Here is a 47,569-nt window from a genome sequence, read left to right on the forward strand (position 1 = left end):
AAGGTAGTTGAAGATAAAAAAGCTTCCTTGAAAGTTGTATCCTCACCGACTATAATTAAAGGAAACTATTTTCAGGTAAAACTTTCAGATGAAAATGGAACTGGAATAACAAAAAAGAAGGTTTCAATTGTGGTCGATGGAAAGACATACAAGAGGAATACTGATGCTAAAGGTATTGCAAGTTTAAGAATAAATCTTGCTAAAAACTATTATGATGTAAAATATTCCTTCAAGGGTGATGGATATACTTCCGCTTCAGGTTCAAGTAATATTTTGGTGCTTACTAAAACTCAATCTACATTCAAAGCATCTAATTATGTTGCATACAAAGGTTTTTCTAATCCGTTTACTGTTACACTAAGTGCTGATGGAATAAAATTAAAAAATAAAAAAATTAGATTTAATATTAATGGAAAAAATTATTATAGGACAACTAATTCCAAAGGTAAGGCTAGTTTGGAAATTAAACTTGCCAAGGGATCTTATCCAATTAAATACACTTTTACTGGTGAGAAAAATATTGATTCAACTTCAGCTAAATCAAAAATAACAGTTAAAAAAATGACTACCAAGATTTCCAGAGCAAATTCAGTAAAATATTATCACAAAACCACAGCACCTTTCAAAGTTAAAGTTGTTGATGCAAGAGGAAATCCTGTTGTGGGTAATGTAACATTTTCAATTAACAAAAAGAAATACACTAGGAATATTAATTCCAATGGTATCGCAAGTTTGAACATCAAATTAAGTCAAGGTTCTTATAAAATTAGTTATACATTTGCAAAAACTTCTCTTTATGAAAAGTCTAGTGGTTCAGCAACATTAAACATTAAAACTTTAGGTAAATGTGTGAATAATGGATATTGGCTTTTCGGGTATAATATGAAAAATGTCAATTTGGATAAATTGGCTAAAACTTCAACCAAACACATCTTTTTGAATTTTGCTGCTCTTGAAAAACACGGCAAAAGTGCTGTAGAGACTTTCATAGCTGATGCAAAGAAAAAAGGAATCTCTGTTCACATATGGATGCAGATATTCTATACTGGTGGAAAATGGATTTCTGCTACAAATGGTGATGGTAGTTATAAATATTCCTTCTTCAATTCTAAAATCAATGAAGCTAAGGAATATGCTAATCTTAAAGGTGTTGCAGGGGTTCATATGGATTATTTAAGATTCCCTGGAACTGCATATAAACATGCTAATGGTGTGGAAGCCATTAATTACTTTACAAAAAGTCTTTGTAATGAGATTCATAAAATTAATTCAAAACTCATTGTTTCCGCTGCTGTAATGCCTGAAACAGATTCAAATAAATATTATTATGGTCAGGATATTCCAACATTATCCAAATATCTGGATGTTGTAATTCCAATGATTTATAAGGGAAATTATGCTTCCGGAACATCTTGGATTGAATCAACCACTGCTAAATTTGTAAAAATGAGTAATGGTGCTCAAATTTGGACTGGTATTCAATCATATAGGTCTGATGATGATGTAACTAGTTTATCTTCTTCAGAACTTTTAAAAGATTATAAGGCAGCTGCAAATGGCGGTGCAACAGGTGTTATTTCATTCAGATGGGAAATATCTAAATTAATTGATTTTGATTTGATATAACAAATTCCATTTTTTATTTTTATTTTTCAGGTGGTAAAATGCAAAAAAAATTTCTAATTCCGTTATTTCTTTTGACACTTATTTTAGCTATTTCTTCAGTTTCCGCATCTGAAAATGCTACTGATGTTGTTGATGTGTCTGAAGTCGAAGTTAATGATATAAGTGTTTTGGAGGATGCTTCTAGTGATAATCAGGTTTTAAGCAAAGAAGATTCCAGTCAAATTACTCAAATGGCCGACAATCAATTGGTGGGTGATAATTCATCTCAAACTGTAAAATCAAAATCTTCAGTTTCTGCATCAAAGGTAAGTGGATATGAATCATTCGCCACTAAATTTGTTGTTAAATTGACAATTGATGGTAAACCGGCATCTGGAAAAAATATTCTTATTGATGTTGATGGTAAGAATTATACACGCAAAACCAATGATGATGGTCAAGCTATTTTAAATATTAAGCTTTCAAAAGGCACCTATAAGGTTAAATTTACATATGCTGGAGATGAGAATGTAACTTCTTCAAAAGGAAGCAGTAAAATATATGTTTATAAACCTATGAAAACCAAATTAATAGCTGATAAGTATCTTAATTTCCGTCAAGGATTAACATCACTATTCTATGTTAAATTGGTGGATATAAATTCTAAAGCTATAAAAGGGCAAATGGTTACAATTAAAGTTGCTGGAAAGACATATAAAGTTAAAACTACTAAGAATGGTTATGCTAAAGTTTTTTTAAGTCTTAAAAAAGGCAATTATAAGATCAAATGTTCATTTTCTAAAAAGCAGCCTTATCTTTCAAGCTCAAAAAATGTAAAAATTAAAGTGAGGGCAAAGATGGCAAAAGGAAATGGGTACTGGTTATGGCCAAAACATATGGCATCCTTAGATTTAAAGAATCTTGCAAACAGGGGTACTAAACATATCTTTTTACTTAGTGATGCCATTTCTTCATATGGGAAATCTTATGTTGTTTCATGGATTAAAAGAGCCAACAGCTATGGAATGAAAGTTCATATATGGATGTTGGTGTGCTATAATGGTGGTGATTGGGTAAGTCCTGTCCGTGATGATGGATCATATAAACACGCTTTCATTAATCAAAAAATAAATGAGGCAAAATACTATGCTAAGATTAGTGGTGTAGCAGGGGTTCATCTTGACTATATGAGATATGGTGGTACTGCTCATAAACACATTAACGCTGTTCAATCCATTACATATATAGTTAAAAAGATAAGTTATGCTGTTCACAGCATTAAACCTAATGCAATTGTTTCTGTTGCTGTAATGCCTGAACCGGACATGATGCTTTATTATTATGGTCAAGATATTCCACAATTGAGCAAATATGCTGACGCTCTACTTCCAATGGTCTATAAAAGTGCTTATGGTAAAAACACTAATTGGATTAAATCCGTAACCAAAACATTTGTCAAACAGTCAAATGGTGCTAAAATTTGGACAGGTATTGAATCATATAAGTCTGAAAATAATCCGGTTAGTTTGTCATATGCCGCATTGATGAAAGATGCAAGGACTGCTATGGCCGGTGGTGCTGACGGCGTTGTAATATTCAGAATTGGTTTGACAAAGTATCTTAATTTTAAAAATGTATAGAAAACTTTGTTTTCTTTACCATTTTCTTTTTGATATAGCTTTTAATCTCTTTTTTTCTATATTTTTCTTTTTATCTGACTGGTATTGTTTTCGTTGTCGGTTGGTTGTAGTTTCATTGTTTCGCATGATGGTTACCAGGTCTATTGAATTGTCGCTGCATGCCATTAGTATTCTAATTTCTTTGTAATTTTTTGAACTTGGGGCATTATAAACAGCAGCATAAATGTTTTTTTCCACATGTTCCCAGCTGATTGGTTCTTCATTCATTAAACAGTCTATGACATAGCTCCTTTCAATTCCATTGTCATCCAATCTTTCCTGGAAGTGCCTGTTTTCAAAACACCAATTGATTCCTGCAGTATCTCCCATTATAAATTTATCAAATACATTCATGTTATTCACTACAATTAAATCTGTAATATTTATTATATATTACTTATAGAAATTTACATGTTAGAGGAATTTATCATGTCGGAACGAAATCAGTGGGATTCATCAATAGCATTTATTTTTGCAATGATTGGTGCGGCAGTAGGTCTTGGAAACATCTGGCGTTTCAGTTATGTTCTTTATTCTAATGGTGGAGGATCATTTTTCATTCCATACTTTATTGCAATTGCTATTATGGGTATTCCATTTTTAATATTAGAATATGGTGTGGGTTTCAGTTTCAAGGAATCGTTTTCAAAGATTATGAAGAAAATCAATCCTAAATTTGAGATTATTGCTTGGATACTGGTTCTTTTTGTGTTTATAGTTACAATTTATTATATGGTTATTTTAAGTTGGGATTTGGTATATCTTTTAAGCAGTTTCACTTTTAGTTGGGGAACTGATGCAGCGGCTTACTTTACTCAAAATGTCGGTGGAAGTTCAAATCTGTCCAATGTTGGCTTCTTATTGATTCCTACAACAGTCGGAGTATTGCTATTATGGGTTGTTTTATGGTTCATCGCTCATAGAAATGTTGATAAAGGAATAGGTAAGGTTTCTAAAATTCTCATTCCAGCTTTGTTTGTTATAATGGGGATAATAGTCATTTATGCTTTGACTTTGCCTGGTGCAGGAATTGGTGTTAATACTCTGCTCACTCCTGATTGGAGCAAACTTATGGATGTTAATATTTGGCTGGCCGCTTTTGCTCAAATCATATTTTCATTAAGTATGGGTCAGGCTATTGCTCTTACATATGCTAGTTATTTACCTGAAAACTCCAAATTGATTGATAATGTATTGATTGTTGTTGCATCCAACTCTGCTTTTGAAATATTTACTGCATTTGGTGTATTTTCAATTTTAGGTTACATGTCATTTACTTCGGGAACTCCTATGGTTCAATTAATTACTGAGGGTACTGGTTTAATTTTCATTGTTTTCCCAATGATTTTTAATATTATGGGTCCTATTGGACGTATTTTAGCTCCATTGCTGTTCTTGGCGATTTTATTTGCAGGAGTTACATCAGCATTAGGATTTTTCGAGCCGATGTTGAATTCAACTGCAGATAAATTAGGGTGGTCTCGTAAAAAAGCCGCAACTATTTTGGCAGTTATCGGTTGTGCATTTTCATTAATCTTAACTACAGGTATCAGTAGCTATTTGGTAGGAATTATTGATTCATTTGTAAATGAATTTGGAATATTGCTGTTAATTGGAGTACAATGTATTATATTTGCTTGGTTCTATGGTGTTGAACACTTTTTACCAGCATTAAATGAATTTTCCACTTTTTCAGTAGGTAAAACATGGATGTTTATAATTAAATACTTGCTTCCAATCGTTTTAATGGTGATGTGGGCAATAGGTATTGTTACATTATTCAGTTCTGCCAAACCATTTGAAATAATGATTGACTTGATTATTATTGTTATGGTTTTAGTATTTTCATTCCTACTTACTAAAGTTAAACCTGCCGGTGAATAATTAATTTTATTCACTTTTATTTTTTAATATATATCAGTAACTTAAAATTGTTCTTTTTTTCATTTCGATTTGTTTTAATTAAAATTATAATTAATTATTATTGTAGTTAGAGTACTCACTCATAAAATAATTATTCATTAATTTAATTATTTGTGATGGTTTGTGTGTGGCGTTATTCCAATCAATATGTTTTGTAGGCATCATAAGCTGCATATGCGGAATAAATTATGCTTATGAAATGTCCAAACGGATTGTTAATGAAAAAATAAATGAAAATGTTTAAAAATATCAATACTATAAACATTGCAATTCCCTTTTGCTTGTCTCCGTTAATTGCCTGACCAAGTCCAGGTATTATAAATGAGAGAACTGCATTCACCAATGCATCGTTAGCCATATTTTACCCTCCAAATTGAAATTAGTAACTTTAACTAGAATCTGCATTTCAGCATATTCTGATTGTTAATGTTATATTTTTTTAATTGATGTAAAATAATTTTTCTATTGTTGATGTTGGTTGCAACTGTGCAATTAAAAAATTCCATATTTGATGAATGAAATTGCAAAAACAATCAAATAATTTAATATTCCAAGTATCAGGAATGTTTTTTCTAAAATGGACTGCCATTTTGTTGGAATTGCATTTTCATCATATAATTTTTTAACAATCATTAATATTAGGGCAATCAATGCAAAATAAAGGAATATTGTAACTCTTGCACCTGAAGGAAATACAACAGGGGAAAATCCAACAATAAATCTTGAAATGAATCCTCCAATGAATATGAACACCGGGAAGAGATTTTTTGGGAAAGCTTTAACAAGCATTATGCAACTGCTGATTAAAAGATAAAGGCTAATTATCACGACACTAATTGAATTCATGTTAAGTGCTGGAACGCCTTCATAGGTGAATAACTTCAGTGTCTCTGTAAGGTAAGGAGTTGCACCAACGATCTGTTTAAACATTTTCGGAATCACGATTAATGGTGAACTTTTAATGACATTTGAAAAGCTTCCAAGAGATTTCACGGAACTGTCTAAAATGGAAATGTCAATGAAAGCATTGAAAATTGTTATGAACAATATTATGAAAATATTGAAGTAGCAAAAGTATTTCAAATATTTATTATTTGATTTGATGATTGCATAAACACTCAAAATAATATAAAACAGTGGGAATATTATCTTCTGTTCTATTAATGTTCCAAATGTTGTAACAAGACCTAAATATGACTTTTCAATAATTGTGAAATTGACAAATTCAGGATACCAGAAAGCAGCCTCGTGTGCAAATCGTATGCTGTTTCCAGGTGCTGTTAATATAAAAATTAGTGAAATAAGAGCTACTGCTGTAGCCATCAAATTAAATTTGTTGATGCTTTTTTTGTTAATTACGGAGTTCAGCAAGTATAATAGGTTAAATCCAAATACCAATGCTCCGCTCTGCTCCTGATTTGCAGCATATAACAGTGCTAAAAATGAAATGATGTATATGTATTTATTTACCTTTTCACCATGGGCTTCATAAATCAGCGGTATGAATGATATCATTCCAAATGCAAAACACCATGAATAGTTGAGGGTTGTTGAAATCCAACCGGCACTTGCCATTTCATAAAATGGATACATCAAAAACAGCAGAACTCCAAGATAAGCAATCTTTTTTGAATAGTTTTTGTTTACTAATTTGATAATATAGTAGACTCCAACAGTATAAATTATAACATCCAATAGTTTCCAGACTATCATGTCTAGACGAGCTAAAATTACTAAAATACCGTCAATAATTAGTCTGCTAGACCAGTTATAATATCTATAATGGAGATAGTCAACTAAAGTTTGATTAGACAGGACTTTTGCATATTTGATGTCGTCTCCATTGAATCCCATAATTAAATGCAAAATCAGCATCAATACTGCAAAAAGGATAAATGGTGAATATTTTTTAATGTTATAATTCATATGTTCATATTTTTGTTTTTAAACTATATAAATTATCGTAGAATATTTCAATTAATTTGGAAAACAAGTCTGTTTAAAAATAAAAAAAGTGTTAGAGAAGTTAATCTCTAACGTCTAACTTTAAGTGTTGATTTTACGGCATCATATAAGTAACTTACTTTGATGGTGTATTTTTTGACTTTCAATTTATTGATAGCCGCTTTTTTGATGGTTACTTTAGCAATTCCCTTTTTGTTGGTTTTTCCTTTGTAGGTTTTACCATTAACCTTGAATTTCACAATTTTACTTTTAATTGCGGTTTTTCCTTTCTTAAGGGTAGCACTCAATACAAGTTTTTTAGCTGATTTTTTAACAGTTACAGTCTTTTTGGTTTTTAATACCTGTTTTACTGTTAATTTGTTTTTAACAGTTTGACCTTTGTAGGTAGCTTTTATGGTATATTTGCCAGGAGTGATTTTGGAAGGTATTTTCAAGGTTGCATATCCATTTTTATTGGTTTTTACCTTATATGTTTTTTTGCCGATTTTAATGGTTACGATTTGGTTTTTGCCCACAAATTGTCCGTTGTCATCTCTTACACGTACCTTGTATGTGTGTCCGTCATAGTAGTACATGTTTACATTTTTATTTCCAACGAATCTGGATACTATATTTATGGTTACCCTTAATTTTTCACCGGTTACTGGATTTACATAGTCAATGTAGTGTTTTCCGATTTTGCTTTTTGGATTGATAGGGTATTCATATATACCTTTTGCATCTGTTTCCTGGGTATATGATTTATTGTCAAATTTGAAGGTCACGTTAGTATTATTTAGAGGTTTTCCATTGGAGTCAAGGAACTGTACTCCGAATGTAGGTGATTTTGCGTTGTATGCTATGGTCATGCTTTTTTCATCATTGGTGAAAAGGGTTGTTTTTACTATTACGGCACTTGAGAATGTTTGATTCAGGTATGTTATGGTTACAAGGTAATCGCCGGTTGCTAAAACTCCCAGTGATACGTTACCGGTTCCATTGGTTATTTGTATTGTGTAATTTTTATTATTGAAACTGGCTTGTATTGTGTCTGCTTCAAAAACGTTGTAAACTGTAAATATGGTTTCATTATTATCTAAATATTTCACAACGTCTTTGGTAATATTCTTGCTGTGGTAAGTGTATGCTTTAACGGGAGCAATTACGTTTTTAGCTCCAAGATCGATAATTTTGCCGTTTTCAATCATATAATTTGTACCATTTATAGTAGGTGTTCTCATGTTTTCAACATATGGCATTGAAGTGGATTGAATTCTGATTTCAAAGGTGGAATTCGGGTCTACTGCAATGTATTTGTTCAATTTGATTGTTTCATATCCTGCGTGGGTTGATTTTCCACTTTGGGTATAAACCGGACGGTTATTTAGGAATATTTTAATGGTATATGGGCTTTTGGCTTTTTCAAAATATGTTCCAACAGCAGCAATTATGTCTCCGTTTTGACTTGTAAATAACTGTCCGTAGGTATCGCTATCGTAATAGTATTTGTTAGCTCCGTTCACTTCATTCTGGTAGAGTTTTTCATAGAGTTCAACATTATCGAATGTAAATCCTCCTGCAGGTGCTTTCAATGACTTGTCGTAGTATGAAATGTAGAAGTATCCTCCATCTCCCCATTCAGTTCCCCAACTGTTTTTACAAATCCATGCTCCGTTGCCTGGAGCTTTAGTTGAAAATTTGTTTTTTGAGAAGTTATCGTCCCATCCGACTAATGTGACGTAGTGGTTTCCATTGTATTTGGAGTTGTATATAGATTTGTACTTTGGACTGTATGATGGGTCATTTGAACTTGCACCATATACGAACAGGTTCATTGCACCGTATTTAGTCAGATATTGCTTAATGGCATTCTTATTCTGTATGTTTATGTAGACTGCGTTTACTGTACGGTATGCATCACCAGGATTATATGATATTGAGGAAATTTTCCCAAGTTCGTCGTATGTGTCATCGGATGTATTGACTGCTCCAAACCAGCTTACAAAGTATGATGTGGACATGTATAAATCTCCCTCTTCAACATCTGTCATCATTCCATATGGGGAATAACGCAATCCGAAGTTTTGAATATTGTTTTCGGAAATGTCTATTTCCTTTCCGGTTGCAATTAGGAATGATGATTCAAATGCGCCTGCTGCTCCGAATGCCCAGCATGAACCCATTGAACCTTGGTCCTTAACAGGGGTTACCAATCCTAAATCATTTAAATTGAAGTATTTATCTTTTGCAGAACCTTTGATAGGCTGAGGATTCAATATGATTCTTTCCCCGTTGTATCTGATGGTATAGTTGTAGTCTCTGTTATTTATTGTGCCTGTGTATTCTCCGCAGTTTGTTATATTGGAACCTTCATCATCGATTCTAGTGTATATGTCATCTTTGCTGTTGTTTTTAAACTGAGAATTCATGATTTTGTATAATGTGGTGTAGCTGTAAATCGCTCCACCTTTGCTTGCAACATTGTTTGTGAAAGTACATTCTCCAATGGTTGCGGTTTCATAGTCTAGGAGTATTGCACCACCATATCCGTCATTTTCATTTGCTTTGTTGTTTGTAAATGTGGAGTTGTTTATGTTCACGGTTGCATTTGAAGTATACACTGCTCCTCCATTTTCTTTTGCGACATTATTTGTGAATGTGGTGTTGAATATGTCGAGTGATCCTCCTAAATTGAGTATTGCCCCTCCAAACTCTGCTGAGTTTTTATCAAACAATGTGTTTAGGATTTCAACTAATCCTCCTTTGGCAAGTCCTCCATCACCGTAAATATCTACAAAGACTGCCCCAGCATTTTTGGCAGCGCTGACATTTATAAATTCACAGTTATCGATAGTTAAATAGGCATATTTGTTTGGTTCTCCACCTTTGACTGCAACAGCTCCTGCAGTTGCAGTGGCGGCCAAATTAATGAATTTTGATTTTTTGATTGTTGTTTTGAATGTGTTGTATATTGCGGTTGCATATCTTGAGGTTGTGTTTGCAAAAACACTGTTTGAAATATCTATGTTACAATTGCTTCCATAAATCAAACTCCATTTTATTGGATTTTTATTTGTAAATGTTGAGTTTTCTATAATAATGTTAGAATCCTTTCCAAATATTGCAGATCCGGATTCTGGTGCTGAGTTATCTATAAATTTGTCGTTGGTACTGTAATAGGAACTTTTACCACTACAGTATACTGCGCCTCCGTAATCTGAGGCATTTGTGTTCATGAATGTCACGTTTTCAGTAATCAGTGTGGCACCTGTCAATTCAATTGCAGTATCCTTGGTATTTTTTAAAATAAGATTTTTCAAAGTTAATGTGCCTTTTGACACTTTAAACATGACTGTTTTGCCGTCGGCATCAATCACGTGATTGTTTCCATTTATTGTATAATCTTTTTTAAATTCAATATGTTTTATTTTGTCAGTTTCTTTAAATTTGTAATCACTTTCTAAAGTTATTGAATCGCCTGATTCCTTTATTTCATTGGATAAATCGTCATATGATTTTTCGGAAGCATTGGAAAGGACATCCTGTGTGTCAGTCAGTTCCAATGTATCCTGCACTGTCTGATTTGCATCTTCAGCGCAGACGATTCCTGCAGTCATTATCAATAAAAATAGAAAGATTATGCTTGATTTTATGATTTTCAATTTAATCTTCTCCCTATTTTATGATTATAACTTTTGTATATTATTATATAAAAATTATAATTGTTTTCTTCAAATATTCAATATTTTGTTGAATTGTTTGCTTATTTTTCTGTATTGCTATGTTTTGGTTTTTGTAGTGGTAATAATTATATTCCATTTTTACAATCATATTTTAATAAAATTTAAATATGCTTTATGTTAAAAATAGTTATCATGTATTCAAGTATATTTGAATGCTGTTATCAATTATGTTGAGGTAATATATTGAAATTTAGTAAAATGATTTTTCTAACAGTTGTTTTATTGGCTATTTTATCTCTTGGTGCTGTAAGCGCACAAGAGGCTAATGATTCACTTCAGTTAGATTCTAGTGATAATTTTATTTTAAATGACGATTCTACCACTCCTGTAAATAATGATAAGGCTGTCTATGTCGAAACTGACGGTGATGATGCAGGATCAGGTAGTGAAAATAGCCCGTATGCTTCAATAAATAAGGCAATATCAAGCGTTAACGCATCTGATAATGCAGTTATCTATTTGGGCAACGGAAATTTTGTAGGTGAAAATAACACTGACTTGAGCATTAAACTTGCTCATAAAAACTATAATGGTAGTTTGACCATTATTGGTCAGGGTAGTAAAACTGTAATAGATGCAAATGGAACATCTCAAATCTTCAAATCCATAAGTGCTGATTCAATTGTAACATTAATGAACATTACTTTCATTAACGGTAAAGGTAAGTTAGGTTCAGCCATTTCAAATTCCGGTGATTTGACTATTGACGGATGTACCTTTGAAAATAACTCTGCTATCACATATGCTACAGTTTACCAGGATGATTCAAATAATTTAAGAATATATAATTCAGTATTCAAAGGAAATACCGCTGATTCAGGTAACTCTGCAGTTTATTTCAGTGAATATTCAGATTCTAAAAAATTTGAAGTTGAAATAGTTAATTCCACTTTCATCAACGGTACAACTTCATACAATTGGGCCGACTCTTCATGTGTCTTTATTGAAAACCCGAATTATGTTTTGGTTGAAAATAACAGATTCATTTCAACCAGCGGTACTGGAAAAGGCAGTGCACTGTATGCAAGAAGTAATAATGGTAAAATTATTGGAAACACATTTAAAGACTGTTCCTATGATGGGTCCAGTGATGGTGCAATATTATACATTGCAGGTAATGGAGTATATCTTGAAGGGAATACCTTTGAAAACTTCACTTCAACTAATGAAGTTCCAATTTACGCTTTAATGAACTTCAATGCAAAATTGGCTTTCAATGACTTGTTGGTTGATGGAACTTCCTTCAAATTAACCTGTAACATAACCGATGACCAAAACAACCCAGTATCATCATATTACAAAGTTACATTTTTCTTAAACGGTACTAAAATTGGTGAAACCACTGCAAACAAAGGTGTTGCTGCTTTAGATGTATCCAAATATTTGGATAATGGAAAATACGGCTTAACCGGTAGTTATGGTGATGAAAATCCATTAGAATGTGATGTTACTAATGGTACTGTTACTGTTGATTTCGATCACAACCCTGTCGAATATTGGGTTTCCGCTACTGGAGATGATGAAAAAGGTACTGGTAGTGAAAGCAATCCGTTCAAAACTCTCAAACATGCATTGGATACTGCATTGACAGATTCCGTAGATATTACAATTCGTATGAAAGATGGTTTATACAATGAAACTGGTGATTATGGATTATCTTACAGTAATGTAGCTAAAATAGCCATTATTGGTGAAAACTATGGAAAAACAATAATCAGTGCTAATAATAATGGTCGTTTCGTAACTTTAGGCGTTAACACTGATGTGTACATGAAAAACTTGAAATTGGTAAATGCAACTGGCACATCTTACAGATCTTTTGATGTACGTTACTTGACTATGGAAAACTGTATTGTGGATAACGTACAAAGATTCTATGCACAAAACAGTCCTTCCCATATCGTATTTAGAAATGTGACCTGGACCAATTCTCAACAATTAATGATGTATAATCCTGAAATTTATGATTCAGTCTTTGAAAACATTGTTTCTTCAGGTACTGGTAACCTCTGGCTTGCAACTGTAAATGATAAGGACTGGATTATTATTGAAAACTCCAAATTCATAAACATGACTTGTACTGGATATTCCGGTTCTGGTGTTGCATATGTCAGCGGTAACTTCAAAAGCCTAAACAACTTATATGATTCCAACAAGGCTACTAGGGACTCCGGTGCTTTATATGTGACTGCTAATCAAATAATCTCCATTAATGATACATTTATCAACAACCATGCTGACGATAATTATGGTGCAGCTTCATTCTATCCAAATGGTGAAAATGCAACATGTCATATTGAAAATGCTAAATTCATCAACAACACTGCAGGTAAAAATGGTGGAGCTGTAGCTTTATACGGTGGAGAAGTCATTAATACAATATTTGAAAACAACATTGCAGGCGCTAACGGTGGGGCAATTGTAATGCCTACTCATTCCTCATATGTCTACTTGTATGATTTGACCTTAAGTGGTGTATCATTCAAAAACAACAATGCAACTGACGGTACTGATATTTATATAACTCCTTCTTCCAATGCAAACAATTTACACTGTAACTTAAACGGCATGACCGTAAAATTAAACGATTTAACTACCAAAACATTAGAGGATGAAGTTTCAGCTGAAGTAACCCATGAATCAGGTGCTGTCATCAGTGGAGGAATAGTTACCTTCTACATGGACGGTTCCCGTATGGGTGAAGGTGCTGTTGAAAACGGTGTTGCAAAATTAGACTTCTTAGGATTTAAAAACAACGGAACATTTGCATTATCCGGTAATTACAGCAATGAAGCTAAAGATACTAAATATGTAAACGGTACTATAACTGTTGTTTTAGACCCATTAAAAGATAATGTGACATTATATGTTTCCGATGCTAAGGGTGACGATGTAAAAGGTACTGGTAGTATTGATGCTCCTTATAAAACAATCCAAACAGCTTTAATCAATGGATACAAACAATCTGCTGTTATCGTTGTTCGTGTTTTAGAAGGAACTTACTCAGGTGAAGGAAACACCAATTTAACTGTTGCCAGTTCATTAGATATTACAATTGTCGGTGATGGTAGAAATAAAACACTTATTGATGGCAGGGACTTGGATTGGTTCTTGAACATCGCAACTGGTAATGGTATTGTTAAAGTGGCCAATATGACTGTAGCTAACGTAACAATGAACTATGTCGATGCTAAAAAATACAACCAACATCCTGCAATCTCCATTGAAAACGGCGCTGTTATCTCCATTGAAAATATGGAATTCATCAGATGTCATGGTACTGAAGGTGGAGCAATATTCAACGAAGGAACAATGTCTGTAAAAGATTCCTTGTTCTTCAACAATGGGGACTCCAACAATGGTGCTGCAATCAAAAACATGGGTACTTTAACAGTATATTCTTCTGAATTTATTGCAAACCATGCTAAATACTACTCAACCATCTACAACGATGGTGAAATGTTCTTATATGACTCTTTCATACAAGATTCCATGCGTGTAAACGGTTGGACAGGTAATGCGATGGTAATTGGTGGAAAAGGTAATATTACCATGGTTAACACCACCATTTCAAGATCTGGTAAAACCTGTGATGAATTAATCGGAGCAGGTCAAACCTGGGCAAACAATCCTGGATTTGCAATCTCTATCGGTTCAACAGGTAATGTAAAAGTGGTCAACTCTACAATCGATGGTAATGATATAAATTACAAAGCACAATACATCAGCAATGTTGCTTTCGGAGGTTCTGGAAGTATTGGAGTATTCGTGCCATATGGATTGGAAGTTGTAAACACCAAAATCCTAAACTTGAAAGACATCATTTCCGCTTCCAAAGGTAGCAACCTCATTGATTCATGTTACATAGAAAACGTAACCTATGTCTCCGAGGGAACTTCATATGACTACAACATGACTGTGGTAAATTCCTACTTCGCTGACGGTACCACCATGGTAACCAAAAAGGATACTTCCAATGTGGTATTGAACAACAACTGGTGGGGCAGCAACGATAAGCCTGCATACAAAGTGGGCAGTGATGAAGTAAGTCCTGACACATGGTTGGTAATTGCATTGGATGTGGATGATGCTGGTGAATTACAAAAAGATGTTATCTTATCATTCAAAGTATCTGACGGTGAAAATGTAACTGATTATGATGCTTCTGCATTTGCTAGACAATTCACAATCTCTGGTGAAAACGCTACTGTAAATGTCACAGATGGAGAAATAACCGATAAAGTAACTGTTCCTGTTGTTGCTCAAGAAGGTAAAGGATACAAAATTACTGCTAGTGTTGATAATCAGACTGTTGAGCTAACAAGAATATATGCAGAAATCACTCCAAGTGCTGAACCTGTATATGTTGGTCAAAACGTAACTGTAGAAATTGCAGTTCCTGAAAATATAACTGGTAACGTTACTGTCACTATTGATGGTAAAAAATATGTAGCTGCTGTCAACGGAACCAAAGCTATTGCAATCATTTCTGATTTAGCTATTGGAAATTATTCTGCTAGTGTTGCTTTAATAAATGATGATGTTTACTTCTCTAAAGTAACTAACTTAGATATTAAAGTTCTCGGTATTGAAATCAATGCTCCAGATGTTGAAAAATACTTCAAAGGATCTCAAAAGTTAGTAATTACTGTAAAAGATAGTGATGGAAATGTTTTGGCTGGTGAAAAACTCTTAATAACTATTGATGGTAAAGAATATGATGCAACTACAAATGCTAGTGGTATTGCAACATTGGATTTAGATATGGCTGTGGGTAAATACACTGCAGAAATAGCACTCAATAGTACTAACGCTAGTGCAAGCATAACTATTAAGTCAACTGTTCCTGAAGAAAATGAAACTGAAGCTAAAGTTGCTAATAATGGATTTGAAGTTAAATTCATTGATTCTGAAGGTAATCCATTAGCTAATGCTTCTGTTGTCATGAGTGTAAACGGTAAAAACATTACCAAAACCACTGATGCAAATGGTATTGCTAAATTGACTAAAGCAGAAATCGGATCTAAAGCTGGTACCTACACTGTTACTGCTTATAATCCGGTCACTAACGAAACCGCTGTTTACAATGTTACAATCATTAACAGATTGACTGGTAATAAGAACATTAACATGTACTACTTCGATGGAACAAAATATTCCGTTAATGTATATGGTGATGACGGTAAACTTGTTGGCAAAAACCAAATTGTGGTTGTAAAAATAGGTAAGAAAACTTACAAAGTAAAAACCAATGCTAAAGGAAAAGCTATTCTTAAAATACCTAATACAATTACACCGGGTAAATATACAATAACAGCTAAATACAAAGATCAAACTGTTAAAAACACTTTAAAAGTTAAACAAGTCTTAAAAACTACCAAAACAGTTAAAGTTAAAAAATCTGCTAAAAAATTAATTTTAAAAGCAACCCTTAAAAAAGGAAAAGTTGCTATTAAAAACAAAAAAATAACATTCAAATTTAAAGGTAAAACATATAAGGCAAAAACCAATAAAAAAGGTCTTGCTAAAGTTACCGTTAAGAAAAATGTTATTAAAAAATTAAAAGTAGGTAAAAAATACACTGTTAAAGTTACTTACTTAAAAGATACTGTAAAAGGAACTGTTAAAGTTAGAAAATAGGGTTTTAACCTAAACCTTATTTTCATTATTTTTTTTTAAAATTTCTATTTTTATCAAGTGTACTTGTTTTTTTGACAACTTTTAAATACATTGTTGTAAAAAAATTATAACATAATAAACTTTGAATTATTTTCAAAATAATTTGATTTAATTTTGAGGTGGAAATATTAAAAATAGAAATATTCTGGCATTGCTGTTAATTATTTGTGTTATTGGCTTAACTTTAAATGCAGTATCAGCTTTCAATGAAACTGATGGTGACAGTAATGTATTTTCCATAAATGAGAATATTGAACCTCAAAAAATTAAAATTTCAGATGATGGTGTCGTGGAGAGTAATTCTGATGCCAATAATTTAACTTCAGAAGGCGGAAACACATTTGAAATTACTCAAATTACTTATGAAAATTATTTCAATCCAAGAGACGGTACAATTTTGCCGAACAGTGGAATTACAAGTGGTGACACAATAAAAATAGGAAATATATCCAACAGGGCATTTGTCATAGACCGTCCACTCACTGTAATGCCAATCACTTCAAACGACAAGATTACAAATGGTTATATTCATTTAATCAAGGGTAGTGACGGTTCAACCATAACAAATCTTACAATTAACAATACAAAGGGCACATTGACATTTAGAGGTGCAACCGTCGGTCAATTGCATGGTATCTGGTTAACTAATTCCAATTATAATCTAATTTCATATAATACAATCAGAATTGCCAATACTGGAGGAGTTTATGCCATGCCTATGGGCTGGTCCAGCAATAACAGAATCATTTACAATGATATGAAAACTTATATTTCATCAAACATTATTATGGGCCAATGTCATTATAATTTAATATCTCATAACAGTCTTGAGGTATTGTCCTATTCTGACCTATCCGTTACTAATTTAATTTACTTCAATCCGTTCAATCATGCAGATTATTCAGGTTCTCCATTATGTCTTGGCAATATAATTTCTTACAATTATCTTAAAGGATTCTGCACACTTCCAATGTCCATCATTTTGCAGATGACTTATGCAAATCATGATGGAACTGTTGTTGCCAACAATACTATTTTCAAAGGGTCATTTGGTATTAATTTAAATGGTGACAATGTATCCGTTTATGGAAATGTTGTGGATAATAGTGCTACAGGCATAAATGTTGCTGGAAAAAATTTCAAGGTATATAACAACACTGTAAGCGGCAGCAATCAAAAAGCGGGAATTCAGGTAGCAAACAATGATAATTCAACTTCCAAGGTCTATGACAACAATGTTACATTTGTTGATGTCGTATCTGCCATGAGTATAACAGGCAATGTCGATGCACATGACAATATAATAAATGTCAGGAACTATGGAATAGGAATATCCATCAGTGAAGATGGGGCAAACGTTCATGACAACAGAATCAAGACAAACAATGATGATGGCATATCTATTTTGGGCAGTAACAATAAGGTTGACAATAATATAATAACTACCAATGCAAGGGGAGTTTCAATACCTGCAAAAGGAAACGGCATTAGATATTATAATAATACGATTTCACGAAACACCATTACAAGCGACAGCTATGGTGTTTACATTGCGGGATTGGTATACAATACGGTCATTGTTGACAATGTTATAGAGACAAATAGCAGTGTCGGTATTTACAAGGATATTACTGATGAACTGTCTACTCGTGAAGAGGACAATATGGTGAATGGTGTCATACTGAAATCCACTGCAGTAATTATTAACGATACCAACTATTATGATTTCTTTGATAAGGATGGAAATCTGATGTATGAGTTTCCGGAAGGCAAAACTAAAGTACTAATATTAACATTCCTGACAAATAAGAATATAGTTCTAAATGAAAAAATTAATGTGATAAGTAATAAATTAAGTAATTTGCTATTTAACGTCACAATAACATTTAAAAATAACTCAAGCGGATCACTCATTCGTGATTTTAATTTTATAAACAATAACCGTAAAGCTATTGTACTTGATAACGTAAAGGATGTCAGCATTACTAAAAATAACATTAATGCTGAATTCAAAAAGGGAAGTTCGGACGATTCAGTTATCTTGATTAAAAATATTTGTGAAAATTCAATTTTCTCAAATAACAATATATTCATTAACTCCAAACGCAGCAATGTTTATGCAATTAAAGCAAATGATAATAATGTCTATCATGGATTTTTATTTGCTAACAATACCATAATTATGATTTCATCATCTGACTGTACTGCAATTTCTGCAGATTATTTGAGTGATTCTAAATTGAAATCAAACAATATTAATATTATATCCAACGGAACTTCATTAGGATTTGATTTATCTAACTCATTGGATGGTGTTGAACTGTCCGGCAATGAAATAATAATTCATGCGGATAAAAACGCATATTTAATCAAATTATCCAACGTTAATAATTCAACAATACATGATAATAAGTTATATGCACAAGCAAGTGAAGCTTATGGAATCTATGCAGTTAATTTAGCAGATGTTTCATTTAATGGAAATAATATTTCAACTTTTGGATGTGGTGGAAATTCAATATCTGGTTCAAATTGCAATAATTTGACCGTATTTAATAATTTAATTCACACAAACACTTCAAATCCAATCTTATTCACTGAAAATGTCAAATCCAACTCATTCATCATTGATGACGATAATTATGGTGTCTATTTTGATAAAAATGGAAACTTAAAAAGCGATTTGGTTGGTGAAAAAGCTACATTGATTTTAAATTTGACAAATAATCAGATTCTTAAAATCAACTCTGCTATTGAAATTTCTTCATTTGATGATGTTTCAGTATCGGCTTCCATAATATTTGGTGATAATGCTTCAAATTCAAAAATATATGGAATTAATTTTGTAAATGCTAGCATTACCTCAATCAATGCTTCAAATATTCAAATATTTAAAAATACTTTTTCAAACTCCACATTAACATTTTGTGCTGCTGAAAAGAGTATATTTAAAAACAATGATGTTTCAGAGGAATCCAAAATTATCATAAACAATGCAAAATCAATTCAAATTTTAAATAACACTTTCAACATAACTTCCAGTAATTTAAAAGTCATTTCTATTTTAAATGCTCAAAATACATTAATTAAAGATAATATCATCAATGCAAGTTCAAATTCACTGGTTGTTATTTGTTCCAATAATTCTTCCTGTGATGATATTAGAGATAATGTAATAACAGCATTTGGCGATTCTTCTTATGCCTATATGGCTTTGAATTCTAATTCCGCTCAGTTTATGGATAATAATGTTTATGTTAGTGGGGATGGGATAGAACAGGCCGGGGTTTTATTGATAAACTCTTCAAACAATGAAATATCTCAAAATCGCATTATTTCACACTCTGAAAACCCTCGGGAATATGCTGTTGAGATTATGAGTGATAAGAATCTCGACAACAAAGTTGTTAAAAATTATCTGATTAGTGCAAATGGTTTAAGATATGCCGATGAGGCTGTTAATGCAGAATTTGATATGGTTGATTTAAATACTCCTAGGGATGTTTTCGTTTCAGCTAATGGAAGTGATGTGGCTGGTGACGGTAGTGAATCAAATCCTTATCAGACAATTTCTAAAGCTATTGAGAATGCTCTAAACCACTCAATAATTTATGTTTCATATGGAAATTACAATGAATCAAATATTTTTATCAATAAAAACTTAACTCTCATTAGTTTGGGTGGTAAATCAGCAATAGATTGTGGAAACAATCAGCTATTTAACATATCCGAGCATTCATCATTTACAATATCCGGATTCATTATTAGGAATGCTCACAATGTTGAAGGAGGTTCCGTATTTATCAACAATGGTAAATTGCTTGTCAACAACTCATGCATTTTCAATTCCAGTTCATATTTTGACAATTCAAACCCTGTTTTCGATAGGGATGTAATCTATGATGATGGAGGTTTAAAAACAGCATACACAGTTGACTGCAGAAGAACAGGTATGGGGGGAGTTATTTTAAACAGGGGAGAACTAGTCATTAACTCTACAGTATTTTCAAATAATTTAGGTCATTGGGGTGGAGTCATAGCCGATTTCGGAAAAACATCTATAGAATCCAGTTTATTTGACAGTAACACTGGAGTTCATGGAGGGGTGATATTTTCAAACACTACATCTCCAATGAATATTAAAGATTCCATATTCAACAATAATGTTGCATTAACAAGCATTGACTACTGTGCAATAAGATTATACACAACAAGTTGGAGCATTGATGAAGGAAATCACCACCAACGTGGATCAGCATGTGAATTGGCTACAGGCGTAGGTGGGGTAATTTATGCAAATAATGATATTTTAATTGAAAATTCAGAATTCATTTCAAATTCTGCAAGAACTGGTGGAGCTATTGCATCTTATGATGGTAAATCCTCACCAAGTCTTGAATTAAGGAATTCTACATTTTTCAACAATAGAGCCAATGACACTAGATACTCAAATGGCTCAAACAATTTGAATTATTTCCAGTTCTCCACAGGATATCATGGTGGCGCAATATTGGGAAATTATAATAAATTGTATGTCTTGGGTAGTGAATTCTACTTCAATCAGGCCATTCAAAATGGTGGTGCAATGCAGGCAAGAGCAAAAGATGGTAAAATTCTAGATTCAATATTCACAGATAATACTGCAGGTATTAGCGGAGGAGCATTGGATATTTCCGATAATTTCTTAATAATGAGGTCAATCATTTCAAACAATTCAGCTAGTTATGGTGGAGCGATAGAATACGACTCCTCCGTATATTATGGACATATTCAGAATAATTTCAACATTTACAATTCAACAATATCTGGAAATAGGGCATTGACAAAAGGTGGGGCATTTAGTTTCGGTTCTGGAAATGTCTCTATCCGTGATTCAAATATTGTGGACAATTTTGCTCCAGCTTCAAGTACAGTCTACACAAGTACTAGCAGCAATGCATTTGACATGAGATACAACTATTGGGGAAGAACCCCAAGCGGATTTGCAGGACCTGACGATTCAGTATGGTCAGTAAGCAATAACCAGTTCAGGCCATGGTATGGGCAATGGATCAGATGGGATACACCAGTATCCAATGGAGACGATTCATCCAAAGATGATGATGGCAAGAATACCAATCCTATAATTAACCCAGACCCTAAAGATGATGCAAAGCACACTGGTTCATCAAATACAGGTTCAAGTGCATCAACAGGAACAACAATTGGTGGAAGGGGAAATTGGCCTTCTTATAATGGTGATGGCGACGGATTTAACCCTGGATATAATGGAATCGGGAATAATCATAATGGATTGTTTTCCTCACTTGGCGGAAGAGGATATTCAGGTCAGAATATTAATGGGGTGGCAAATGCCAATTCAAACTCTCAACATAACTCCAATGCCAACGGTAATGTGAACACTGACAGTTTAAGCAAATCCAACAGTTCCACATATAATCCAAACTTTGCATCAATTGGAATGACTGCTAATTCAGCAGCTTCAGCTTCTTCTGCTCAAAGTGGTTCTCAAGGCGAAGGTGGAAGTTCATCAACTGGTGCTGAAAGTGTGTCCAAATCATATGAAGTCAAAGAACTAGAAGAAGTAGTGAAAGATGAAAATTCAATGATTAAATTCTTAATAATAACATTTATAACATTATTTTTATTGATTGTAGGCTATAAGCGCAATGAAAAAGAGGAAGAATATTAGGTGGTGTTTTTAATTAATAAGAAATTTATTTTTTCATTTTTAATGATTTTTGTTGTAATATCTACTTTGGCATGCGTTAGTGCTGTCGATAATTCTACTGTGGATATGCAACAGGATAATCAAATGCTTTATGTTGATTCAACGGTTGATGAAAATGGAAATGGAAGTGAAATGTCACCATTTTCTTCAATATCTGTTGCAGTAGATAACGCCGGCAACAATTCTCATGTCATTTTAAAAAAGGGTATATATAAAGGTTCATCAAACACTGGAATTGTTATAGATAAGGATTTAACAATAGAATCATTTGATGGGGGCGTAACAATTGATGGTGAAAATAAAAATGCATTTTTTAAAATCAATTCGGGATGCAGGCTTATCCTAAATAACATTAAGTTTGCAAATGCATATGCCAAAGACTATATCCAGTTGGGTGCTATAAACAATAAGGGTAATTTGACAATTATAAACTCTTCATTTATTAAAATGAATACTGTAATGGGCGCTATTTACAATGAAGGTGAATTATGTATACAAAATTCAAAAATGTCTGATTCAACTTCAAAAAATATGGCTCAACTAATTACAAATATTGGAAATTGTACCATAATAAACTCTAAGGTATTGGATAATCCGTATAAGTCATCTGGTGTTGAAAACGGTGTTTACAACTTTAATATTTTAAAAATAGTATCTTCACAGGTAACTCTGATAAATTCCAACAATCAATTTGATGAAGATTCCTTCAAACAGGCTAAAATCTCAATTGTCAATTCCACAATATCTGATTTGGATGTGGATGGTGCAGTTGTTAATATATTTAATTCCAAATTCAGCGGCAGGAATAGGTTCAATAATGCTAATGTCACAATATCTGAAAGTAGTTTTGCCAAGGATATTTCAATTTTACCAGTATTCAATTCAAATTTTACTGCAATACACTCAATATTTGATGTAGATATTTCATCAGGTGCTTCAAATTTAAACATTACTTATTCTGCAATTTTGGGAAGCATTTCCGGTGGCGGACTGCTTGGAAGTTTATACGCGCCATATAACTGGTGGGGATCAAATAGAGGTCCGGCAATTTCATACTTTAAAAATTACAATACTTCCTTGTGGGCTATTGCAAGTTTTGAATATCCTGCAGATGAAATTCCAATCAACCCTTCACAGGAATTCATAGTATCCTTAAATAAATGGTGTGATGGCAACAATGTCTATGAATTCGGTGTCAACGAGTATATTCCACAAAGAACCGTTAGTTTTGAGTCACAAAATGGTAAATTCATGTATTCTTCACTTAAAATCAATGGATCAGTTAACAATTATCTTGTTGACAATACTTTAGATTCAAACGTCTTTGCCATTATTGATTCACAAAGGTTAACACTCACAATTGGAAAAGGATTGTCCCAATATACCTATTTCGTATCTCCTGACGGTCACGACGGACCTGAAGATGGAAGCTATGAAAAACCATTCTTAACATTGGCTTATGCATTTTCTAAAGCCGGCAATGGAAATACAATTTGTATGCTTCCAGGATTGCATAAAAATATTGCGAATTGCGGTTTAAGCATTGAAAAAAACTTGACTGTTGTTGGTTTGGGGGATAATGTAGTTCTGCAAAGGGCAAACTCATATAATATATTTGATGTTAAGTCATGGGGAAGTCTATGCATCAAAAACATCAAATTTACAGTTGTGGACAGGGCATACTCAGATGTTCTAATTGTTGTTAGTGGAGGCAAGTTAGATGTCATAAACTGCTCCTTCACTTCAATCTCTGTTCCTGAGGTGATATATGCATCTGGCTTTGCTAAAGTCAATATTGTCGATTCAATCTTCAGTGATATTATCGGCTCAGCCGTATCAGGCAATCCAGTTTTAACAGTAAACAATTCAATTTTTGAAAAATTCTCTGCATTTTACCATAGAAGTGGTGTTGAAAGCTATAACTGTCTGTTCCCAGTTACAAAATCCATTGAAATTTACAATTCATTGTTTAGGAATAATGTTATGGGAATTGTTAATTTGCGTCCAATGACATATTCATCAAGTCCCCTTCTGGGCGCTACAATATCTGATGGTGTAAGCTATGACGTTTACGCTTATATTGAAAATTCAACATTTGTAGGCAACGTATTTAGAGAAATGAACAACTACTATTCAAGCAATGGTATAGGATTGCAGATATGGGAAATTCATGATTCTTTTCATGGATTTGTCAATAACTGTTCTTTTATAGATAATGAAGGTTCAATTCTCATTGCCGATAGCGTAAATAATTCCAGATTCATTAATAACTCCGGAAAATCATCAGGGGGAGGAATATTTGTTAAAGCGTCATTGATTAATAATTCATTATTCATGGGAAATGTCAATTTGTATCGTGAAGGTTCCGGAGCTTATATTGGTGAGGGAATAGCCAGTGCAGATTTGATATTGAATTCAGTATTCATTAAAAACAAGGCTGCATTCGGTGGTGCAGTTTCAGATACAAAAGAGATTCACTATTCCGTATTTTTTAATAATACTGCGGAATATGAAGGTGATGATATTTATTCATACGATGGGGATGTTGATTACTCAAGCAACTGGTGGGGAGATAATCAAAAACCCGGGTCAGATAGAATATTCAAGTTTCTGGGCACATTGACATTGAATGATTGGGTGATAATGACATTGGAATATGTTTCAAGCAGTGAAATCAGGGCTAGCTTAAACCACATTAGGGCTAATTCAAGCACATATCTTTTAAACCACAACATGCCTGAGCGTTTGGTCAGATTCTCAGTTGAAGGCGGTAGCATTTCTCCTGAGATTGCTTTGTTGATAAACGGTTCTGCTTATGCAAATCTTGATTATGACAGATATACCTCCGATTTTAAAGCATATGCTCAAATTGATAATCAAATTTTGGATGTTGATGTTAGAAATGCAAACACTCGTATAGTGATGGAAGATATTGCTCTTAAAGGCAATCAAAATAAATTTAATCTAACTTTAATCAATGTAAATGGGTACAGGATATCTAATCAAAATCTGGTAGTCGAAATAATTGATAAAAACAATAAAAGTTCCACTTTTACCATAAAGACTGATGAAAAAGGTTTTGCCGAGTTCAATGTGGATTATCCGATTGGAATTTACACTGCTAATGTTAAATTTTTAGGAAACGGATTTTTCGATAAATGTGAGGCAAGTGCAAAAATAGAGATTTTGCCTTCAATAACTTACATTAATGCATACAATCACACATATTATGGTAAAAACAATAAGTTTCAAGCATTCTTAACCGGAGAAAATGGAATAAAACTGGTTAATTTGACTTTAACATACACCATAACAGATTCAAAAGGCAATGTGAAATCTGTCAGCGTAAACACTGACTCTTATGGTATCGGTGAAGTGATGTTAAACTTGGATGTCGGCCAATATAGCGTTAAATGTGAGTATTTGGGTAATGGGTGGTATCTGCCAAGTTCATGTATGGTGAATATTGCAATCTATCCGGTAAGGTCAAACATCACAGCAGAAAACGTTACCTTATATGGTCAGGGCAATATTTATAATATTACTTTAAGGGATGGCTATGGTACTCTAATTCGAGGAGAAAATGTTTATGTGGAGATTTCCCAAGGTAATGCCTCTGATAAATTCACAATAAAGACAAATGATGATGGTGTTGCGAGTTTGGCGATTAATTATCTTCCCGGAACTTATGATGTCCATGTCAGATTTGTTGGTGATGAGTTGTATGGTCCTTCACAGGCTTCATCTGTAATAAATGTGGAAAAAGTTTTAACTATTGTTTCCGGATTCTATCATGTAAAAATTCCGTTAAATGGTTTATATAATGTTGTTTTAACAGATATGAATGGACGTCGTTTAATCAATCAGTCTGTAGTCCTAAACATGTATCAGGGAAAATTAATAAAAAGTTATGTTGCAAATACTGATGGAAATGGTGAAGCATCATTCATTATTGATTTGGCTGAAGGAAATTACCTTGCAACAATGGAATATGGTGGAAACAACTGGTATGCCGATTCTTCAAGTGGTGCAACAGTAATCATAACAAAAGATGCTGTACTGCAAAATATTCAGATAAATGCAAGCGATTTGGTACAGTATTATGGCGAAGATAAATTTTTCATGATTAATTTCAACGATCCGAATGCATATACTCAGTATGGCAAGGAAATTCTTGTTACAATTTCTTCAGGAGGATGGCAAAAAGCATATTCTGTATATACTGACGTATTTGGTCTTGCAAGGTTGCAGATCAATTTAAATCCTGGTGAATATGATGTCCATTATAAATATTCAAATAGTTATTATAACATATTTGGCGAAGGGTTTAACAAAATAAGCGTATTTAAAACTCCTACTACAATATTTGCCAACGATTTGATAATGAATAAAAAAGATTCTCGAATTTTTGAGATATTTTTAAGGGATGTAAACAATAATCCGATTAAAAATATGCAGATAAATGCAAGCATCGGGAAAATTAAGTATAATCTGACAACCAATGATGAAGGCATTGCCAAATTGATACTTGATTTGGATGTTGGAGAATACATAATCAAATATGCTTTTGATAATCCAAATTATATCGCTTCTTCATCTCAATCACGTATTTTAGTAGTCGATTCTGATAAAACTCCTTCAACATTGATATCTTCTGATGCAATAGGTTTTGACAGTCAAACATTAAATTATGTCGTTAATCTTAAGGATAGCTTGGATAATGGAATTGCTTCTTCACAAATATCACTTCAATTATTGACATTCGAAGGTAATATGGTATTGTTTAAATCTGCATTAACTGATGAAGCGGGTCGTGCAAGTTTTGATTTAGATTTGGATAGTGGACAATACCTTGTTAAAGTATCTTTCCCGGGAAATAACTTTTATTTGGGAAGTTCAAATACAAAAACCATTACAATTGAGTCAAAAGACAATAAGGTTAAAACAATTTTATATGTTGGTGAAACTCAGCTGTCTGACTCTTCCAAGTTTTATGTTGTATTGAGTGACATGAATGGAACATTAATTAAGAATGCCAGCATCAAATTCATGATAAACAATAAACAATATCTATCAAAAACAGATGATATGGGAAGAGCGTATCTGAATATAGGATTATCTCCTAATTCATATTTGATTAGGGCTGCCTTCGATGGCAATGAAATATTCAAGGAATCTAAAGTATCAGCTAAAGTTTTCATATCAGGCTTATCTACACTGTTGCATGCTCAAAAATTAGTTAAATACTATAGGAATGGAACTCAATTTCATGCAATACTTTTGGATAATGATAATAATCCTCTTCCAGGCAAAACAATATCTGTTCTGCTTGATGGTGTGTATTATAACTGCACAACAGATTCAAAAGGTTGGATTACATTGAATATTGAGTTAAAGCCAGGATTTTATGATGTGGAATGTTATTATTATGGAAGTGACGCTTCTCAAAATTCATTCGATAAAACTAATATTACAGTCCTTTCAACTGTCGTTGGTCAGGATAGTGTAAAATACTACTCTGACGGCCCATACCTTAATGTAACCTTCTTGGACGGTCAGGGAAATCCAATTAATAATGTCTCATTCATTATCAATGTCGATTCTAAAAATTATCATGCGATATTGAACGGTAATGTTTTTTACTTTAATTTAAATCTGGAACCTGGTGAACACATAATCTCTTTTACAAACCCTTACGACGGTTTGTCAGTAGCATATAAGCTAACTGTTCTTCCGACTGTCGTTGCAGATAGCCTAACTAAAGTCTTCAATAACGGATCTTATTATGTCGCTTCATTTGTAGATAAGACTGGAAAACCGTTAAAAAACAGAAATGTGGATATCGTAATAAATGGATTAAAATATGTTGAAAAAACAGATTCTCAGGGTGTAGTTAAACTTAAAATGAATCTGAAACCTGATAGATATCTTGTGACTGCTATAAATCCTTTAACTAAGGACTATGTTGAAAATACAGTTAACGTTTTACCGTCTATTGTTCAAAACAAAAATGTTGTCATGTATTATGGCTCAACTAAATCATATACTGTAAAAATCATTGGAAATGATGGCAAAGTAGTCGGTTCGGGAAAAATAGTTAAATTTAATGTCAATGGCAAAACATATAAGGTTAAAACAAATAAAAAAGGAATCGCTTCGTTGAAGTTAAAATTAAATGTTGGAAAATATACTATAACTGCTGGCTATAATGGGTATAAGGTATCCAATAAGATAACTGTGAAATCACTTTTGAGTGCTAAAAATATTGTTGTCAAAAAATCAAAAGTGGCGAAATTTAAAGCCAAGTTGGTTAATAAAAATGCTAAGCCATTGAATGGTAAAAAAATTACATTTAAAATCAAAGGTAAATCATATAAGGTTAAAACAAATAAAAAAGGAATTGCCGTTTTGAAATTGAAATTGAAAGTGGGGAAGTATGTAGTTAAATCAAGCTATGGTAAATCCAAAATAACAAACAAAATCATCGTTAAAAAATAACTTTCAAAATTTACAATCTATGATTAATTAAAATTGTAACTTAAAGGTTTCAATGGTGTTTTATTAACTAGTTTTGTTGTTTTTTTCCATTTAAGTTATTTTTTGAAATTTTAAATGTTAAGCATATACATTGAAGTCAGGGAAAATGATTCCCTAGACTTAAACTAAAAAAATTTTTTCAGTAACACGAGTGTTACAATTAATATTATTAAAAATGCTTTATTTAAATATTTAGTTATTTTAGTATGCCTAAAAATTAATAATGCTTTTGTCTATTGTTTATTTTGGTATTATAAATGTTGGTGTCGTATATTTTGTATATTCTAGTTGTTTTTAGTAAAATTCAAATTTTGTTTTAAGTTAAATAATCGCCTAATTTATAATAGCATAATTTATTTTAAATAGTTAAAACAAATATATTTAGACTGGTGAATTTTTATGAACTATAAATATTTAATAGCAATCCTGTTTGCATGTTTGTTGATTATTCCATTTTCATTTGCAAGCGATAATCAGACATTATTGGATGGCGGTGCAGTATCCAGTAATGAAAATAGTTACTATTTTGATGCTTCCTGTGAAAATGATAATGGAAACGGATCTTTGGAAAATCCATATAAATATTTGAAATCAGATAGAATAAGGGACAATTCGAATATTTATTTAAATGATGGGGAGTATCTACTCGATAAACCTGCAAACATTAATAATGTTAGTATTTATGGTTCAAATAGTCAGAATACATCTATCATATATTCTGGTGTTGCTTTTGTTGTTTCAAAGAACTTAAATGTGGAAAATCTCACTTTATCAAAACTGACAATCAGAAATAGTGCAAATTTAATTTTAAAGAATGTTATTTTAGAGGATGGTAGAGGATATAATTCAAACAGATATAATAACTGTTATGGGGGTGCAATCTACTCAAGCAGTTCCAATGCCTTTGTAACAATCGATAATTGTACTTTTTTAAATGCCTATACTGAATATGGTGGTGCAATCTATCAGGATGGAGGTAAATTATTTATTGATAACTCAGAGTTTATCAATTGCTCTTCATTTAACTTTGGAGGTGCAATTGCAGGTATTAATACAAATGTAAGAATATCCAATTCCAAATTTTCAAATTCCTCTTCAAAAAAGGATGCTGGTGGTGCAGTTTATCTAAAAACATCATCACTTTCAGCAAGTGACATTCAAATTGAAAACTCCAATTCAACTTTCGGATCAGCAATATGTCTTCTCAAAACCAATTCAGTGCTTTCAAACATTAAAGCCAACAACAACCATGCCCAATTTTCAGGTGGGGCTATTTATAATATTTATGGTGAATTTTCATTAAATGATTCTGAATTTACTAACAACACTGCAAGAGACGGTGGGGCTTTATTTATCGACAATTCCGATAAGTGTACAATCATAAACAATGCTTTTAGCTATAATGGAGCATCACTTTCGGGAGGGGCTGCCTATATATTCTTGTGCAATTTGACAGAAAGTCTAAATTCATTTTCACATAACCATGCGCTTTTGGATGCTGATATCCGTATTTCTGATTCACTTGATTTGACTATTGGAAGCGGTAATTATACTATGTATAAGGTTAACTCCACTCAAATTGATGTATTGCCAAGTTATTACAGTTTGATTGATGAAAAATTAGTCACTCCTGTAAAGGACCAGCAAACCAGTGGAAACTGTTGGGCATTCGCTCCGATTGCTGTTATGGAATCATGTATTTTAAAGGCATCCGGTGACGCTCTGGATTTGTCCGAAGAGAACATGAAAAATCTGATGGCGTTGTACTCCGATTATGGCTGGAATATGAACACCAATGATGGGGGATATGACAAGATGGGATGGGGATATCTTACAAGTTGGTTGGGTCCTGTTTTGGAAAGCGATGACTTGTTTGATGATAATTCTCATTTGTCAGGCATCTTAAACAGTATTGGGCATGTTCAAAATATCATATTTTTATATAGGGCTAACTATACGGATAATGATGCCATTAAACGTGCGATAATGCAGTATGGTGCCGTTGGAACAACCATGTATATGGGAGGATATCTCAACTCTAAGAATGCCTATTACTATTATATGACTTCTGACAGTCCAAATCATGCAGTAACAATCGTCGGATGGGATGACAACTTTTCAAAAAACAATTTTGCTCATACGCCTGGGGGTGATGGGGCATGGATTGTTAAAAACAGCTGGGGATCTGGTTGGGGAAATAATGGATATTTTTATGTGTCATATTATGATACTAGACTTGCACAGCCTGGACTTGGGGATGTTTCATTTGCTATCGTATTGAACGATACAATTCGTCTTGATAAAAATTACCAATATGACATTGCAGGAATGACAGATTATTTTCTTAACTCATACAGTACCGTTTGGTATGAAAATGCATTCAGAGCAACTGATGACGAATATTTGGCTTCAGTTTCAACATACTTTGAAAAGGTAACTAACTGGACAGTTTCAATTTATGTAAACAGCATATTGCAACACATTCAGTCTGGTGTGTCCAATCCAGGTTATTATACAATAAATCTTGATAATTTGGTTCCATTAAAAACGGGGGACCTTTTTGAAGTGATGTTCCAGATAAGTGTTGGTGGGGAGGCAAGTTTCCCGATTTCAGAAATATATTCCTTAAATAATTTGGCTTATTCTCCAAATGTTTCCTTTGTCAGTTATGATGGTGTTAAATGGTTTGATTTATATGATTTTTCATTTAAATACTCAACTCACTGGTATGAATCTCAAGTTGCATGCATTAAAGCATTTACTATTTTAAACCCAATAAATACCACTTCAACTATTTCATATACAATTGATGAAGCAAAAAACATTAATGTTACCGTAGAAGTTTTAGATCAATACTCAAACCCATTAAAATCAGGTACTGTTGCCTTAAATATAAATGGAAATGTTTATAATTTGCCTGTTAAAAATGGAATTGCTAGTCTTAGCACTTTCTTAAACCAAATAAATATTGTTATTTCAGCTTTATTTGATGCAACCGGTTATATATCATCAAATGATAGTGTATCATTCAAGGTTCCAAAATCAAATCTTCCACTAGTTTTAAATGTTTCACGCGAATTAAATAATGTTTCAATTGACTTTAAAAGTTTAATTGATGCAAATGTGACTTTAACAGTCAAAATAAATGATGATGTCTATGAAATATGCTTGAATGACTCATTAAAACTAAATGATTTATCTAATGGAGTTTATAATGTCAGTGTCAGTATTTTGGATGAAGAATCCTGTTGGCAGGTTGATTTAATTGACTCATTTGTTGTAGACATTAGAACTGTAAGGTTCATTTCATCTGATTTAACTACAACTGATGAGGATGATGTATTATATAATATTACTGTGGTTGATGAGAAAGGAAATACTCTTTCAAATAAGACAATATCAATCACTTTAAACGAAACATTTAATTTAACAAGCGATGAAAATGGTTTAATTCAGATTCCAATTTCTCTTAAAAGTGGAAATTATTTGTTATATGTTGATTTCAAAGGTGATAATGATCATTTTAAAAATTCTACTTCATTCAATATATTTGTGAAATGCAAGCTCGACGGCAATGTTGAAGTCAGAAAATACCAGAATAATGCAAATTTCACATTTGAATTTTCAAAACCTATAAATGCCACTGCAAAGCTAATAATCAATACTGAAGATTATTTTGTTGATGTTAGAAATGGCAGTGCAATTTTAAATTTATTTGATTTGAAAAATGGTGCCTATTATGTTGATGTATTGCTGAATGACAGTTATGTGTTGGATGATGTTTCATCACAATTCAACATTGATGTAACTGGAACCAGGATTATTTTAAGCAATGTTACTGGTGTGGATGATGAAATAACAGTCATCAGTGCTTGCTTGATGGACAGTAATTCAAATCCATTGTCCAATGAGCTATTGATATTCACTTTAGGTGATAATGTTTATTCCAATTATACTGGTGATGACGGTTTTGTTTATGTCAATTTGAATTTAACTGCTGGTGAGCATGAATTGAGCATACAGTTCAATGGTAATGATAATTATTTTGATTCTGCTTTAACTTCAAGAGTTAAAATTAAATCAAGAGTTGTTTTAAGTCTTGAATATGATGTTTATCAGAATTCTGCTGTTTTAAAAGTTTATTTATCAAAAGCAGTTAATGATACTGTTGTAGTAAAGGTCAATGACATTACTCGATTCGGTGAGATAATCTATTTGCATAATCTTTCAAACGGAATATATGATATCAACGTGTCTTTAGAAAATGCCAATGATGATTATGTATTTGAAAATATTGTGGAGTCATTTGCAGTTGATGTTAGAAATGTAAGTTTTAGTGCATCTGATTTGACCACAACTGATGAGGATGATGTATTATATAATATTGCTGTGGTTGATGAGAAAGGAAATCCTCTTTCAAATAAGACAGTAACAATTACTTTGGATGAAACATTTGATTTCACAAGTGATGAAAACGGTTTAATTCAAGTTCCAATTTCCCTTAAAAGTGGAAATTATTTGTTATATGTTGATTTCAAAGGCGACAATAACTATTTTAAAAATTCCACTTCATTTAATATCTATGTTAAATGCAAACTCAGCGGTAATGTTGAGGTTAGCGAATACCAGAATAATGCAAATTTTACATTTGAATTTTCAAAACCTATAAATGCCACTGCAAAAGTCATGATTAACAATGAAATTTATCTTGTTGATGTCAGAAGCGGTAATGCAATTTTAAATTTATTTGATTTGAAAAATGGTGCCTATTATGTTGACGTGTTGTTGGATGACAGTTATGTGTTGGATGATGTTTCATCACAATTCAACATTGATGTAACTGGAACTCAGATTATTTCAAGCGAATTGACATTGTTGTATCAGAAAAACAATCGATATTGTGTAACTTTAAAGGATATTGATGGAAATGCAGTTGCTAATCAATGGATTGAAGTTGAGATTGCAGGTAATGTATATAAAATACTCACAGATTCAAATGGACAAGCCTCAATCACTTTCAATTTGTCCTGTGGAGATTATGCAGTGGCCATTAGCTATTCTGGTAATAAAAATTGCTTCGGCTCAACTGCAAATTCAACAATACACATTAAAACAACAATCATTGAAAATGACTCATTAACTAAAACATACAATTCCAAATATGCAATTAAGTTGTTGAATACTTCCGATGCAACATTCATTTTAAATGGTATTTTATATGATGTTAAAACTGATGAAAATGGATTTGCATACATTAACATCCTTGAAAAGGTCGGAGAATACAAATTAACTATCATAAACAATTGGAATGGTGAAAACATAACTAAAACAATCAATGTTGTTCCAAGACTTGGTGGCAATAGCGATATTTCAAAATATTATCTGGGGTCTAAAAACTATCAGGTACGTGTTTTAAACGATGATGGTGATATTGCAAGTGGTGTATACGTTAAAATAACAGTCGGCGGCAAAACTTACAATGTAAAGACAAATAAAAATGGAATTGCAACATTTAAGCTTACACAAAAACCGAATAAATATACAATAACTGCTTCATATAAAGGATTTAAAGTATCCAACAAAGTTGTAATCAAAACAACAATAATAACTAAAAACTTATCCAAAAAGAAATCAAAAACAGCCAAATTCACTGTAAAACTATTAAACAGCAATGGTAAAATTTTAAAATCTAAAATAGCGACCATTAAGTTCAAAGGTAAAACCTATAAAGTTAAAACAAATTCAAAAGGAATCGCAAAATTGACTATTAATAAAAACATTAAGGTAGGAAAATATAATATCGTAACAAGCTATGGCAAACTTACAGTTAAAAATTGGGTAAAAGTTACAAAATAGTCATTGATGATATTGTACTTGTGAAGCAGCATATGTTTCAAAAGCATTGGAAAAGCTAAAAATCGATGGATTGTTGAATACATCAATGAATGGTATATACGACATTTTTATATTGGTATGCTGGTTTTGATGAACAAGTGCTTGAATTCGGAAATTGCTAATTTTTAATTGATTTGATTATAATTTTGCATAATCTGTAAAATGACACTCAAATTTCAGTTATTTTCCTTAAAGTTTATTATGATTAATTTTCATAATATTAAATGTTGCTTAAATTATTTTTTGATAATTTAAATTTATTTAATGAAATAAATATGTGGTATTATGGATAAGGAAACAAAAGAGCGTTTGCGTGAAATTAGGGCAGCTTTAAAAAAATATGGCTTTGATAAAATTCTAGGCCAATCTGCAAAAAATAAAATTAAACCAATCAAAAATGACGAACCAGAGGATAATCTATTATTGGAAGATGATGTTCCTGTAAAATTAAGGTTGATGCTTCAGGAACTGGGAACCACATTTATCAAATTAGGCCAACTTTTAAGTACAAGGCCGGATGTGGTTGGAGATGATATTGCAAATGAACTTGCAAACTTGCAGGATGACAATCCGGCAATAAGCTATGAGGAAGTTAAGTCAATAGTTGAAAGAGAACTTAACGGTAATATTGATGAATTGTTTGAAAGCTTTTCTCATGAGGAATTGGCGACTGCATCAATCGGTCAGGTTCATGAAGCAAAATTAATCACCGGTGAAAGGGTTGCAATTAAAGTCCAAAAAGAAGGAATTACCGATAAAATCGACCTTGATTTAAAAATTATGAAATTCATTGCCAACCGTGCAGACAAATGGAATTCAGATCTTAAAAAGTTAAACCTGCCTGGAATCATGGATGAATTTGACCGTACAATTCACAAGGAAATAGATTATAACAATGAATTCATGAATATGCAACGCATTGAATTAAATTTTACAGATAATCCCAATATTCACATTCCCGAATCTTATCCAAAATATTGTTCATCAAAAGTTTTGACAATGGAATTCATTGATGGAACTAAATTATCTGATGTTTATGAAAGCGATAGCGAAGAATTTGATAAGAAACTTTTAGCAAAAAATCTTCTTGATTCATATCTTCAGCAATTATTTATTGACGGATTTTTCCATGGAGACCCTCACCCGGGTAATATCATGATTTTAGAGAATAATGTAATATGTTATCTTGATTTGGGAATGATGGGTATCTTTGATGAAGATTTTAAAAGAAACCTTTCTGAAGTTATGATTTTATTTGTTGACCAGGACATTGATGGTTTGATAAATCAATTGATGTACATGGACATATTGGATTATGATGTTGACACAAGAGTTCTTAAAAGGGACTTGACTGACTTGTTTGGGAGATATTTCGGTGTTGAACTCAATAGGTTCAATGGAGTTTTAGAAGAATTGCTTAGCCTTATGCAGGATTATGGTGTGATTCTTCCTAATGAAGTGGTTACCATGGCAAGAGGCCTATCAATGATTGAAGCTGCTGCACAAAACTTGGATCCTGAAATCGATGTTTTCGCATTAATCAAACCGGTTGCAAAACAAATAGCAAGAGAAAGGCTTAACCCTAAAAAATATCTTAAAAGCAAAAAAAACAATCTAATCTTATATGAACACATGATTAGAGGTTTGCCAAAGCTTCTTACAAGAACCATTCACAAAATCGAAGAAAACGAATTGCAGTTCAGGTTAGAAGTTGACATTACCGATAAGGTTTCAATAATTGCATTGGTATCAGCACTTATAATTGGTTCTTCAGTTGTTTCATTTGGACCGATGGTATACGATATGCCTTTGATTTCTTTAATTGGATATTTGATAGCAATAATCTTAAGCATTATTGGAATTAAGAAATTTGTTTTAAAATAGATTCAATTTTTAAATTTTCAAGATACTTTTCTTGAAAATAACTTTTTTTATATTTTCATATTTTTGGAAAAATTTCACCATATTTTCTTGACAGATAATCTCAATTAAAGCAATCACTTTAGATAACTTATATTGCTGTTAAAATAAATATAGTATTATGTTTAACAAAAAATTAATTTTCGCTTTAATTATATTCATAATTGCTATTTCATCAGTTAGTGCAAATGACTCTAATTCGACTGATGATATGTATGGTTATGATGGAAATAATTTGGAAGTGAAGGTACAAAACACTTCGGATGTTTCGCTTAGTCAGTCAAGTGAGGGAAAAGGACTTGATGACATTGATTCTGATTCATTGGCTGCTGGTCAAACGGTTTATTTTAATGCATCTGCAAGAAGTGATGGTGAAGGTACACAAACAAGTCCATATAAGGTTTTGAAGGATTCCAGAATAACATCCGGCATGACTGCTTACTTTGCAGATGGTGTTTATGATTATGAGGGTTCCGGAAAGATTTCATCGAAAACAGTTTTCATCGGACAAAGCAGGGAAAATACGATTATTCGTGGTACTGATTATTACTTTGATTTGACCATTTCGTCAGGTTCAAGTTTAGTTTTAAAGGATATAACATTTGATTATGGCCATATTATAAATCAAGGGGATTTAAATGCAGATAATGTGGCTTTCGTAAATTCAAAATGTGATTATGATCCAGATAGTTCTGCATTTACTGCTTATGGATCTGGTGGAGCAATATTCAGTAATCCATCATCAAGGTATGCATGTAATATAAATCTCCATAACTGTTATTTTGATACAAATCATGCAAAGTATGGTGGAGCCATTGCTGCAAACTACACTAATATTGTGATTACCAATTGTGTCTTTTCTAATTCATTGTCAAATAGGTCTGGTGGTGCAATTTATAGTTTAAAATCAAATTTAACAGTCTCAAAATCTTCATTTACAAAAAGCAATGCCAAATATGGTGGTGCAATTTATACGGAAGAAGGAAATATTTATTTGACTGATTCCACTTTCACAACATCTCAAGCATACAGTTTCGGAGGGGCAATTGCTTCAATATTAACCAATTCAACAATAGGAAACTGTAATTTTTTAAATTATTGGTCTCTAACTGATTCAGGTGGTGCAGTCTATGCGAAAAATGGACGTATAGATGTTTCAAAATCCAGTTTTACAAATGGGATTGCAGATTTTGGTGGTGCAATCTGTGCATTAAGTATATATTCTACTGTTGAAGGTTCTAATTTCCAAAATAACACTGCAAATTGCGGCGGATCTATTTTCAATATGTATAATAATCTTTATATTTCCAACTCCAATTTCAAAAGTTCTTCTGCAGTTTATGGTGGTGCAATTTGCAGCTATCTTGCCGATTGCATTTCATTAAACAACAATGTATTTGTAAATTCAAATGATGTGTATGTTTTTGCAAAAACCACTACAAGTATAACAAAAAATGCAAATACTGGTTTGACTAATGTTAAAATTGTCAATACTACATTGTTTGATATTGGAAGTAATGTAATAGCTCCTATAATTAATTATTCTCCAGAATATCAAAGCACAATTCCATCATCTTATGATTCAAGGGATTATGGATATGTTACTCCAGTAAAAGATCAGATGGATGGAGGAAACTGTTGGGCTTTTGCAAGCGTTGCAACATTGGAAATCTGTCTTAAAAAAGCTACTGGAATCACTTTTGATTTTTCAGAAGAAAACATTAAGAACCTTATGACAATGTATTCTTTGGTTGGAATAATTGATAAAGAAACTAATCGTGGTGGAACTAATTCAATGGCATTTGGCTATTTTATTGATTGGTTAGGTCCAATAAACGATACTTTGGATGTTTATGATGACTATTCTACATTGTCCCATATTTATTCACCTCTTTTACATGTTCAAAATGTTTATTTCCTTCCGACCAGAAAGGATACAAATGATAATGATGCCATTAAAAAGGCAATAATGGATTATGGTGCCGTTGCGACCGGTACATTTTGGAAAACATCCAATCATGGTATTACTCTTATTGGATGGAATGATAATTACAATGATAAGGATTATTTCGGCAATTATGCTAAGGGTGTTTGGATAGTTAAGAACAGTTGGGGTGAAGATTCCGATGATGATGGATATGTATACATTTCTTATGAAAGGGAGCTCTTGGCAGATTCAGCTTCAAGATTAACTAATTATATTTATACATATATCTTCAATGACACTGAAAGCTATTCCAGAAACTATCAGTATGACCTGAATGGTGTTAATTATTATGCCATTTCTGAAAGTGATGTATTCAGATATAAGAATGTCTTTGTTGCACAGGACAATGAGAACCTATCTGCATTTTCCACTGTTTTTAGACAGCCTACTAGTTATAGAGTAACTCTTTATAAAGGCAATAATTTGATTTTGACTCAGGAAGGGTACAGTCCTGCAGGATATTACACAATTCCATTCAAAACCAAAACAACATTATCAAAAGGTGATGAATTTTCAATCTGCATTGAAAATTTAAATTCTGGTGATAAGTATATTCCATTGGCTTTTTCAGGATATTCTAGCCTTGGAACTTTCGAAGATGGCATTTCATATATGGATGTAGGTGATGGATGGAAGGATTTATATTCCTATGATACAGCTCCTTACGTGGCTTGCATTAAAGCATTTACCACTCCTTTGGCTTTAAATGAGGTTACACTTAGTGTCAATCAGTTTACCAGCATGTATGTCAATGAGGGAATTGAAGTTAATTTCAAATTAAGTAATAATCAGTTAAATAGGGGTTTGGTCACAGTTAATCTTGACGGTAAGACTTATTATTCCCCAGTTTCAAATGGTGTTGCCAGTTTTTGGCTTCATTTCACTACTGTTGGCTCCCACACTTTAAAAGCACAATACAAAAATAATTTATATACTTCCAACATCGTGAATTTCAATTTCAATGTAATTCCGCAGTCTGGCGAAATATCCATTTCCGCTCCTGATTTGACTAAATATTATGGAAGTTCTTCCAAATTCTCTATTAAGGTGACTGATGGTGGACGGGTTGTTGGTGGTGCTATCGTTAAGTTTACTTGTGGTAGCAGTAGTCAAACTCTCGTAACTAACAGTAATGGTTATGCTTATGTTGATATTGATTGGGCTCCTGGAACATATTATGTTACATCACAATATCTTTCCAAATCAGTTACTTCTAAAATTACTGTTCAATCCACTATTGACACATCTGATTTGGCTGCTGATTATGGCAGCTCCTATTTTAAAGCCACCTTCCATAAGAGTGATGGCAGTGCACTTTCAAATACTGCAGTTAAATTTAGATATGATGGTCCTTTATATGGTGTTACAACCAATAGCAATGGTGTTGCAACATACAATATTAAATTAAATGTGGGTAATTATGATGTTACAGCTATTAATCCAATTAATGGTGAAGAAAAAACATTTAAATTGACTGTTAAAAAAGCATATCCAACAATTTTCCTAACATCCATCCAAAGTGGACAAAATGTTAATTTGACTGCAAGTATTGTTCCTAGCTTTGCAACTGGAAACGTAATTTTCACTGTTGGAGGAAATCATGCTAATTTCACAAGGTCACTTCGCAACGGCGAGGCAACATTGGGGTTGGATTTAGATGACGGTTATTATGAAGCATATGTAACATATGGTGGTGATAGCAATGTTTATTCGTACAGGTCATCCATCATATCATTTACAGTTTCAACAGGACAGAATGTTTTAATATCTGCTTCTGACTTAACAAAATATTATGGAAGCTCTTCCAAATTTAAAATTGAGGTGACTGATGATGGTAGGGCTGTAAGTGGAGCTAATATTAAGTTTTCTCACGGTAGCAGTAGTCAGACTGTTGTAACTAACAGTAATGGTTTTGCTTATGTTGATATTGATTGGGCTCCTGGAACCTATTATGTTACATCTGAATATCTTGGAAAATCAGTTAATTCTAAAATAACTGTCAAATCAACAATTTCAGCTAGTGATGTTAGCGGTACTTATCTAAACTCAAAAGTCACTGCAACATTTTTAGATGCATACGGCAAAGCTTTAGCTAATAAAAAGGTTACTTTTAAAATAGGTAGCATGGACTTCACTGCAACTACTAACGATAATGGTATTGCTACTGCAAATGTTAATTTGGATGCGGGCAATTATGTTGTTACTGCTGTCAATCCAGTCAATAATGAACAACAACAGTTCAAATTATCCATTTCAAAAGCCAGTTCTTCATTTACATTGGATGTCGGTAAAAATAATGATGGAAAAATAATCATAACTGCTACATTGACACCAAATGATGCTACTGGTAGTGTCAAATTCAAATTTAATGGTGATATAAATACATATGCCTCAACTATTTCAAATGGAAAAGCTACATTGGCATCTCCTTATTCAGCAGAAGGGACATATAATCTTGTTGTAAGTTATGATGGAGATTCCAATTTCAATGCTGCTCCAACAATGGACTTTAGCTTTACTATTCGTGCCCCAACACCTATTTTAACAGCAAATGATGTTACTGTTGTTTATGGTTATAATAAGGATATGATGATTTATTTGTTGGACTCTGATGGAATACCAATACCTGGCAAAGAAATTTATATTAAATTGGTATTTGGCGGTAAGTATTATGTTTATTATGGGGATACTGGAAGTTCTGGTGCCCTTAGACTCTCAACAAAGGGTATTGATCCAGGTACGTACACGGTTTATATATCCTCTGAAAATTGTAAACAGATTTCTGCTAAAATGATAATTAAAAAGGCTACAGTAAAATTAACTGCCAATGCAAAAACATTCAAAAAATCAGTAAAAATCAAAAAATACACAATAACTTTAAAAAATAACTTAAATAAGGTTATGAAAAACACTAAAGTTACCTTAAAAGTCAATGGTAAAACATATTCGGCTAAAACCAATAGTAAGGGTCAGGCAACCTTTAAAATTACCAAATTGACTAAAAAAGGTAAATTTACTGCAATCGTTAAGTATGGTGGCAGCAAATTCTATAACTCCAAGACTGTCAAGCCTAAAATTACAGTTAAGTAGATGTTTTTTGCATCTACTCTTTTTTTTTAATTTTGAATATTGTCAAGTTTTTTAGATGAAAATTCATTTTATGCTGGATGCATGAAATTATAACTTTGTTATAAATTTTAATTATTCAGAATATATTTGAAATATTGGTTAGTTTAATTAATTTTCTTTTAAAAAATTTTGCATAACTAAATTTAATACGAATTTTATTATTTAACTGTATAATTTATATACTATGAAGTATAATTTACTATTACTACAATGAAAATTTGTTTGGTGGTATTATGAATTACAAAAAATTTGGTATATTAGGTGCAATACTTTTAGTTGTTTGTGCATTGATGATGGTGACTGCAGTTAGCAGTTCGTCTGAGACTACAGATGATGGCAATTACACATTGCAAATAAATACAAGCGGAAAATGGAGATTGGATTTGACTGTAGATGGAAAGTACTCTTCCGATGAAGGTGTAGGATCCAAAACCATAAAAATAAACAATACTTCTATAGATTATGCCAGTGTGACTGTAAACCAATATGAAAAGGGACCAACAAATGTCACATTGCTTAATGGAAACAAAGTTCTTAAGGATGGAAAATCTAGTGGTGAGGGTGTAGAAACAATCTATTTCTATTACAAAGCTCAATAAATCTCTTTTTTTCTTTTTTTTATTTTTTTCCCATTTGTTGGGAGGTTAAATATGAAAAATCAATTATTCATTTCTTTTTTATTAATCTTCTTTTTCATTGGATTGAGTGTGGTTTCAGCTGCTGACAATGCTACTGTATTGTATGAGGACAAATCAATTGAAAATGATGCTATTTTAATTGAAAATGATTTACTTTGTGTTGTCGAAGATAATGTTATTGAAGCTGCAAGCAATGATGATATATTGGCCAGTGAAATCACAGTCAAAGATGGAGATTCAATCCAATCAGCTATTGACAAGGCTGAAGCTGGAAGTACAATATTTGTTTCAAAGGGAAGTTATTATGAAGATCTTGTTGTTTCAAAGGAACTTTCAATCATAGGTCATGATGCAGTTCTTAAAGCTAGCAATACTGCTTTCAAGATTCTTCCAACAGCAAACAACACAGTCATTTCAGGATTTCACATTATTGTCGCAGATATCAACGGGACAGGAATTCATATTAATGCCAGTGGCTGTAAAATAATAGACAATACGATAACTGGTGGGAATATAGGTATTGGAACGGATGAATTCGCTGTAAATAAATCAGGTAAAATAGAAATAAGGGTAATCAACAACACATCAATAATCGGAAACAACATCACTAACTTAAACGGTGCAGGAATATCAATAAATACATATAATCCTATTGTATGCCGAAATAGAGTTACTAATATTGTCAATACTAGAGTAAATGGAACAGCCATTGGTATTAAGGCAAACGGTATTGGTGTCGTTTCAGATGACTTAAACGTTAAGGTAACGGATAATTATGTTTCAAATATAAAATCGTTAAATGAATCTGCTTATGGTTTTGATATAGGTGGAAACAGTGTTCTTGATACTTTAAATATATTTGATGTGGGTGGAAATGTTGTTGAGAATGTTTTGGCTGCAGTTAATGCTTATGGTATAAACATTGGTGTCTTTTCGCTGAATACTACCTTGCCTACAGTTGATGTGTCTGACTTGACAATCAGCCATATTTCAACAAGTAACTATGAAAATGCTTCTGCAACAGCATTAAGTGTTTCCATAACTACAATAGGTCAAAATGACACTTCAGATACCTTGATTCATGACATTAACATTAAAGATGTTAAGGCTTTGGGTAAAAATTCCAAGGCAATAGGAATTACAACTACTGGCGTTGGGTCTGCAGATTTGTATGTTTTTGACAATAATATAAAAAATATCAAGGCCACCAGGCTGCTAACTGGAATATCTGCAACAGGTGTGGATTATACAAACTTTACTGCATTTATTGATGTTTCAAACAATAACATTACTAATTTGGAGTCATCAGACATTAAGGCTATCAATGTAATGTCCTTGGGAAATGCGGCAATTAATAAAAATATCATATATAATCTTAAATGTGATAAGGCAACCCTGATAACTGGTGTTACATTAAGTTTTGATTTGAATGGTTTCAATATAACTGTTCCGGAAAATGCAACCATCGATGAGATTATGGAGTTCATAAATGATTTGGGATCTAAACTGAACAATACCAACTTCACAATCAATGGTAATTTGACTGTAATGGGCAATAATTTGGAAGGAACTGGTGTTGAAACCGGTTTTGCAGTTGTAAGGCCAGCTAAAATACATTATAATCGTGCAGTTAATTTGAAATATAATGTTGTAAAGGACAGTACTCGTAAATTTATTCTCGAATCATATGATTACGACCCAGATATGTCTTCTGAAGAACTGGCTTACATACTTTTAAAGTCACAGGAAATGTTTGAAAACTGTACTGAAGAAGAACTCAGGAATATGAGTATATCATTGGGTGCATTTCTCGATACGATGTTTGGAAATTTGGATAATGCTACTGCAGGTGTTGTTGATGCGAGATTCAACTGGTGGGGAAGTAATTCAAAACCATCTCGCTCCAAATTCAAAAACAACAATGGTGCTGTTAGATATGATCCATGGCTGGTCATGCGCGTGAATGCAAATCCGAAAATTATCAAAAAAGGCCAGTATTCAAAAATTACAGTTGATGTCTATAGGGATTCATCCGGAGGAGACCATTCATCAAAATCCAAATTGTTTTTCTCAGGACCAAAAGTCACATTATTTAGTGATATTGGAAGTTTCAATGGTAAAAAATCAATAACTCTAAATTGGACTAATGGAAAAGTTACTGCTTATCTGAGGGGGGATAAAAGCGGTTTGGCTACTGTCACAGCATCAGATTATGGCAATGCATCCACTACAGTTTTGATTCTAGGAAAAAATCATACTAAACATTATCGAGACGGAAATATTAAAACAGTCTCTGCAAAATCCAATTCATTGCCTGCTGCAGGTAATCCTCTTCTTCTATTGGTGATTGTAATAATGTTGTTAGGTTCTATTGGTGTTTATAGGGATAAATAGCTTTAATTCCAATTAGCAGCGGTAATGAATTATTTACGCTGTATTCTTTCTTTTTTTTTAAAAATTTTGTTAGATGGATGATGCAGTATTTTTCATGCATTAATGGGAATTAATTCAAAGTTAATTGTTATTTTGTTGTTTATCATAATATTTAATAAATGCTCTCGACATAAATTTAATTAGTTGAAAACTTTTTCATTTAAAAATTGGAGTTTTACCTTATGGAAATCTATGGTAAAAAGGTTAATTTAAAATCAGTATCGTTATTTCTCCTGCATTTTTTAATTTTTGCAGATATCATATTCATTTCTGTTGGGCTTCTTTTGGATTTGCCGGATGATACTTCTTTTTACATCATATTGTTTGATTTAATGATATGCATATTCCTTTTAAGTGAATGGATAATTAGATTTCATCGTGCAAAGTCAAAAAAGGAATTTTTAAAGGAAAAGGAAAATTGGGTTACTTTAATCGCTTCCATACCATTTGAGGCTTTATTTCCAGCCGTCATTCCTGGAGCCAATCTTTTAAGATATATAATGCTTTTTAAATTGCTTAGAATAATGGTTTTATACAATAAATTTTTTAACGGCTTTAAGAAGTTTATAAAAAAGACAAATCTGGACAAAATCATAGGTGCAATCATATTTACAGTAGTGGTATTCACGTTTCTATATCTGTTTTTCGGATCTTCGAATAGTCTGTTTGAAAGTTTTTATTTTGTCATTGTCACATTGACAACTGTGGGATATGGAGATATTGTTCCTAAAACATTCAATGAAAGGATAATAACTCTCTTGTTAATAATTGTAGGAATATTCGTTGTATCAACCATTACTGCTGCATTATCTTCATATCTGACTGACAGATTGATGGAAAAGGAAGAAGGGGATATAGTTGGTAATTTAAGGCTTTCTGTTGAAGAAAACTCTCAAAACATTATGGATGAGCTAAAAATCATTCGCCAGGAAAACAAAAGGTTGCAGGATGAAATCGACGGGTTGAAAAAGAAAATGGACAATGATTAATCAATATTTTTTAGATTAATTGATTTCACGTAAAAAATTAAACCAACTCTATTTCAGTCAGTAAATCCGGATTTGAAGTATATACTGTACACAGCTTGTTGTTGTCAACAAAGGAAAATGAATATGCATCCGAAAACTCATTATAGTATCCGTCATATCCAAAGAGGTTTTCCGCTTGACCTTCCATATTGACATTGACATTTTCCATATCTATTTTTGAATTTTTGGAATACAATACTTCAATTTGAATGAAATCTGCAGAATCATTCCAGCATTTGGATTTGGTTATTATTCCCTTGTCATTTTCGTCAATGGTACTTGCAGGGTCTTCCTCAAAGTTATCAGGGATGTTAAAAGAAAATGTGTCAACCTGGACTTCCTGCATGCTTGTAATTGTGATTGGGAAAATAGCTATTGCTGCGACAATTGCAATGGCTGCTAAAGCTGCTATTATGATTGGAAGCCTTGAACTTTTGATTTCATATCCGCAATCTGGACAGAATTTGCTATGGGCTGTCAACTGTTCTCTGCATTTTGGACAGGTTTTTAGTGTTGATTTTCCACAATCGGTGCAGAATGCATCATTTTCGCTTATATATGCGCCGCAGTTTTTACAGAATTTAGCCATTTTAATTCCCTATGGTAATGTTTGATTTTGTTTATTAATAATTTTTTTTAGCAAGATTATCTTAAGTAAGTTATTAATATGGAATAATACTAAATGTATATATTGTATATGAAAATTCTATTGGTGGAGGTTTTTTAGATAATGAATGCGGAAGGTATGGAAGTAAATTCTCGAATGGCAATCTGGTTTGGTTTGTACGGACTAGTTATTATTGACATTCTATTTATTACAATATCTTTGCTTTTCAGTCTTCCTGATGACCTTGAACGTGCAATGATGCTATTTGATTTTTGTGTCTGTATCCTTCTTTTAGCGGAATGGGTTATCAATTTTTATTTTTCATCACCAAAATTAGAATTTTTAAAACAGAAAGACAATTGGATTTCACTCATTGCTTCTATACCTTTTGATGTGATTTTTACAGTTGTTATTCCTGAATTGGAGATTTTCAGATTTCTCGGACTTTTAAGATTCCTCAGAGTGCTGATTTTGATTAAAAGATTTGATACCTTTGAAAAGTTCATTAAAAAAAGTAACTTGGATAAAATTATTGCCGCAATGTTTTTAATTGTTGTTATATTCACGGCTTTATTGTATGCTTTTGGTACAACTTATGGTCTTTTTGATGATTTTTATTTTGTAATCGTTACTCTGACTACTGTGGGCTATGGTGATGTAGTTCCGCAGACTTATGCTGAAAAGGTAATCGCACTGATTTTGATTATTATTGGAATATTTGTATTTTCAACAATTACTGCAGCAATATCTTCGGTTTTTACCAATCGCATATTGGAAGATGATGATAATCATATAGTAACTTCCATTGAAAGCTCAATGGAAGAGAAATTTGAAATTCTTGAAGGCAGATTAAAGAATGTCTCTGAAGAAAATGAAATGCTCAAAAATGAAATAAAAGAGTTAAAAGAGATTATAAAAAATAAATGAGATTTAATAAGAATTTCTTAAAAATTGAGATTTGATAAGTTTTAAATAATTTTTCATTGTTTCAATTTATCTTAATAGTGAAAGAATACTCCGACCTCTTTAAGGTTGGGGATGAATTTCACAAAAAGGCATCTGAAGATATTAGTTTTCAAATGCTCTCTCTA

At 32.4% G+C, this 47,569-nt stretch carries 18 protein-coding genes (1 of these 18 only partly in view); 13 read left to right on the forward strand and 5 right to left on the reverse strand.

Going from position 1 to position 47,569, the window contains the following annotated elements:
• Both QZN45_RS01475 and QZN45_RS01480 read left to right on the forward strand, forming a co-directional pair.
• Positions 1 to 1,626, forward strand: partial view of a putative glycoside hydrolase gene (locus QZN45_RS01475; protein WP_296810638.1) — the 3' portion only. The gene continues 291 nt to the left of window position 1, outside the view; the window shows 1,626 of its 1,917 coding nt (coding positions 292-1,917); its start codon lies beyond the left edge, outside the window; the stop codon is at positions 1,624 to 1,626.
• Between the two features lie 38 nt (positions 1,627 to 1,664).
• A complete protein-coding gene (locus QZN45_RS01480; RefSeq protein WP_296810640.1) occupies positions 1,665 to 3,245 on the forward strand; it encodes a hypothetical protein in 1,581 nt (526 codons plus the stop codon).
• A gap of 15 nt (positions 3,246 to 3,260) precedes the next feature.
• Here the strand turns inward: QZN45_RS01480 and QZN45_RS01485 are convergent, their stop codons facing one another.
• Positions 3,261 to 3,638 (reverse strand): hypothetical protein, encoded by a 378-nt coding sequence (locus QZN45_RS01485; protein WP_292605768.1) that lies wholly within the window; start codon positions 3,636 to 3,638, stop codon positions 3,261 to 3,263.
• A gap of 75 nt (positions 3,639 to 3,713) precedes the next feature.
• On the opposite strand from QZN45_RS01485, the gene QZN45_RS01490 reads away from it, so the two are divergent.
• Complete coding sequence (locus tag QZN45_RS01490; protein WP_292881483.1) at positions 3,714 to 5,168, forward strand: sodium-dependent transporter; 1,455 nt, start codon at positions 3,714 to 3,716, stop codon at positions 5,166 to 5,168.
• 181 nt (positions 5,169 to 5,349) lie between these two features.
• Here the strand turns inward: QZN45_RS01490 and QZN45_RS01495 are convergent, their stop codons facing one another.
• The 3 genes from QZN45_RS01495 to QZN45_RS01505 all read right to left on the reverse strand — a co-directional run bounded on the left by QZN45_RS01495 (position 5,350) and on the right by QZN45_RS01505 (position 10,813).
• Entirely contained in the window at positions 5,350 to 5,565 is a 216-nt protein-coding gene (locus tag QZN45_RS01495) for a hypothetical protein (protein ID WP_292881485.1), read from the reverse strand.
• A gap of 134 nt (positions 5,566 to 5,699) precedes the next feature.
• Complete coding sequence (locus QZN45_RS01500) at positions 5,700 to 7,133, reverse strand: DUF6056 family protein (protein WP_296810645.1); 1,434 nt, start codon at positions 7,131 to 7,133, stop codon at positions 5,700 to 5,702.
• A gap of 107 nt (positions 7,134 to 7,240) precedes the next feature.
• A complete protein-coding gene (locus QZN45_RS01505) occupies positions 7,241 to 10,813 on the reverse strand; it encodes a C1 family peptidase (RefSeq protein ID WP_296810647.1) in 3,573 nt (1,190 codons plus the stop codon).
• Positions 10,814 to 11,092: 279 nt separating this feature from the next.
• Between QZN45_RS01505 and QZN45_RS01510 the strand changes: the two genes are divergently transcribed.
• The 9 genes from QZN45_RS01510 to QZN45_RS01550 all read left to right on the forward strand — a co-directional run bounded on the left by QZN45_RS01510 (position 11,093) and on the right by QZN45_RS01550 (position 45,832).
• A complete protein-coding gene (locus QZN45_RS01510) occupies positions 11,093 to 16,534 on the forward strand; it encodes a right-handed parallel beta-helix repeat-containing protein (protein ID WP_296810650.1) in 5,442 nt (1,813 codons plus the stop codon).
• 190 nt (positions 16,535 to 16,724) lie between these two features.
• Positions 16,725 to 22,265: a right-handed parallel beta-helix repeat-containing protein gene (locus QZN45_RS01515; protein ID WP_296810652.1), complete on the forward strand. Its 5,541-nt coding sequence runs from the start codon at positions 16,725 to 16,727 to the stop codon at positions 22,263 to 22,265.
• A gap of 42 nt (positions 22,266 to 22,307) precedes the next feature.
• On the forward strand, positions 22,308 to 28,802 hold the full coding sequence (locus QZN45_RS01520; protein ID WP_296810655.1) for an Ig-like domain-containing protein: 6,495 nt from the start codon (positions 22,308 to 22,310) through the stop codon (positions 28,800 to 28,802).
• 438 nt (positions 28,803 to 29,240) lie between these two features.
• On the forward strand, positions 29,241 to 34,697 hold the full coding sequence (locus tag QZN45_RS01525; RefSeq protein WP_296810657.1) for a C1 family peptidase: 5,457 nt from the start codon (positions 29,241 to 29,243) through the stop codon (positions 34,695 to 34,697).
• 324 nt (positions 34,698 to 35,021) lie between these two features.
• Complete coding sequence (locus tag QZN45_RS01530) at positions 35,022 to 36,620, forward strand: AarF/ABC1/UbiB kinase family protein (RefSeq protein ID WP_296810662.1); 1,599 nt, start codon at positions 35,022 to 35,024, stop codon at positions 36,618 to 36,620.
• Between the two features lie 157 nt (positions 36,621 to 36,777).
• Positions 36,778 to 41,733, forward strand: coding sequence for an Ig-like domain repeat protein (locus QZN45_RS01535; RefSeq protein ID WP_296810665.1), 4,956 nt, complete (start codon positions 36,778 to 36,780; stop codon positions 41,731 to 41,733).
• 272 nt (positions 41,734 to 42,005) lie between these two features.
• Positions 42,006 to 42,371, forward strand: coding sequence for a hypothetical protein (locus QZN45_RS01540; RefSeq protein ID WP_292606582.1), 366 nt, complete (start codon positions 42,006 to 42,008; stop codon positions 42,369 to 42,371).
• A gap of 51 nt (positions 42,372 to 42,422) precedes the next feature.
• The gene (locus tag QZN45_RS01545; protein ID WP_292606580.1) at positions 42,423 to 44,804 is read left to right on the forward strand and encodes a hypothetical protein; all 2,382 of its coding nucleotides are present in this window, start codon (positions 42,423 to 42,425) and stop codon (positions 44,802 to 44,804) included.
• Between the two features lie 221 nt (positions 44,805 to 45,025).
• Entirely contained in the window at positions 45,026 to 45,832 is an 807-nt protein-coding gene (locus QZN45_RS01550) for a potassium channel family protein (RefSeq protein WP_292606578.1), read from the forward strand.
• A 37-nt stretch (positions 45,833 to 45,869) separates the two neighbouring features.
• Here QZN45_RS01550 and QZN45_RS01555 read toward each other — a convergent pair whose 3' ends face one another.
• The gene (locus tag QZN45_RS01555) at positions 45,870 to 46,460 is read right to left on the reverse strand and encodes a zinc ribbon domain-containing protein (protein ID WP_292606576.1); all 591 of its coding nucleotides are present in this window, start codon (positions 46,458 to 46,460) and stop codon (positions 45,870 to 45,872) included.
• A gap of 141 nt (positions 46,461 to 46,601) precedes the next feature.
• Here QZN45_RS01555 and QZN45_RS01560 point away from each other — a divergent pair, with 141 nt between their 5' ends.
• Complete coding sequence (locus QZN45_RS01560) at positions 46,602 to 47,405, forward strand: ion transporter (RefSeq protein WP_292606573.1); 804 nt, start codon at positions 46,602 to 46,604, stop codon at positions 47,403 to 47,405.
• The last annotated feature ends 164 nt before the right edge of the window (positions 47,406 to 47,569 follow it).

It is taken from the genome of uncultured Methanobrevibacter sp., from assembly GCF_900314695.1.
GTDB lineage: Archaea > Methanobacteriota > Methanobacteria > Methanobacteriales > Methanobacteriaceae > Methanocatella.

Bases quoted from the DNA above. Each gene is read 5' to 3' on its own strand.
- QZN45_RS01480 (WP_296810640.1), top strand. From the start codon at position 1,665: ATGCAAAAAAAATTTCTAATTCCGTTATTTCTTTTGACACTTATTTTA.
- QZN45_RS01485 (WP_292605768.1), bottom strand. From the start codon at position 3,638: ATGAATGTATTTGATAAATTTATAATGGGAGATACTGCAGGAATCAAT.
- QZN45_RS01490 (WP_292881483.1), top strand. From the start codon at position 3,714: ATGTCGGAACGAAATCAGTGGGATTCATCAATAGCATTTATTTTTGCA.
- QZN45_RS01495 (WP_292881485.1), bottom strand. From the start codon at position 5,565: ATGGCTAACGATGCATTGGTGAATGCAGTTCTCTCATTTATAATACCT.
- QZN45_RS01500 (WP_296810645.1), bottom strand. From the start codon at position 7,133: ATGAATTATAACATTAAAAAATATTCACCATTTATCCTTTTTGCAGTA.
- QZN45_RS01510 (WP_296810650.1), top strand. From the start codon at position 11,093: ATGATTTTTCTAACAGTTGTTTTATTGGCTATTTTATCTCTTGGTGCT.
- QZN45_RS01520 (WP_296810655.1), top strand. From the start codon at position 22,308: ATGATTTTTGTTGTAATATCTACTTTGGCATGCGTTAGTGCTGTCGAT.
- QZN45_RS01525 (WP_296810657.1), top strand. From the start codon at position 29,241: ATGAACTATAAATATTTAATAGCAATCCTGTTTGCATGTTTGTTGATT.
- QZN45_RS01530 (WP_296810662.1), top strand. From the start codon at position 35,022: ATGGATAAGGAAACAAAAGAGCGTTTGCGTGAAATTAGGGCAGCTTTA.
- QZN45_RS01535 (WP_296810665.1), top strand. From the start codon at position 36,778: ATGTTTAACAAAAAATTAATTTTCGCTTTAATTATATTCATAATTGCT.
- QZN45_RS01540 (WP_292606582.1), top strand. From the start codon at position 42,006: ATGAATTACAAAAAATTTGGTATATTAGGTGCAATACTTTTAGTTGTT.
- QZN45_RS01545 (WP_292606580.1), top strand. From the start codon at position 42,423: ATGAAAAATCAATTATTCATTTCTTTTTTATTAATCTTCTTTTTCATT.
- QZN45_RS01550 (WP_292606578.1), top strand. From the start codon at position 45,026: ATGGAAATCTATGGTAAAAAGGTTAATTTAAAATCAGTATCGTTATTT.
- QZN45_RS01555 (WP_292606576.1), bottom strand. From the start codon at position 46,460: ATGGCTAAATTCTGTAAAAACTGCGGCGCATATATAAGCGAAAATGAT.
- QZN45_RS01560 (WP_292606573.1), top strand. From the start codon at position 46,602: ATGAATGCGGAAGGTATGGAAGTAAATTCTCGAATGGCAATCTGGTTT.